Source organism: Stenotrophomonas sp. FR012 (genome assembly GCF_047520565.2).
GTDB classification, from domain to species: domain Bacteria; phylum Pseudomonadota; class Gammaproteobacteria; order Xanthomonadales; family Xanthomonadaceae; genus Stenotrophomonas; species Stenotrophomonas sepilia.
This window is the reverse complement of sequence record NZ_JAXBQL020000006.1, coordinates 143,597-187,467: the sequence shown is the minus strand read 5'-3', so window position 1 is coordinate 187,467 and position 43,871 is coordinate 143,597. Positions and strand designations below refer to the sequence as shown.

Annotated in this window: 39 protein-coding genes, 1 tRNA gene and 4 pseudogenes; 29 read left to right on the top strand and 15 right to left on the bottom strand. The window is 66.4% G+C overall.

The genetic code is table 11. The annotated features are described in order from the left end of the window. From fmt to ACM0O9_RS12275, 4 genes are all read left to right on the top strand, one after another. Positions 1–881, top strand: an 881-nt coding sequence (fmt, locus tag ACM0O9_RS12290; protein WP_495495889.1) for a methionyl-tRNA formyltransferase, incomplete at its 5' end; no start/stop codon positions are given. 3 nt (positions 882–884) lie between these two features. Continuing rightward, positions 885–2,216: a 16S rRNA (cytosine(967)-C(5))-methyltransferase RsmB gene (gene rsmB / locus ACM0O9_RS12285; RefSeq protein WP_414604138.1), complete on the top strand. Its 1,332-nt coding sequence runs from the start codon at positions 885–887 to the stop codon at positions 2,214–2,216. A gap of 22 nt (positions 2,217–2,238) precedes the next feature. Beyond that, positions 2,239–3,948, top strand: a complete 1,710-nt coding sequence (locus ACM0O9_RS12280) for an ArnT family glycosyltransferase (RefSeq protein WP_414604139.1) — start codon at positions 2,239–2,241, stop codon at positions 3,946–3,948. Between the two features lie 152 nt (positions 3,949–4,100). Beyond that, on the top strand, positions 4,101–5,357 hold the full coding sequence (locus ACM0O9_RS12275; RefSeq protein WP_414604140.1) for an O-antigen ligase family protein: 1,257 nt from the start codon (positions 4,101–4,103) through the stop codon (positions 5,355–5,357). A 30-nt stretch (positions 5,358–5,387) separates the two neighbouring features. Here ACM0O9_RS12275 and ACM0O9_RS12270 read toward each other — a convergent pair whose 3' ends face one another. Further along, positions 5,388–6,194, bottom strand: coding sequence for a glycosyltransferase family 2 protein (locus ACM0O9_RS12270; RefSeq protein ID WP_065178794.1), 807 nt, complete (start codon positions 6,192–6,194; stop codon positions 5,388–5,390). On the opposite strand from ACM0O9_RS12270, the gene ACM0O9_RS12265 reads away from it, so the two are divergent. After that, complete coding sequence (locus tag ACM0O9_RS12265; RefSeq protein ID WP_065178793.1) at positions 6,193–7,251, top strand: CDP-glycerol glycerophosphotransferase family protein; 1,059 nt, start codon at positions 6,193–6,195, stop codon at positions 7,249–7,251. The two genes, ACM0O9_RS12270 and ACM0O9_RS12265, sit on opposite strands and share 2 nt — an antisense overlap. Positions 7,252–7,343: 92 nt before the next feature. Here the strand turns inward: ACM0O9_RS12265 and ACM0O9_RS12260 are convergent, their stop codons facing one another. The 4 genes from ACM0O9_RS12260 to ACM0O9_RS12245 form a co-directional block, all read right to left on the bottom strand. Continuing rightward, the gene (locus tag ACM0O9_RS12260) at positions 7,344–8,882 is read right to left on the bottom strand and encodes a PH domain-containing protein (RefSeq protein ID WP_164229850.1); all 1,539 of its coding nucleotides are present in this window, start codon (positions 8,880–8,882) and stop codon (positions 7,344–7,346) included. Beyond that, positions 8,879–9,379, bottom strand: a complete 501-nt coding sequence (locus ACM0O9_RS12255) for a PH domain-containing protein (RefSeq protein WP_005419594.1) — start codon at positions 9,377–9,379, stop codon at positions 8,879–8,881. The genes ACM0O9_RS12260 and ACM0O9_RS12255 overlap by 4 nt, the downstream gene beginning before the upstream one ends. Positions 9,380–9,451: 72 nt before the next feature. After that, positions 9,452–10,588 carry a GTP cyclohydrolase II RibA gene (ribA, locus tag ACM0O9_RS12250; protein WP_053496995.1) on the bottom strand — a complete coding sequence of 379 codons (1,137 nt, stop codon included), beginning with the start codon at positions 10,586–10,588 and terminating at the stop codon, positions 9,452–9,454. A gap of 87 nt (positions 10,589–10,675) precedes the next feature. Beyond that, complete coding sequence (locus ACM0O9_RS12245) at positions 10,676–11,596, bottom strand: lauroyl acyltransferase (protein ID WP_053496997.1); 921 nt, start codon at positions 11,594–11,596, stop codon at positions 10,676–10,678. 61 nt (positions 11,597–11,657) lie between these two features. Between ACM0O9_RS12245 and dtd the strand changes: the two genes are divergently transcribed. From dtd to ACM0O9_RS19780, 7 genes and pseudogenes are all read left to right on the top strand, one after another. Further along, positions 11,658–12,098 carry a D-aminoacyl-tRNA deacylase gene (gene dtd, locus ACM0O9_RS12240; RefSeq protein ID WP_065178791.1) on the top strand — a complete coding sequence of 147 codons (441 nt, stop codon included), beginning with the start codon at positions 11,658–11,660 and terminating at the stop codon, positions 12,096–12,098. A 90-nt stretch (positions 12,099–12,188) separates the two neighbouring features. Then, the gene (rpoD, locus tag ACM0O9_RS12235; RefSeq protein WP_005419586.1) at positions 12,189–14,042 is read left to right on the top strand and encodes an RNA polymerase sigma factor RpoD; all 1,854 of its coding nucleotides are present in this window, start codon (positions 12,189–12,191) and stop codon (positions 14,040–14,042) included. A gap of 265 nt (positions 14,043–14,307) precedes the next feature. After that, entirely contained in the window at positions 14,308–14,619 is a 312-nt protein-coding gene (locus ACM0O9_RS12230; RefSeq protein ID WP_235649066.1) for a hypothetical protein, read from the top strand. Positions 14,620–14,659: 40 nt separating this feature from the next. After that, positions 14,660–14,735: transfer RNA gene (locus ACM0O9_RS12225), tRNA-Ile, on the top strand. Positions 14,736–14,910: 175 nt separating this feature from the next. Then, positions 14,911–15,108 (top strand): annotated as a pseudogene (locus ACM0O9_RS19790) (Arm DNA-binding domain-containing protein); the annotation flags it as partial. Between the two features lie 247 nt (positions 15,109–15,355). Beyond that, positions 15,356–15,439: pseudogene (locus tag ACM0O9_RS19785) on the top strand (hypothetical protein); the annotation flags it as partial. 54 nt (positions 15,440–15,493) lie between these two features. Beyond that, positions 15,494–16,135: a tyrosine-type recombinase/integrase gene (locus ACM0O9_RS19780; protein WP_235649067.1), complete on the top strand. Its 642-nt coding sequence runs from the start codon at positions 15,494–15,496 to the stop codon at positions 16,133–16,135. Positions 16,136–16,493: 358 nt separating this feature from the next. On the opposite strand, the gene ACM0O9_RS12215 is transcribed toward ACM0O9_RS19780, so the two are convergent. Then, positions 16,494–16,865 carry a hypothetical protein gene (locus ACM0O9_RS12215; RefSeq protein WP_049450323.1) on the bottom strand — a complete coding sequence of 124 codons (372 nt, stop codon included), beginning with the start codon at positions 16,863–16,865 and terminating at the stop codon, positions 16,494–16,496. Between the two features lie 263 nt (positions 16,866–17,128). Between ACM0O9_RS12215 and ACM0O9_RS12210 the strand changes: the two are divergent. Next, a pseudogene (locus tag ACM0O9_RS12210) lies at positions 17,129–17,248 on the top strand (gfo/Idh/MocA family oxidoreductase); the annotation flags it as partial. Positions 17,249–17,305: 57 nt separating this feature from the next. Here ACM0O9_RS12210 and ACM0O9_RS12205 read toward each other — a convergent pair. Further along, a pseudogene (locus ACM0O9_RS12205) lies at positions 17,306–17,413 on the bottom strand (DUF1353 domain-containing protein); the annotation flags it as partial. Positions 17,414–18,173: 760 nt separating this feature from the next. On the opposite strand from ACM0O9_RS12205, the gene ACM0O9_RS12200 reads away from it, so the two are divergent. Continuing rightward, on the top strand, positions 18,174–19,019 hold the full coding sequence (locus ACM0O9_RS12200; protein ID WP_164092863.1) for a hypothetical protein: 846 nt from the start codon (positions 18,174–18,176) through the stop codon (positions 19,017–19,019). 93 nt (positions 19,020–19,112) lie between these two features. Here ACM0O9_RS12200 and ACM0O9_RS12195 read toward each other — a convergent pair whose 3' ends face one another. After that, the gene (locus tag ACM0O9_RS12195) at positions 19,113–20,249 is read right to left on the bottom strand and encodes a hypothetical protein (protein WP_164092862.1); all 1,137 of its coding nucleotides are present in this window, start codon (positions 20,247–20,249) and stop codon (positions 19,113–19,115) included. Positions 20,250–20,526: 277 nt separating this feature from the next. Then, complete coding sequence (locus ACM0O9_RS12190) at positions 20,527–20,925, bottom strand: DoxX family protein (protein ID WP_061478119.1); 399 nt, start codon at positions 20,923–20,925, stop codon at positions 20,527–20,529. Between the two features lie 118 nt (positions 20,926–21,043). On the opposite strand from ACM0O9_RS12190, the gene ACM0O9_RS12185 reads away from it, so the two are divergent. Together ACM0O9_RS12185 and ACM0O9_RS12180 are read left to right on the top strand one after the other, a co-directional pair. Beyond that, the gene (locus tag ACM0O9_RS12185) at positions 21,044–21,463 is read left to right on the top strand and encodes an H-NS histone family protein (protein WP_321573321.1); all 420 of its coding nucleotides are present in this window, start codon (positions 21,044–21,046) and stop codon (positions 21,461–21,463) included. Between the two features lie 49 nt (positions 21,464–21,512). Beyond that, positions 21,513–21,920, top strand: a complete 408-nt coding sequence (locus tag ACM0O9_RS12180) for a hypothetical protein (protein WP_065186330.1) — start codon at positions 21,513–21,515, stop codon at positions 21,918–21,920. Positions 21,921–21,943: 23 nt separating this feature from the next. On the opposite strand, the gene ACM0O9_RS12175 is transcribed toward ACM0O9_RS12180, so the two are convergent. Next, positions 21,944–22,585: a glutathione S-transferase family protein gene (locus ACM0O9_RS12175; protein ID WP_164229859.1), complete on the bottom strand. Its 642-nt coding sequence runs from the start codon at positions 22,583–22,585 to the stop codon at positions 21,944–21,946. 464 nt (positions 22,586–23,049) lie between these two features. Here ACM0O9_RS12175 and ACM0O9_RS12170 point away from each other — a divergent pair, with 464 nt between their 5' ends. Together ACM0O9_RS12170 and cml are read left to right on the top strand one after the other, a co-directional pair. Then, a complete protein-coding gene (locus tag ACM0O9_RS12170) occupies positions 23,050–23,502 on the top strand; it encodes a PA2169 family four-helix-bundle protein (RefSeq protein WP_005419568.1) in 453 nt (150 codons plus the stop codon). Between the two features lie 253 nt (positions 23,503–23,755). Continuing rightward, positions 23,756–24,943 (top strand): CmlA/FloR family chloramphenicol efflux MFS transporter, encoded by a 1,188-nt coding sequence (gene cml, locus ACM0O9_RS12165; RefSeq protein WP_235649070.1) that lies wholly within the window; start codon positions 23,756–23,758, stop codon positions 24,941–24,943. Between the two features lie 70 nt (positions 24,944–25,013). Here the strand turns inward: cml and ACM0O9_RS12160 are convergent, their stop codons facing one another. Beyond that, a complete protein-coding gene (locus tag ACM0O9_RS12160; protein WP_414604141.1) occupies positions 25,014–28,364 on the bottom strand; it encodes an autotransporter domain-containing protein in 3,351 nt (1,116 codons plus the stop codon). A gap of 174 nt (positions 28,365–28,538) precedes the next feature. Here ACM0O9_RS12160 and ACM0O9_RS12155 point away from each other — a divergent pair, with 174 nt between their 5' ends. The 3 genes from ACM0O9_RS12155 (at position 28,539) to ACM0O9_RS12145 (ending at position 29,804) form a co-directional block, all read left to right on the top strand. Next, positions 28,539–29,057 (top strand): SLOG cluster 4 domain-containing protein, encoded by a 519-nt coding sequence (locus ACM0O9_RS12155; protein WP_032954557.1) that lies wholly within the window; start codon positions 28,539–28,541, stop codon positions 29,055–29,057. Positions 29,058–29,148: 91 nt separating this feature from the next. Further along, positions 29,149–29,349, top strand: a complete 201-nt coding sequence (locus ACM0O9_RS12150; RefSeq protein WP_065186238.1) for a hypothetical protein — start codon at positions 29,149–29,151, stop codon at positions 29,347–29,349. A gap of 104 nt (positions 29,350–29,453) precedes the next feature. After that, positions 29,454–29,804: a VOC family protein gene (locus ACM0O9_RS12145; protein WP_005419560.1), complete on the top strand. Its 351-nt coding sequence runs from the start codon at positions 29,454–29,456 to the stop codon at positions 29,802–29,804. 125 nt (positions 29,805–29,929) lie between these two features. Here the strand turns inward: ACM0O9_RS12145 and ACM0O9_RS12140 are convergent, their stop codons facing one another. After that, entirely contained in the window at positions 29,930–30,232 is a 303-nt protein-coding gene (locus ACM0O9_RS12140; RefSeq protein WP_005419559.1) for a KGG domain-containing protein, read from the bottom strand. 274 nt (positions 30,233–30,506) lie between these two features. Beyond that, on the bottom strand, positions 30,507–30,971 hold the full coding sequence (locus ACM0O9_RS12135) for a MarR family winged helix-turn-helix transcriptional regulator (RefSeq protein WP_065177996.1): 465 nt from the start codon (positions 30,969–30,971) through the stop codon (positions 30,507–30,509). 50 nt (positions 30,972–31,021) lie between these two features. On the opposite strand from ACM0O9_RS12135, the gene ACM0O9_RS12130 reads away from it, so the two are divergent. The 3 genes from ACM0O9_RS12130 (at position 31,022) to ACM0O9_RS12120 (ending at position 35,667) form a co-directional block, all read left to right on the top strand. Beyond that, a complete protein-coding gene (locus tag ACM0O9_RS12130) occupies positions 31,022–31,933 on the top strand; it encodes a S41 family peptidase (protein ID WP_065186205.1) in 912 nt (303 codons plus the stop codon). A gap of 98 nt (positions 31,934–32,031) precedes the next feature. Next, entirely contained in the window at positions 32,032–32,925 is an 894-nt protein-coding gene (locus ACM0O9_RS12125; protein ID WP_065177998.1) for an NAD-dependent epimerase/dehydratase family protein, read from the top strand. A gap of 210 nt (positions 32,926–33,135) precedes the next feature. Further along, complete coding sequence (locus ACM0O9_RS12120; RefSeq protein ID WP_414604142.1) at positions 33,136–35,667, top strand: methyl-accepting chemotaxis protein; 2,532 nt, start codon at positions 33,136–33,138, stop codon at positions 35,665–35,667. A gap of 77 nt (positions 35,668–35,744) precedes the next feature. Here the strand turns inward: ACM0O9_RS12120 and ACM0O9_RS12115 are convergent, their stop codons facing one another. Continuing rightward, a complete protein-coding gene (locus ACM0O9_RS12115) occupies positions 35,745–36,131 on the bottom strand; it encodes a DUF2628 domain-containing protein (protein ID WP_414604143.1) in 387 nt (128 codons plus the stop codon). 214 nt (positions 36,132–36,345) lie between these two features. On the opposite strand from ACM0O9_RS12115, the gene ACM0O9_RS12110 reads away from it, so the two are divergent. After that, positions 36,346–36,516: a hypothetical protein gene (locus tag ACM0O9_RS12110; RefSeq protein ID WP_005419553.1), complete on the top strand. Its 171-nt coding sequence runs from the start codon at positions 36,346–36,348 to the stop codon at positions 36,514–36,516. 60 nt (positions 36,517–36,576) lie between these two features. Here ACM0O9_RS12110 and ACM0O9_RS12105 read toward each other — a convergent pair whose 3' ends face one another. Then, positions 36,577–38,643 (bottom strand): TonB-dependent receptor domain-containing protein, encoded by a 2,067-nt coding sequence (locus tag ACM0O9_RS12105; RefSeq protein WP_065178000.1) that lies wholly within the window; start codon positions 38,641–38,643, stop codon positions 36,577–36,579. A 497-nt stretch (positions 38,644–39,140) separates the two neighbouring features. Between ACM0O9_RS12105 and mdoH the strand changes: the two genes are divergently transcribed. From mdoH to ACM0O9_RS12085, 4 genes are read left to right on the top strand one after another with little or no spacing between them, the layout of a single operon-like run. After that, positions 39,141–41,066 carry a glucans biosynthesis glucosyltransferase MdoH gene (gene mdoH, locus ACM0O9_RS12100; protein WP_005419550.1) on the top strand — a complete coding sequence of 642 codons (1,926 nt, stop codon included), beginning with the start codon at positions 39,141–39,143 and terminating at the stop codon, positions 41,064–41,066. 50 nt (positions 41,067–41,116) lie between these two features. Beyond that, a complete protein-coding gene (locus ACM0O9_RS12095) occupies positions 41,117–41,776 on the top strand; it encodes an alpha/beta hydrolase (protein ID WP_005419549.1) in 660 nt (219 codons plus the stop codon). A gap of 3 nt (positions 41,777–41,779) precedes the next feature. Further along, positions 41,780–42,823 carry a sensor histidine kinase gene (locus tag ACM0O9_RS12090; RefSeq protein ID WP_005419547.1) on the top strand — a complete coding sequence of 348 codons (1,044 nt, stop codon included), beginning with the start codon at positions 41,780–41,782 and terminating at the stop codon, positions 42,821–42,823. A gap of 10 nt (positions 42,824–42,833) precedes the next feature. Further along, positions 42,834–43,565, top strand: a complete 732-nt coding sequence (locus tag ACM0O9_RS12085) for a LytR/AlgR family response regulator transcription factor (protein WP_065178002.1) — start codon at positions 42,834–42,836, stop codon at positions 43,563–43,565. The last annotated feature ends 306 nt before the right edge of the window (positions 43,566–43,871 follow it).

The window sequence follows — 43,871 nt, the reverse complement described above, 5'->3', positions numbered from 1 at the left end:
CGCTGCGCGCCGCGGCGCGCCACCACGAGGTCGTGGCCGTCTATACCCAGCCTGACCGGCCGGCCGGCCGTGGCCGTGGCCTGGCACCGTCGCCGGTCAAGCTCGAGGCCGTGGCCCGTGGCATTCCGGTCTACCAGCCCGAATCACTGAAGGACGAGGCTGCACAGCAGCAGCTGCGCGACCTGCAGCCGGACCTGATGGTGGTGGTGGCCTACGGCCTGATCCTGCCCAAGGCGGTACTGGCGATCCCGACCCACGGCTGCTGGAACGTGCATGCCTCGCTGTTGCCACGCTGGCGCGGGGCGGCGCCGATCCAGCGCGCGATCCAGGCCGGTGACGCAAAGACCGGTGTGTGCCTGATGCAGATGGAAGCGGGCCTGGATACCGGCCCGGTGCTGTTGCACCAGGAACTGCCGATCGCTGCCACCGATACCGGTGGCCAGCTGCATGACAAGCTGGCCGAGCTGGGTGCACAGGTCCTGTCCGACGGCCTGGGCCTGCTGCGGGCCGGCATCAAGCCGATCGCGCGGCCGCAGCCGGAGCAGGGCGTGACCTATGCGCACAAGCTGGACAAGGCCGAAGCCCGTCTGGACTGGGCGCAGGGCGCCGATGTGCTGGCGCGTACCGTGCGTGCCTTCAATCCGTGGCCGATCGCCGAAGCGACGCTGGCTGGCGAACGCGTGCGCATCCATGGCGCGGTGGCGCTGGAGGAGGCCCACGGCCAAGCGCCGGGCACGGTGCTGGCGGCCAGCCGCGAGGGCATCGACATCGCCTGTGGCCAGGGCGCACTGCGCTTGCGTACGCTGCAGCGCGAAGGCGGCAAGGCGATCACCGCCGCCGACTACCTCAACGCCCGCCGTGATCTGCGCGTGGGAGCATAAGCGGTGTCGAAGCAGAACGATTTCTCCGTGGCCAAGGCGGCGCCGGGCGCGGCCACCCGCATGCTGGCCGCACGTGTGCTGGCACAGGTGTTCACCCGTGGCCGTTCATTGAAGGCCGAACTGGCCTGGGCGCTGCCGAAGCTGGCCGACAGCCGCGATCGTGCCTTGCTGGAAGCGCTGTGCTTTGCGGTGCTGCGTCGCCGCAGTACCTATGACGCTGCCTTGCAGTCGTGGATGCAGAAGCCGCTGTCGGCGCGCGACGCCGATCTGCGCACCCTGTTGATGGTGGGCTTCGCCCAGCTGGACGTTCTGGAACTGCCGGCGCATGCGGCGCTGTCGGCCACGGTCGATGCCGCGCGTGCGCTGGGCCGTGAGCGCCAGGCCGGCCTGGTCAATGCGATCCTGCGCCGCGCGCAGCGCGAAGGTTTCCCGGAGCAGCCGGCGCGCGATGCCTTCCCGGAATGGCTGGCCGATGCGGTGGAACGCGATTGGCCGGTACAGGCCGACGCGATCTTCAGCGCCAGCCTGCAACCGGCACCGTTGTGGCTGCGTGCCAACCGCCAGCACGGCGGCCGTGACAAGGCACTGGCGGCACTGGCCGAGGCGGGCATTGCCGCCGAACCCAGCGCGCTCTGCGCCGATGCACTGCGCCTGGCGGCCCCCGTTGCGGTGAACCAGCTGCCGGGTTTTGCCGACGGTGCACTGTCGGTACAGGACCTGTCGGCGCAATGCGCAGCCGACGCGCTGGCGCCCGCGACCGGCGCCCGCGTGCTGGACGCCTGTGCGGCACCCGGTGGCAAGTCGGCGCACCTGCTGGAACGTGACCCCAGTCTGCGCCTGCTGGCGCTCGATATCGATGCGCGTCGACTCGCGCGCGCCCGCGATACCTACAACCGCACCGGTGTGGGTGAGGGCGCGCAGACCCGGGTGGCCGATGCCAGCGATCCCGGGGCCTGGTGGGATGGCACGCCGTTCGACGCCATCCTGCTGGATGCCCCGTGCTCGGCCACCGGCGTGATCCGCCGCCAGCCGGACGTGATGTTCCACCGCCGCGCCGAGGACATCGATGCGCTGGTCGGCGTGCAGGCCCGCCTGCTGGAGGCCTGCTGGTCGATGCTGCGCCCGGGAGGCGTGCTGCTGTACGCCACCTGTTCGATCCTGCGCGCCGAGAACGTCGATCAGGTGCGAGCCTTCCTGAAGTGGCATCCGGACGCAGCGGCACAGCCTCTGGATGACACATTCGGCCTCGATTGCGAGGGGATTGCGCGCCAGCGCCTGCCGGGTGACAACGATGCTGACGGTTTCTTTTACGCGCGTCTGCTAAAAACAGCCTGACCCCGCTGACGTTCCGAGTCCCATGCTGAAATCCCGCGCGTCGCGCGAGACGTGGTTGTTCGTGGTGATGGCCCTGCTGGTGCTGGGGGCCGGGCTGGGCCTTCGTGATCCGTGGCCGTCGGACGAACCGCGCTTCGCGCTGGTGGCCAAGCAGATGTTCGACAGCGGGCAGTGGCTGTTCCCGCATCGCGGCACCGAGCTGTACTCGGACAAGCCGCCGATGCTGATGTGGTGGCAGGCCACGCTGTACAGCCTGGTCGGGCAGTGGCGCGTGGCCTTCCTGCTGCCGTCGCTGCTGGCGGCGCTGGGCACGCTGTGGTGCGTGGTCGACCTGGGGCGGCGCCTGTGGACGCGGCGGGTGGGGCTGTACGCCGGCTGGGCGCTGCTGTTCGCGCTGCAGTTCACCTTCCAGGCGAAGAAGGCGCAGATCGACCCACTGCTGCTGCTGTTCATCACCCTGGCCAACTACGGCCTGCTGCGCCACCTTTTGCTGGGACCAAGCTGGCGATGGTGGTGGCTGGGCTGGTTCTTTGCTGGCATCGGCGTGATCACCAAGGGCGTGGGGATGCTGGCGCTGCTGATGCTCGTGCCTGCGGCCATCGCCGCGGCGTTGCAGTGGCCACGGGTGGGACTGCATGCGCGCGACGCGCGTTTCTGGCTGGCGCCGCTGGCCTTCCTGCTGGCGGTGTCGTTGTGGCTGGCGCCGATGCTGCTGGCCGGCTTTGCCACCGGCTCGGACGAGTACCTGGCCTACATGGACGACATCCTGTTCCAGCAGACGGCGCGGCGCTACGCCCATTCCTGGGACCATCACCAGCCCGCCTGGTACTTCCTGGCGACGATGCCGCTGATGTGGATCCCGGCGTTCCTGGCCCTGCCCTGGGCGATTCCGGCGTGGCGCCGCCGGTTGCGCCGCCGCGACCCGCGCTACCTGCTGCCGCTGGCCTGGTGGCTGATGGTGGTGCTGTTCTTCTCGATTCCCGCCGGCAAGCGCGATGTGTACATCCTGCCGGCACTGCCGATGTTCTGCCTGGTGCTGGCGCCGCTGTTGCCTGGATTGCTGAGGCGGCGCGATGTGCAGGCCGTGGTGGGGGTGTTCACCGGCCTGCTGTCACTGGGCCTGGCCCTGGCCGGTGCGATGGCGGTGCTGGGCGAGCCGGCCTTCGAGCTGCGCCTGACCCACAGCCGCGGGCTGGCGCCCGGCGCCGTCGACGCACTGGCCTGGACGATCCTGGCGATGGGCGTGTGGGGCGGATTGAGCCTGCTGGCCTGCGGCCGTCGCCGGCATCTGGCGCTGGTGTCGACCCTGGCGATGGTCTGGGTGCTGTACAGCCTGGTCGGCTATCCGCTGCTGAACGATTCCAGTTCCGCCCGCGGCCTGATGCGCACGGTTGGTGACCGTCTGGGACCGGATGCCGAATTGGGGCTGGTGGCCTGGAAGGAGCAGCATCTGCTGTTGGCCGACCGCCCCGCAGCGACCTTCGGTTTCGAGACGGACTGGGACGAGCAGCTGATTGCGGCCACGCGCTGGCAGCGGCTGGCGCCCGGACGCCGCTGGTTGCTGGTGCACGAATACGCGATGCTGTCGTGCGTCGACCGCAACCGTTCTGAACTGGCCGGCGTGGCCAACCGGCGGCGCTGGTGGCTGGTGCCGGCAGCAGCGGTGAAGGTGCCCTGCGTGGTCACTGCAGAGGAGCGCGAACGTGAACGGCGTTTGCAGGAACATGACTAGCCACCACGATTCCGGCTTGTCCAGTCTGCCCAAGCGGGCCCAAAGGCAGTAAAACAGCAGGCTGGGACGGCCTCCGTTGGTCCTTCCCGTTCTTCCCGCAGATTGCAGCGATACTTCCCGACGTGCCAGCTTCACCGGACAACCTGAACCCCATGGCCGGCGACCCGCTGGGCGTTCCCGCCGGTGGGCGCCATGGGGCCGCGCATGCGCTGGCCCAGCTGGGCCTGTTCTGCCTGCCGGCACTGGTGCTGACCGTGCCGATCAACCTGCTGCCGTATGGCCTGCTGCTGCTGCTCAGCACCCTGCTGGCGCCGGAGCTGCTGTGGCGCGCGCGCGGCATGGCCGGTCAGCCGGTGAAAGTGCTGGCCTGGCTGATGCTGGCGGTGCTGGCGCTCGGCGTACTGTCGGTGGTGTTGTTCGAGCAGGGCCTGCGTGACGTCGACAACCGCTCGCGATTCGTGGTGATCCCGTGGATCGCGCTCTGGGTCTGCGCGCTGCGTCCCAACCTGCGGTGGCTCTGGTACGGATCATTGACCGGCCTGCTCGCCACCTTCGGGATGTCGCTGTGGCAGGTGCTGGGTGGCGCCCCGCGCGCAGAGTTGTTCACCAACGCCATCGTGCTGGCCGACATCGTGATGGTGTTGATGGTGCTGCTGGTGTTCTGTCGCCCGTCGCGGCGCTGGTCGCTGGTGATCCTCGGCACGGCCGCCGGCTGCGGCACCATCGTGCTGACCGGCAGCCGCGGCGTGTTCGCCGCCCTGCTGGCGCTGCTGGTGGTGCTGGCACTGAGCCTGCGCTGGCGCACCGGTGCGGCGCGCCTGTCGGTGCTGGCCGGCATGCTGGCGATCGGCGCGACCCTGTTGCTGTCGGTGCCGGAGCTGCGTCACCAGGTGCGCCTGAGCGAGCTGCACAGTGACGTGCAGCGGATGGAACTGGGCGACAGTGATTCTTCCGCCGGTGCCCGCGTGGAACGCCTGCAGGTGGCTTGGGAGACCTTCCTCGATCACCCGCTGGTGGGTGTTGGCATCGGTCATTTCGACAGTGCGATGCTGCGCGTGCCGGTCTGCCGGGAGAACCCGGAAGAGTTGCGTTGCCACCTGGGGCATGCACACAACGATGTTGCCGAATGGGCAGCGACCCAGGGCGTACCGGGCCTGCTGCTGTTGCTGGCGGTGTATGGCATCCCGCTGTGGTTGTTCGTGCGCCTGCATCGCCGTAGTGGCCGGTCAACCTTCCGTGGGCCGGCCGCAGCCGGCATCATGCTGGTGATCACCTACGCGTTGTGCGGACTGACCCAGTCGATGTTCGCGCACCAGATGACCGCCAGCTTCTACGTGACCCTGGTCGGCCTGCTGACCGGCCTGTCGATCGTCGAAGGCGCGCGCTACCGGGCAGCCACCGGGGCGTGACGCATCGGCGCGCCGGGCAGGGCCCGGCGATCAGGGGTTCGGCGGGTCGGCCACGGCCTGGCCGTTGCCCAGCATCCACAGCATGATGGTCTTCTGGCGCACGTAGTTGGCGCGCACATAGGCGTAGACCAGGCCATGCCAGCCGTCGCGGAAGCCGCCACGGAACACGAAGCCGCGCCAGAACCGCCAGGCCGGTGCCAGCACCAGCTTGCCCAGCGTGGCCCGTTTACCGCGCGCGAACTCGTGCTCGGCCATCATCCGCGCGTACTTCTCGGTCTTGGCCAGCTGCTGCTGCAAGGATCGGTAGGGATAGTGGACCAGGTCGCCGCGCAGGGTACCCACACTGCCATCGACGCTGGCGGCCTCGTGAATCTCGCGCTTGCCGCGCCAGCCGCCACGGCGGCGGTCGAACAGGCGCATCACCCGGTCCGGGTAGGCATTGCCATGGCGCAGGAACTTGCCGAAGTACTCCGACAGGCGTGCGAAGCGATAGCCGGCATGGCCAGCGAAGCCACCGTCGCGGGCCTGTTCGATGGCCGCACGCAGTTCCGGGCTGATCCGCTCATCGGCGTCCAGGCACAGCACCCAGTCGTGGCGGGCCTGCTCGACGCAGTACGCCTTCTGGCTGCGGAAGCCGTCGAACGGGCGCTGCAGCACGCGGGCGCCTGCGGCCTCGGCGATGGCCACGGTGGCATCGGTGGAGTAGGAGTCCACGACGACGATCTCATCGCAGAAGGCCAGTGAGGCCAGGCAGTCGCCGATGCGGCCGGCCTCGTTGAACGCGATAATGCAGGCCGAGATGCGAGGCCGTTCGATGGGAGCGGTCGTGGAGGACATGATGGCCGGGTACCTGTTGTTTGCGACGGAGCGCTATGCGCTGCCTATTCTCGCCCCGTTGGCGCAGGCCTTGCACGCCTCCGGGCAGGAGGTGGCAGCCTGGTTCGAGGGCGGCGCGGCCGGCAGCCAGCTGCCGGGAGTGCCCAACATCGGCCTCAAGCAGGCGCTGGCAATGCGGCCGCGGGCGGTGTTCAGCGCCGCCAACTGGGTGCCGACCTTCCTTTCGGGAGCCAAGGTGCAGCTGTTCCATGGCTTCAACGTGGAGAAGCGGGACAGTGCGCGCGGCCACTTCCGGGTGCGCGGCATGTTCGACCTGTACTGCACGCAGGGGCCGGCCACCACCGGGCCGTTCCGCGAGATCGCGGCCCTGCAGGGCCACTTCGCGGTGGCCGAGACCGGCTGGCCGAAGCTGGATCCGCTGTTCCGCGACGATGGTGGCGAGAGCGCCGCGCTGCGCGCCGCCGCTGGAGGACGCCCGGTGATCCTGTTCGGTTCGACCTTCACCGAACGCCTGAGCGCAGCCCCGCACCTGCATGCGCAGATTGCTGCCGACATCGCCGAGGGCAAGCGCTACTGGCTGCTGACCCTGCACCCGAAGTGCCCACCGGAATTGTTCGAACGCTACCGCGCGCTGGCCGGTGCCAATGCGCGCTTCGTCGAGCCGGAGCAGGTGATGGCTGCACAGCGCGCCGCCGATGTGCTGGTGTCCGATACGTCCTCGATCGTTTCGGAGTTCATCGTCCAGCACAAGCCGGTGGTGACCTTCCGCAACCGGGTGCCCAAGCCGCACATGATCGACTTCGACGACCCGGTGCAGCTGCCGGCGATGCTGCAGCGCGCGCTGCATCCCGACGCCGCGCTGCAGGCGGAGATCGTGCGCTACGCCGATGCCATCCATCCGTACCGCGATGGCCTGTCCAGCGAGCGCGTGATTGCGGCTACCGAGGATTTCCTGTCCGGCGAGATGGGCGTGCTGCGGCGCAAGCCGTTCGGGAGCTGGGTGCGCGACCTGCAGATCCGCAAGGACCTGGGGTATTGGGGGCCGTCGCAGCGGTAAGCCGAGCGTGGGCTCGGCTCTACAGTAGATCCACGCCATGCGTGGATGCGCGACCCCAGGCCGCGGTAGTGCCGGCCAGCGGCCGGCACTGCCTACCAGCGCAGCTTGCGCCGCGCCAGCGCGGCCGCCAGTTGATCCATCACCTGTTGCGCCTGCGCCTGCGGCAGGTAGTGCAGGATCAATGCCACATCGCCATGCGCGCCGGCGGTATCCAGCTGCAGGCTGCTGGTGCCCAGCAGCTTGTCCAGTGGCGAGCGCAGCAGGCGCAGGCCCTGCACCTTGTCCAGCTCGGCCCAGCGCCACCAGCGCTTCCACCAGCCGCCGCGCACGGCGACGTAGTGGTCATCCAGATACCAGCCCATGCGCGCCATCTGCCGATGTGCCACCAGCAGCGCCAGCGGCAACCAGGCCAGCACGATCAGGCCCCATGATCCCCAGCGCCAGTACGCGGCTGCGGCCAGCACGGGGACCAGCAGCAGCGCACCCAGGCACAGCCGCCACCAGCCACGCTGGGGAATGGACTGCCACTGCGCCGGTGGCCACTGCAGTTGTGGCAGCAGGTGCTGCACCAACTGCTCGCAGCGCATTGCCGGGGCCAGCGGTGCCAGCTCGCGCAGGGCGCGGTCCTGGTCCCGCGAAGGGCCGCCGGCGGCGCTGTCGATGCGCAGCTGGCGCAGGCCGAACCAGCGATGCAGGGTGGTTTCGTGCAGCGTCCAGGCCTGGATGCGGCGACGCGCGACACTGCTGCGGGTTCGGCTGACCAGGCCAGCCGAGACGGTCAGCCGGCGATCCTGCTCGCTGAGAGTGAAGCCGTGATAGCGCAGCAGGGTCAGCACCACCGACAACGCCCGCAGCGCCAGCCAGCCCAGCAGCAGGGCTGCGGCCAGCAGCAGGAAGGCGCCGGCCACGCCGGGATGCAGGTGGCTTGCGTAGCCGAAGGCCTCCCTGCCACCACGCTGGATGGCCGCGTCCATCACCGGCCGCGGCACGGTCTGGAACAGCACGCCGAAGGCGGCGATCGCCAGTGCCCATCCGCGGTTGGAGAGCAGGCCCATGCGCACCACGTCCCAGCTCGACAGGCGCAGCAGCACCTGTTCGGTGTCGGTCCCGGTGATCGAGGGCGTGGCGACGACGTCGGCGGGCTGCGGTGCCTGCCCACGCTGGCGCACCAGCCGTTCCAGCGCCAGCGCCTGGTCCAGCCTCAGTACCCGCATCTCGGCTTCCGGCCGCACGCCGCCGGCTGATTCCAGGCGCAGCTCGGCCACACCGAACAGCCGGTGCAGCGGGTTCTGCCGCACTTCCACGTTGTGGATGCGGGCGAACGGGATCTCGCGGCGGTTGCGCGCCAGCAGCCCGCTGCGCACGGTGATGGCATCGCTGCCGATGCGGTAGCGGTAGCTGAGGTACTGCAGCACCGAGACCAGCACCAGTGCCGCGATCGCCGACAGTGGAATCAACTGCGCCCACATCGGGTCGCGCTCGCCACGCTGGCCGAACACCAGCAGCGCGACCAGCGGCAGGAAGTAGTGGCGCAGCTGCATCAGCAGTACGAACAGCCACGACCACGGGTGCAGGCGATGGTCCTCGCCACCGGCAGGCAGCGATGCGGGCAGGGGCGGCGGCAGGCTCACAGGGCGTCGGCGTCCTGGTCGAGCTGGTGCGAGAGGGTGTCGCGCAGGCGCTCGGCGTCGGCTTCATCCAGGCCGTTGACGGTGACCGCGCTCATGCGGGTACCGGCAGTGTGCACGATCAGCGTGGCCAGGCCGGCGCGGCGCTCCAACGGGCCCCGGCGCAGGTCCAGGTGTTGTACGCGCGATATGGGAATGCGGGTTTCCAGCTGCCACATCAGGTCGCGGCGCAGGCCCAGGCCCTGGTCATCCAGGCGCCAGCGGGTGCGGGTCAGTCGTCGGCGGCCGAGCCAGGCGCCGAAGAGGATGCCGATCAGCAGCCCCAGGGCGGCAGTCCACAGGCCGCCGGGCAGATCGAAGAACCAGGCAGCTGCGGCCAGTGGCAGACCCGGCACGAACAGTCCGCCGAAGGCGCCTTCCAGTGCGGCCAGGCGGGCGGCACGTTGCGGTAGCGATTGCCAGGCTTCGGTGGTCGGGGCGATGGGGGCGACGTCGGTCACGCGGGCTCCGTCAGGTGGCAGGGCGAGCGGCGGCGGTGGCCGCACCGCGCAGACGGTAGCAGGTCGGCTGTGTTACTGGGCAGCCTGGATCAGCGCATCGACATCCAGCAGGTGGCCAGCACGATCGGCCTTGGTGCGCAGGTAGTGTTCGTTTTCGGCGGTGATCTCGCCGGTGACCGGAATGCAGTCCAGCACCTCGATGCCGGCATTGCGCAGGCGCTGTGCCTTGGTCGGGTTGTTGCTGAGCAGAGCCACGCGCGAAATGCCCAGGCCATGCAGCATCGCCACCGCACTGCCGTAGCGGCGTTCGTCGGCACCGAAGCCCAGCTGTGCATCGGCGTCGATGGTGTCCAGGCCGTCGTGCTGGTAGCCGTAGGCGCGCATCTTGGCGGCGATGCCGGTGCCGCGGCCTTCCTGGTCCAGGTACAGCAGCACGCCGCCGCCCAGTTCCTTCAGCTTGCGCAGCCCGCGCCGCAGCTGGTCGCCGCAGTCGCACTTGAGCGAGCCGAACAGGTCGCCGGTCAGGCACGAGGAGTGCACGCGTACCGGTACCACCGACGACAGGTCCGGTTCGCCGACGATGATCGCGACCTGGTCGCGCTGGGCCACGCCGCCGCGGAACACCGCGAAGGTGGTCATGCCGACGTCGCGCAGCGGTACCGGCGAACGCGCCACCAGTTCGTAGTCGTGGGCCGCATGTGCTGCGCCTTCGGCCAGGTCGCACAGGGCCACCTCGGCGGCACCGTCGAAAGTGTGGTCATCCACGTCCAGGCGCACCGCGACCATCGCCGGCAGCAGCAGGCCCAGGCGGGCCAGCTCGACCGCGCCGGCATCGAAGGCGTCGCCGGCTGCCCAGCCGTCGGGCATCGGGCCGGGCTCGCGCAGGTAACCCAGCGAGGGCAGGGTATCGAAGGCAATGCCAGCCAGCGGCAGGCGCGCGCCTTCCGGTGCTTCCACGCCGAGCACGCGGGCGCGGGTCGCGGTCAGGAACAGGTAGTGGCGCTCGCGCGCGGCACCGGCGAACGTGGCAAAGCTGCTGGCAGTGGCGCTGTCCAGTGCAATCACCGCCAGGCGCTGGCCCTGGCCATCGTGGAGCAGTACCGGGCGACCGGCACGCAGTTCGGCCACCGCGCGTTCGCAGCGGATCGCGGCGGGATCGCCGAACAGGGAAGAGGCAGCAGGCATGGCAGGACCGGGGGAGGCGGACATCGCAGTCTCTATGGGGGCGACGGCGTCGTATTCAACGTGGTGCGGCCGCCGGTCGCAGGGGCCGGACGGGCCCGCGTGGTGCGACCGTCAGTGCGGATGCTCTTCGGTCGCGTACGGGTCTTCCTCGCCGCTGCCCGGTGGCCGCAGCGTATAGCGCTTGTAGGTCCATTGGTACTGCGTCGGGTCGCGGCGGGCGATGCGCTCGATGCCGGCGTTGAGCGCGGTGGCCGCCACCTGCGGGTCCGGGTCGGCCACGGCCGGGTCGGTCGGCTCGATGTGCAGGGCGAATTCCATGTCCGGCCCAACGCGCTCGCACCAGCCATACAGCACGGTGGCGCCGGTGCGCTCGGCCAGCCGGTTGACCAGGGTCATGGTCAGTGCCTGCACGCCGAAGAACGGCACGAACACGCCGTCGCCGGCCTTGGGTTGCTGGTCCGGCAGGATGCCGGTGGCACCGCCGTCCTTGAGCACCTTGAACAGCTGGCGCACGGCGGGGCCCTCGGCGCGCACCTGCTGCACGTTCTGGCCGCCCCGCACCAGCTGCAGGAAGGCGTCGCTGGCCTCGTCCTCCGGTGGCTTGTAGACGATGGCGATGTGCCCGCGCGAGGCCAGCCACTGGTTCAGCAGCTCCCAGTTGCCGAAGTGGGGTGCGGCCACGATCACGCCCTTGCCGCTGGCCAGCGCCGCGTCGTACAGGGATTCGCCGTGGCGCTGCTTCAGGTGCAGGCGCAGGTTGTCGGCCGGCCTCTGGCTCCACAGCCGCAGCGTCTCGATGGCCTGCAGGGCGGTGGAGCGCAGCAGCTCGCGGTGCAGGCGGTCGCGCGCCGGACCGTCCAGTTCCGGGTAGGCCAGTTCCAGGTTGCGCCGGGTGACGCGGCTCTCGCGAGCGTTGAGACGGACCCACGTCCACGCCAGGGCATGCGCGAACGCCCGCAACAGTGGCCAGGGCAGGCGGGCGAACAGGGTGGTGGCGCGGTAGACCAGCCGGGCTTTGCGTTGCGGATTCATCGGCGCCAGTTTAGCCAAGGGCGCTGCTATCGTGGCCGGCCCTGTTCATTGGAAGCCCACGATGCTCGTCCTGATCCAGCGCGTCAGCCAGGCCGCCGTCCATGTCGACCAGGAAGTGGTGGGGCGGATCGGCCCCGGCCTGCTGGCCCTGGTCGGCATGGAACCGGGCGATACCGAGGCCCAGCTGCGACGGATGGCCGAGCGCCTGCTGGGCTACCGGGTGTTCGCCGACGAGGCCGGGAAGATGAACCGGTCGCTGCGCGACACCGGCGGCGGCCTGCTGCTGGTCAGCCAGTTCACCCTGGCCGCCGATACCCGTTCGGGCATGCGCCCCAGTTTCACGACCGCCGCACCGCCGGACGAGGCTGAACGCGGGTTCAATCGATTTGTCGAGATCTGTCGTGAAAATCACGCGCCCGGGGTGGAAACGGGCCGATTTGGTGCCCATATGGTCGTCAGCCTGGTCAATGACGGTCCCGTGACCTTCCTTCTCAGGCCCTGAGCCTGCGGGACCACCGCCCGGCAGGCGGGGCCCCGGGCTGGTATAATGCTACGTTCCCTATTTCTCCCTAGCCGGTGGCGCGAGCACTACATGGCCAACGAACGTCCTGCCCAATCCGAAATCAAGCAACTGATCAGCAAGGGCCTGGAACAGGGCTACCTGACCTACGCCGAAGTCAATGACCATCTGCCGGACGACATGGTCGACCCGGAACAGATCGAAGACATCATCGGCATGATCAACGGCATGGGCATCGATGTCCATGAAGTTGCGCCGGATGTGGAAACCCTGCTTCTCAACGATGGCAACACCGGCAACCGCGAAGTCGATGACACCGCGGCTGAAGAAGCTGCCGCCGCGCTGAGCGCGCTCGACACCGAAGGTGGCCGTACCACCGACCCGGTGCGCATGTACATGCGCGAAATGGGCACCGTCGAGCTGCTGACCCGCGAAGGCGAAATCGCCATCGCCAAGCGCATCGAGGAAGGCCTTTCGCAGGTCCAGGCGGCCCTGGGCCAGTTCCCGGTTTCGGTCGAGTCGCTGCTGAACGACTACGAAGCCCACAAGGAAGGCAAGAAGCGCCTGGCCGAAGTGATCGTCGGCTTCAACGACCTGGTCGACGAAGAGCCGGCACCGCCGGCGGTCGTTGCCGATGACAGCGCCGATGCGGACGCCGAAGGCGACGAGGACGAGGACGACGATGTCGACGGTGGCGATGAAGAAGCCGCACCGACCGGTCCGGATCCGGAGGAAGTCGCCGCGCGCATGCAGGCACTGAGCGATGCCTTCAACGCTTTCAAGAAGGCCGCGACCAAGGGCGACAAGAAGAACCTGCCGCGCCTGCGCGAAGAGATGTCGGCGGTGTTCGTCACCCTGAAGCTGCCGCTGCCGCTGACCGACGTGCTGACCAAGCAGCTGCGCGACACCATGGCCGACATCAAGTCGCATGAGCGCCGTGTGCTGAACCTGGCCACCGTCACCGCGCGCATGCCGCGCAAGGACTTCATCCGTTCCTGGGAAGGCAACCAGACCAACCTGGAGTGGGTGGAAGACGCACTGAAGCGCAAGCAGAAGTGGTCGTCGGCCCTGCGCGAAGTGAAGGACCAGATCATCGCCGAACAGCAGGCGACGATCGACATCGAGAAGCTGACCCAGCTGGACCTGGAAGAGCTGAAGGAAATCAGCCGTGCCATGGCCTACGGCGAAGCCAAGGCGCGCAAGGCCAAGAAGGAAATGGTCGAGGCCAACCTGCGCCTGGTGATCTCGATTGCCAAGAAGTACACCAACCGTGGCCTGCAGTTCCTCGACCTGATCCAGGAAGGCAACATCGGCCTGATGAAGGCCGTGGACAAGTTCGAGTACCGCCGCGGCTACAAGTTCTCGACCTACGCCACCTGGTGGATCCGCCAGGCGATCACCCGCTCGATCGCCGACCAGGCGCGCACCATCCGAATTCCGGTGCACATGATCGAGACGATCAACAAGTTGAACCGCATTTCCCGCCAGATGCTCCAGCAGTACGGCCGCGAGGCTACGCCGGAGGAGCTGGCCAAGGAAATGGACATGCCGGAAGACAAGATCCGCAAGGTGATGAAGATCGCCAAGGAGCCGATCTCGATGGAAACCCCGATCGGCGACGACGAGGATTCCCATCTGGGCGACTTCATCGAGGACACCAACGTGGAGTCCCCGATCGAGAACACCACCAACATCAACTTGTCTGAAACCGTGCGCGACGTGCTGGCCGGCCTCACCCCGAGGGAGGCCAAGGTGCTGCGCATGCGCTTCGGCATCGACATGAATACCGACCACACGCTGGAAGAGGTCGGCAAGCAGTTCGACGTGACCCGCGAGCGCATCCGCCAGATCGAAGCGAAGGCCCTGCGCAAGCTGCGTCACCCGAGCCGTTCGGAGCAGCTGCGCAGCTTCCTGGATATCGATTGATAGCCAGCGGCTGTTGAAGCGTTGAGAGAAACCCCGCCTGGTGCGGGGTTTTTCTTTGGTAGCTCCCGGCCATGCCGGTCGGATCCTGACGATGTCGCATCTACCATTTGATTACGTCCCGCGGCGGTCGCACGCTGACCGTGCAGATGCTCAACACATCGCGTAGGCAGGCCGGTCTCCATCGGCGCTGATGCAAGCGCGCAGCAGGTCACGTACATCACATACGGCCCGCTGCACTGATTCGTCATGCATTTGGAGTGAGGCCATGAATGATGTGGAGCACGATATGCCTGAGCCCGTGCAAATCGATTTCCCGCCGCTGCTGAACTGGGATGAGGTGATGCGGGATGAGTGTGAGGATCCGTTGGGGTTTGCACGTCGGACGACGTATGCGCTGCTGACGCTGTCTGAAGCTGGGTTGCTTGCCGGCTTCAGGGGCGGCAACCAGAAGGGACTGGAAGAGGCCAGGAGGACGGTGGCGCTGTTCCAGGCACATCTGCGGCGGCAGATGTGGTTTGCGGAAGCGGCGGAGAAGCGGTTGGGGCGCGTTGCTGAGGCTCTTGCTGCTGCCGGGTAGCCGATCGTGGGCGGCCTCCACTACACTGTGGCGCTGCGCAGGGCCTATAGCTCAACGGTTAGAGCAGGGGACTCATAATCCCTTGGTTTCAGGTTCGAATCCTGATGGGCCCACCAATTGGACGTCTAAGGACGTCCAGATCAGTCCAAAAAATCCCCGAAATCGCTGAAATGTAAGGCTCTCGATGCCTCCTGGGTCTCCCCCGGTCCGTTTGCATCCACGTTGAAAGTGAGTCAGTGTGTGAGTCAATTGGCGACCAAGCTTCGCCTGACTCACAACCATCTGACTCACATGCTCACTGATACCAAGATTCGTGCACTAAAGCCAAAGGCCGCCGCGTATCGGGTAGCCGATACGAACGGCTCGGTGATCGAGATTCGTCCCGCCGGAAGCAAGGCTTGGCGCTATCGCTATCGCTTCCTTGGAAAGGCAAGCATCGTCACCTTGGATGAGTACCCAACCATGGGGCTTCAGGCGGCACGTGCCGAGCGCGATAAGTTGAGAGCGATGCTGTGCGGCGGCGCCAACCCTGCCCAAGTGGCCAGGACAGAGAAGGCAACGCAAGGCGAGAAGGCGACCGCTACGTTCGCCGCAGTTGGCCTCGAGCTGTTGGCGAAGCGAACCAAAGAAGGGCTTGTACCAGGTTCTGTCGTGCGTGAGCGTCGGCTGATTGAGAAGGACCTGGCCATGCTGGCCGACATTTCAGTGTCGGATGTAACCGCCCCGATACTGCTGGCTGCGCTGCGAAAGCTGGAGCAAAGGGGGGGGGGTCGAGACGGCACACAGAGCCCGGTCTCACGCAGGGCGGATCTTCCGATATGCAATCGCCACTGGACGCGCCGAGCGCAACCCCGCCCAGGACTTGGCTGGGGCCTTGGAGCAGCCGCGGACAAAGCGCTTTGCCAGCATTACGGATCCCTCAGCGATCGCCGATTTGCTGCGCGCGCTGTGGGGCTATCAGGGCTCCCGTGTTACTCAGGCTGCCCTGAAGCTCGCGCCGATGACCTTCGTGCGACCCGGGGAGCTGCGCAAGGCGAAATGGGCGGACATAGATCTTGACGCCGCAGAGTGGGGGTATGTCACGAGCAAGACGAAGAGGCCGCACGTCGTCCCCTTGTCCAAGCAGGCAATGGCCGTCCTTATGGACCTGCATCCCCATGCGTCGCATAGCGAGTTCGTATTCCCTGGCATCCGAAGTGCACTGAAGCCGATGAGCGAGAACACGCTCAACGCGGCCCTCAGATACCTCGGATTCGATTCAGACACCATGGTGGGTCACGGCTTCCGCGCCATGGCGCGGACCGTGCTTGACGAAGTGCTTGGCTTTAGACCGGACTACATCGAGCATCAACTTGCACACGCAGTCAAAGATCCGTTGGGGCGTGCCTACAATCGCGCCACCCACCTGCCTGAGCGCACGAAGATGATGCAGGCGTGGGCTGACTACTTGGATGGTCTGCGGATGAATGAGTCCAAGACCGCGACGAAGAGCGCTCGGCAGCGAAAAGCCGCCTGATTCGTGCAGCCACTCGCCAGCGGTCACTCATCTGCCCGGTAGACCGCGCGCCTCTGCGCGCAAGAGCACTTCAATGACATATGCCGCGGGGAAATCCCAGTGGTCCAGAAGCTCGCGCATCAGCAGCTCGCCACCGACCTTTGGAGCCAGTGATCGAAACGCAGTGCCAAGACAGCCCAGACCCTCCTCCTGGCTGGGGCGACGGCGAATCTTCAATTTGTGTACTTCAGTCACATCCATATCCGGTTCAATGGGCGCGTTTGAGTATTGATGTCTCTGTTCGATCTCTCGCGATCAATGTTCCACTTGCAGGCTTCCCTCAGCGTCATGGGCATCGGAGCTGTCAGGCCGGTCCTTTTCAGGCGAAATGCCATAGCAAGGCCACGATTGCCCAAAGAACACCCAGGACGAAGCCGATTCCCACCAGCGCCCAGAACACCTGGAAGAGAAATTGGCCCACTCTGCCTATGAGGTAGGTGGAGACGCAAATGGACAACACCACAGCCCCAAAGCGAACAGCCTTGGGCCACCCCTCACCCAATCCGAGTCCGTACACCGTCAACGCGATGATGAACACCGAGGCAAAAAAGCCAATGACGGCCCAGAGGGCGGAGAACTCAAATAGGCCGGGCTCAGGGGGCAGAGCGGGTTGGTCGGCCCACATCTCTTCTTCTGAGTCGTAGTAGGCGACCGAACCGTCGGGCCGTCGCTTGGAGTACCTGGTTGCCATTGCTTCGCTCCCTGAGTGTCATTGGCGCCATCGGGAAAGTTAACCGGCTGCGGAAGAATTTCCCAGCCTCCCCGGCGCGCAACGCGATCGCCGAGCCAGGTCAGTGACCTGCAGGTCGGTCATGCATTGACGGTCCACACGCGAGCGAGGTTGGCCGCCGCAATCGCCAAGGGTTGGGGGCTTGGAGATCTGAGTCGTTGACCTGTCAGGCCCGCGAGCAGCGGATACCATTGCCTCATCGCCTTGGTCCGTGGTGGCTCTCAATGATTGATTCGACAGTCCGGTGGGGCTTTGTTGAGTGCGGAAGCGTCACCGAGAGGAAGAGTGGCCCTGCATTCAATAGCGTTCCCGGCTCGCGCATCGTGGCGGTGATGCGCCGCGATGACCGTGCTCTCCTTCATCGCGATCAGCATCAGATTGTCAGCCTGCTCCCGGGTGCATAGCTGGGACCAGTACAGGTAGTCGTGAATGATGGCGGCTCGGCCATACCAACCTGTTGTGGGGATGGCGATATGAAGGATTCTCGGGATGGACGCTACGTCAGGCACGAAGCCGGACGGTACCGTGATCACCTCCTGGGTGTCACCGATCCGCTAGTTCAGATCCTTGTCCTGCAGCCAGAACCGTCCATCTGCGAACTCGGTGGTTGTGGCAGCCGGCGGCGCCATGGTGGGCATCCCAATCCGGTGTGAGCAGGCGCTCAATCCAAGGACTGTGGGCAGCAAGGCAAGTCGGCACATCAACGTGATCGTGCTGTTCATGAGTCCCCCTGTGGGGCCGGTCCTCGCCGGCCTGAGCGGATCCTACCTTCAAGCGTGGCCGGATGGCTTGATGGTCAGAAGCGACAGAGGAGGGGGGCTCGATGTGGAAGCGGGGGTGTGGCCGCTCCAATCCCTGCCACGAACGGTGAGATCATGCCCGCGCGATCCTCCCCGGTCGCAAGCCGCGCGAGCAGCTGCGACTAAGGCGGGGTCCCGCTGTCAGCGTGGCCTTGGATGCTGGAACTAAAGTCCGCTACAGAGACTCCGGCGACAACGCGACGGAGTCTTGCGCTGGAGCCCTTGTTGACGCCAACGTAGGGCTCCAAGGGCCAAGAGCTAAAGGACGTCAATGGCGCCAAGGTCTTCGTGCTCTTCGAGCGCTGTACGCGCAGGACAGTCGGCAGGCGAACTGCCTCGTATTTGGGGAGCCGACCATCCAGGTTGCTGCCCCATCGGTCTTCCCCTGCTTGTTTTGGTTACGCCGTAGAGCGGTTCCCGTGAGGATAGGCACACTACCCATCCCAAGCCCTGCAAGGAGAGAGAGCAAATGCATACCTATCTGGATCGCAAGACCCTCGAAAGAAGCGACTTTGCTGATTGCTGTCTCTTCACCGGTGTTGTTCCCGCAAAGGAAACGCAGGAACACGTGATACCAAAGTGGATGATCGTCGCGCACGATCTTCATCACAGGAGGCTTGAGATGGGCTCCCCGAGCGCGATTGCGAAGATGCGGGAGTTCAGGGTCAAGGCAGACGCCGACAGCAACGAGCTCTTTGGTACCGTGGAGAACAGGATCAGCCTGGGCAAGGCCAGTCTTGATGAGATCCACCTGTGGCATAAGAAGATATCGGCAGGCATGACCCTCAGGCACTGGACTCTGTCCCGAAATACGAGGAATCCAATGGCGCCTCCTCCGCTTGACGAAGCTGCCGCGCCGATGGTGCTGATGGACTTTCAGTCGGATTTTGATAGCTTTCGGCAGGGTTCTTACGTCAGGACTGGATCCACGATCAGCATGGATTCGCCGATTGCCGATGGCTGGCTTGCCCATGTAATTGGATCCGTCCGGAGAGAGACAGAGCACAACTTCCAGCACCGTCCTTTTGCCTTGGTGGGTACGAGCGTTTGCAAGACACTTCATGTGTCAATGCTGCACGACCTTGGCCGTGATTTTGAGAGGGCGGCCATTGCCGGGTGTTGGCAAGAAAAGCTCTCTGAGTGCGATAGTGTGCTGAAGCTTCAGGTGGCTTTGGCAGGGGCGCTCACCACCGTCGTCGACGAATGGGCGAAGCAGTTGAACGGGGGCACTCTGCTTCAGTCCATGTACCACGACTTGGCCTACCAACTCGGCGTGGAGATCAGAGAGGACGGAGCGTGGCGGGCTCGCCAGTGAGCTTCAGGCCGGGCTGGAACGTCCAGCCCGCTGAGCTCTTCATCAACATGTGTCTTGGATACCGCGCAACTCTGTAGCGATCAATAGGCCTGATCACTTCAAAACATGAGCTAGCTTCGCTTTGAGCGCGCTGATTCGTCTGGAGACAGAGGCGTGGCCGCGAAGGCCAGACTCTCGCGCAATTGTCGACGCGTTCTTACCCATGCGAAGCGCCAGGACGAGCCGTCGCTCCTTCTGATCGAGCATGGCGATCACGTCTCGGAACAGAACCTGCTCATACGGTTCGTTCTCCGCAAGATCGTAGGCCGGCGCATCATCGATTGTTTCTACGAGATCGACCTTGAGTTTCGCGCGCTTGGAGTAGAAGCTTCGCTCGAAATCCTCCTTGATCCAAGAATTTGCATCTGAAAAGTCCTCGTGGACGCGGTGCGAGTGAAGGAGCTCGATCAGCGGGTCAAGTGATTCCATGACGCCATCACCATCTATTGCGCACCGAAGAACGTCCTCTCGTTCACCACTGTCGAAGACATCCCAAATGTCTCCGCCCTGCAGCGGGCGATCCACCTTGAACTTGGACCGTTCTTCTTCGGGGAGCGGGGCAAGGATTCGTTCGCGCAGCATATCTATCGGCCTCCATGATTCTTCTTCATGATCTGTCGGCTCAAAGAAGGCATCGCGTCGATCCAGCGCAAGACGATAGATGCGGTGCGCCCAGTACCTGGTGTCCCCAGCAAGCAGACGGAGGGGCGAGTTCGGCGCGAAGGCGTTCGCTCCAAGTCGGGCACGTGGCGATAGAACCGACCACACATGCTGAGAGAAGGCGGCTCGTGCACGTGACCCATATCCTGCATCCAGTGAGCGGTGACCGAAGATCAAGTTCATGACCGTCCGGCGACGCTCCAGATTGTGTTGCTGAAGCAGCGCATCCGGAAGCAACCCGGCGAGCATTACATCCAGTTCGGAGGTCCCGCCGCACGTCGGTACCAGGATCATGTTGGGGTTGCGGCGATCCTCGAGGCATGGAATCGATGCCTTGAGACCATCCATCGCCCTGCCGGAACGGAGGAATCCGGCCCGCTGTGTCGAATTCCACTCGTGGATATGCGCAGTCTGCTCAAGGCCTCCCTCGGTGGGCTCGTCCACGAAGACCAGCTCAAGTGGTCCGTGATCCCAACGATCAACCTGAGTGACTTCGGCTTGGTAGAAGTGAGCATTGGAGATGTGTCGCATAGCTACCTCGGATGGGGGTTACCTATATCCGGCACCAGAAAGCCGAGTTGTGACTTGGCCTTCATTCCCCCATGCCCAAAGAGGGCCGGCCTCGGGGTTTGCGAGACGCAATTTCGCAATCGCGTGTCCTGCACTGTGTGCTTCACGTTGAGACGATTCCCTGACGAGGTTGGCCAGCCAGCCGTCAGCAATGACGGAAGTCGCGGTCAGCCGTTGATCGTCCTGGTCCAGTGCCTCCCGCATCCGGCGAGGGTACTCTCGCTGCCCTGGTCTGGCGTTACAGCTGCGTGCGCCGCCCACGCCCATCGATGCTGTAACGTCCCGCCCCGGTGCACGCCAGCAGCAGGAAGCCGCCGGCGAGGCCCAGGTTCTTCAGGAACATGATCTGCTGGGTCTGGTCGGCGAAGTTGTGGTGGAAGATGAAAGCGGTGACCAGGCTGAAGCCTGCGAGCACGACCGCCACCAGCCGGGTCTGGAAGCCGAGCAGGATGCACAGGCCGCTGCCGATTTCGAACGCGATGGTCGGCCAGAGCAGGATGCCGGGTACTCCCATTGCCTCCATGTAGCCCTGGGTACCGCTGAGATCGCCGAGCTTGCCCAGCCCGGAGACCAGGAACAGGGCCATCAGCAGGATGCGTGCAAGCAGGTAGGCGAGCGAATGCGATGAAGTGCTCACGTCGAGGTCCTCGGAGATGGCCGACGCAGGCGATCGGAGCCCACCGGCGGTGAAGCCCGTGTCTACGCGCCGGGCAGGGCGCCTTGACAGCTGCCGCGCTGCAGTAGACCTTTCCCGCATGATGATCGATATTGAATCGCTCAGCCTTCGCGAGCTGGGTGCCCTGGTGGTTGCCGCTGAACGGCGGAAACAGCTGATTTCCAGCCGCCGTCCGGCCAGTGCGGTGCGGCGGATGCTGAAGGCCGCCGCCGCCGAAGCCGGCTACACCCTTGAAGAACTCTTTGGCGGCCAAGCCTCGGAAACACCTGCGCCCGCCCGAAAAGCCGTCCGCCGTAAATCCGGCAAAGTCGCGCCCAAGTATCGCGACCCGGAATACAAGCGCCTGACCTGGACCGGTCGCGGGCGCATGCCGCGCTGGTTGGCGTCCAAGGTGTCGATGGGCCACAAGGTCACCGATTTCCTGATTCCTGGCTTGGCCAGGCCGACCGCTGGCAGGACCAGCACCATCGGCAAGCGGACCGTCATCAAGAAGGGATGACGCTGCAGCACTGCTACCCTGCCCGGGTCTTTCAACCAAGGAGCACGGGATGGCACACGAGAGTGGCATGACGATCACGCCGAAAGCCCTGCACGCCGCCGCAGTGGCGGGCATGTTGGTCAGCCTGCTGGCCTGGGCGGTGGAATGGAGCGGAATGGCCTATGTCTGCCCGTACTGCCGCGTGCAGCGCACGGTCATCGGCGTGCTCGGCCTGCTGACGCTGTTCGCGCGCCCGGGGAGCCTCATCGTGCCCTGGTTGTCGTACACAGCGGGTGGCTTCGCGTTCGTGGTCGCAGCGATGCAGCACTTCAACGGTTGGAAACGCATTTCCGCAGGCGACTTCAGTTTCAATGAGCAGTGGTACATCGACCCTTGGCTGTTGTCGGGCTGCGCAATGCTGATCCTGGTGGCGCAGCTGATGCTGGTGCAGGCCGCCTGCCGGCGCAGCTTGCGCTGAGTGTTTCCACGCATGGCGTGGAACTACCCGTTCTGGAACACCGCCAGCTGCGCGGCGAAGGCGCGCTGGTAGGGGGGCCGCTGCGTCGCGCGGGCCACATAGGCGGCCACCGTCGGATACTCGTCGAGCAGCCCGCTGCTCTTCAGGCGCAGCAGCACCGAGACCATCATCAGGTCGCCCACGCTGAAATCGCCGTCCAGCCACGGCGCCTTGGCCAGCCATGTCGACAGTTGCGCCAGTCGCGCCCGAACCCGCTCATCCAGCAGCGGCAGCCGCTGTGCGTACCACGGCTGCTCGCGCTCCAGCACCCAGGCCATGGAGCGCTCAACGATGGGGGGCTCCACCGTGTTCAGCGCAGCGAACATCCACATGATCGCGCGCATGCGGGCGTCCGCGTCGCGCGGTAGCAGGCCGGGGTGCTGTTCGGCCAGATGCAGGACGATGGCGCCGGATTCGAACAGGGTCCGGTCGCCCTCCTGCCAGGTGGGAATCTGCCCGAACGGATTGCGTGCCAGGTGTACGGGCTGCTTCATCTCGGTGAAGGTGAGCAGTTGTACGTCATAGGCTACCGACAGTTCCTCCAGTGCCCAGCGCACGCGCATGTCACGGGCCAGGCCCTGGCCACGGTCGGGGGAGGTGGCGAAGGCGGTGAGGATGGGAGGCATGGGGTCCGCAATCAAGGAGGGCTTTGATGATCTGACGAGCGAGTGTGCCGGAAATCGACATGGGTGTCGGTGCTCTGCACGTCGCCTGCACATGTCCTGCACGCACGCACCGTCGCCGATCCATCAGTCTGCCGGGGTCATCCGCAGAGACAGGTAGCAGGCATGAATACTCCCGGAAAACCGAAACCCAGTTGGCGCCAGAGAAACGTGCTGATGGGAGCGATCGCCGCGGTCCTGGTGATCGTACTGATCATCCTTTTCGTACCTTGGTGAGCCTGCCCGGGCTCGCTCGATGTGATCCACGCGCCACTGTGGCGTGAAGCAGTCAGTGCGGGTTGAGTGACGTGATGTGCGTATCAATCGCTGCTCACCCGGGAACCACACAAGCATGTCCACAGTGGATACGCAGGCAGCGCAGTCGAAGCTGCTTTTCTCCCCTGAAACGAAGATACAGGAGCAACGCCATGAGCACCCAGTCCACCATCGAACATCGCCTCAACGACCTGATCGAGATCGCTCGTGACGGCAAGTCGTTCTATGAAGAAGCGGCGACCAAGGTGAAGGATGCCGAGCTGTCGGCCTTGTTCACCCGCATCGCCGGCGTCAAGGGCCGCATCGTCGCGGCGCTGAGTGGTTCGGTGGCTGCCAGCGGCGGCAAGCCTGCCGAGCATGGCACCGTGGTGGGTTCGATGCAGCAGTTCTACGGCAAGGTGCGTGCAGCCTTCGGTGACACCAACTATGGCTATGTGGCCGAGCTGGAAGAGTCGGAGGACCGCCTGCTGGGCGCGTTCAAGGACGTGCTGAAGGACAACGAGCTGCCGCCGGCGGTACGCCAGGAAGTCACCCAGCTGTTGCCGGAAGTGCAGGAATGCCACAACGTGATGCGCGCGCGCAAGCATGCGATGAAGGCGGCCTGACGATCAGCGGCGTCCCACTCCCCAGGGACGCCGCGGCCGGGGCGGCACCGCTGCCCCGGCCACCCTGAATCGGTCGCTGCTACACTCTTGCCGGTTCCGCACTGCCAACAATGAGCACCATGAACAACGGGAACGGTCCGCAGACAGTTCGCTGAGCCGCAACAACGACGCAGACGTTGTTGCGGTGAACATCCCTGCGATGCATGCGAAGTGGATGGATCACCGCCGGACTCACTCTGGGCGGAGACTCCCCATGTTCAATCGACAGGCCCCGCGTTGGGCCCATACCCTGCCATCGGCCATTGCGCTGATGGCGCCGTTCGACCTCCTGGCCTCGCTGGCCATGGATATCTATCTACCTGTAGTGCCCTTGATGCCCGGCGCGTTGGGAACATCGCCTGCGCGGGTGCAATTGACGCTGAGCATCTACCTGCTGGTGCTCGGCGTCGGCCAACTGCTGTTCGGCCCGTTGTCCGACCGGATCGGGCGCCGCCCCGTGCTGTTGCTGGGGGCGCTGCTGTTCACCGTTGCCTCGTTTGCGCTGGCGCTGTCCAGCAATAGCGGGTTCTTCCTGGCCTGGCGCACAGTGCAGGCGATTGGCGCGTCGGCAGCGCTGGTAGCGACGTTTGCCACCGTCCGCGACGTATACGCGGATACACCGCAGGGGGCGTCCTTGTATGGACTGTTCGCTTCGATGCTGGCCTTCGTGCCGGCACTGGGGCCGATGCTGGGTGCACTGGTGGCTGCGGCAGCAGGCTGGCGTGCGATCTTCGTGCTGCTGGGTGTGCTTGGCCTGGTCGCCGTCCTGCGTGCGCAACGCCTGTGGCAGGAAACCCGACCCGCAGGGCGCAGGGACGCTGGACCGGCACTGCAGAAAATTCTTCGCAGTGGTGCCTTCTGGGTCTACACGCTGGGATTCAGTGCCGCGATGGGCACGTTCTTCGTGTTCTTCTCGATCGCACCGCGCGTGCTGGTCGAGCGCATGCAGTACTCCCAGATCACCTTCAGCCTGGCGTTCGCGACGGTGGCACTGGTGATGATCCTCATGTCGCGCATGGCGAAGACGTTCATCGCGCGCTGGGCGGTGCCTGGCACATTCGTGCGTGGCCTGTGCGTGATGGTGGCGGGCGTGTTGTTGATGGCGCTCGCTGCGGAGTTGCCACTGTCATTCGCCAGCGTCGTGCTGCCCATGTGGGGCATCGCGGTGGGGCTGGTGATGGTGGTTTCGGTGGCTGCCAACGGCGCGTTGAGTGAGTTTGCCGATGCGTCGGGTATGGCGGTGGCGCTCTACTACGCGATGCAGAGCCTGATCGTGGCCTGCTTCGGAACACTGGCTACGGTGCTGCTGCCGGGCGATACGGTATGGCCGCTGGTGGCCTATGGGCTGTTGCTGCCAGTGGCCAGCCTGGTCGCCGCGGCGATGTTGCGCGGCTGCCGCTAGCCTCGGCCGGTGATAAAAAAAGGGCGGCCATCAGGCCGCCCCAATCCTTCATGAGAACACGTGACGGGAACTAGAAGCGCACCGACCAGCGCACATTCGCACTGTGGTCGCGGCTTTCACTGCCGTACTGGCCGCTGTAGCCCAGTTCCAGCTGCTGGCGCTCGGTCAGCCAGGCCGACAGGCCCAGTTCGGCCACCACCGCGTTGTCGGCGATCGGCGCGCCGTTGACCGCAAACGTCGTGCTTCCGTTGGCGAAGGCCAGGTTGGCGACCTGGCTGCGATCACCGGAAGCGCGGCGATAGCCGACGCCACCGCGCAGGTGCAGCCAGCTCTCCTGCTGGAACGAAGCCTTCAGTCCCTTGTCGAAGCGCAGGCCGGCAGTGGCAATCGTGGTTCCGGTATCGTCCACCTTGCCCTGCAGTGCCGCTGCTCCACCGCGTTCGTTGACGCGCTTGAGGTCCACTTCGACACGTGCGACCTGCAGGTAGGGCTCCAGCCCGGCTTCCGGGCCACCGAAGCGGTAGCCGGCTTCGATGAAGGCCTGGCGGGTGCGGGCGTCGTAGCGCGCGCTCAGGCTGTCGCTGAAGCCTGCGAAGGCGACATCACGCGTACTCTTCACCTCGTGCTTGCTCCACGCCACACCACCGCGCAGGCCGAAACCGCCCCAGTTGTGGCTGGCGTAGGCACCGAAGTGGGTGTTGTCGATCTTCGACTTGGCGCGACGCTCCTGCTGCTTCACGTCGGTGCGGCCGGTGCCGGCCAACACGCCGACCTGCCAGCCGGAGAACTCGCGGTCGATGCCGACCAGCAGGCCGTTGCTGTTGGCTTCGGTGCGGGCAGTGTTGACGTCACCGTCCAGCTTGCTGTTGCCACCGATGGCCTGCACCCATGCACCCGTCGCGTCACCCACGTCGCTACCGGGTGCGGCGGCGCCGGCACGGCGTGACAACGCGGCATCGCGCACGTAGCGGCTGCCCTCGACCAGGGCGATGGCCGTGGCCGGATGCAGCTCGCCGCTGAGGCCGTCGAGCACGCCTCCGACCTGCTGCGGGAACAGCTGCGTCAGCGGTTTGGGCAGACCCTGGGCGATCGGCAGCAGGTCGGCGGCCGCTGCCACTGCACGCTGGTTGGGCGTGTTGGCAGCCGTGGTCAGTGAAGCGCCACGGGCGACGTCGATGCGCGTGCCGTTGGTACCGTAGGCCAGGCTGAACTGCAGGAACGGGGAAAACGCGCTGAAGTCGGTCTTGGCGAACTGGCCGTTGACGCCTCCGTCGGCACGCAGGAAGTTGAACTGCTCGCCGAGGTAGTACACGCCCGGCTCCGGCAGCGCGACCAGCGTGCCGCCAAGGGTGGCGGTGCCGGTCACGTGCAACTGGTCACTGCGGCCACCCGGGGCCAGCTCGGCGGCATAGACGCCAGTGGCGCCCTGCACGTAGTTGCCGTTGATGGTCAGCGTGCCGATCGAGTTACCCGGCGCGATGATGCCGTCCACGCGGGTATTGCCGAGCGTGCCGACGCCCTTCAGCAGGCCATTGGCGCCGACCGTGGTGGTGCCGCCGGTCTGCGTGCCGTTGAAGGACACCACGCCGCCGTTGATCACCAGGTTGCTGTTGTTCAGCACGCCGCTGGCGCTGACCGTGCTCACGCCACCGGTAGTGGTCAGTGCGGTGGAGACCAGGCTGCCGTTGAGCAGCAACTGGCCACCCTGTACTTCGACTGCCGAGGTGAGGGTGTTGGTGCCGTTCAATTCCAGCGTACCGTCCTGCAGTACCGCGCCGTTGAAGCTGTTGTTGCCGCTCAGGCGCAGCCAGCCGATACCGGATTTGGTCAGCTTGCCAGGGCCACCGATGTCGTTGGTCCAGTTGTCCCAGGCATCGCCTTCCCAGACTTTCAGGCCGCCGGCTTTCTGGTTCATCACCACGTTGGTGTCCACGCGCAGCGAGCCATAGCCTTCGATGGCCTTCTTCAGATCCACCATGCCCCAGCCGTAGATCGGATCGATGCCCGCTGCACCCAGGTCGCGTGCGGTGGTCAGCAGCACGTCGCGGACCTGGGCGTTGTCCAGATAGGGGAAGCGCTCCATCAGCAGGCCGAGCGCGCCGGTGATGTGCGGCGCCGCCATCGATGTGCCCGTCTTGGTGCCATAGACATACTGGTTGTTCTCGCTGTCGATGATCAGCCGCACGTAGGCGGAGGTGTTTTCGATGCGGCCCTGGATATCCCCGGAAACGATGGTGCTGACGATGTCGGTGCCGGGTGCCGAGATGCACCAGTTGGCGGCAACGCCACAGATGCTGGAACTGCCATCGATCACGTAGTCCGTTTCGCCCGCAGCGGCGTTGGGCCGGCGGACGTTGGCCACGGCCAGCCAGTACGGTTCCAGTTCGGGCTTCCAGCGCGGCATGGCGGCCGTGATGCCGGCGACGGCGCCGCTGCCGTTGCCAGCCGACCAGACCTGGATGAGGGTGGAGCCCGGGGTATCGCCATTGCTGGCGTAGATGCTGCCGTACACGCCGTAGTCGGCACCGATGTTGGCGTACTGCTGGTCCAGCGCGGCGGCGGTCATGTTGCGCGTGGAGATGCCCCAGCTGTGGTTGATGGCACGCACGCCCTGCGCCTGGATCTGTGCATACATGTCCAGCGTGGCGGCGTCATCCGGATCGGTGCGGTAGACCGCGCGCGGGCGATAGTAGTTGTCCGGATCCAGGCGCCACTCATAGTAGGTGTCGCCGAACACGCGGGCGGCGGTGAGATCCGCACCAAAGGCCACGCCATGCATGCCGGTGCCATTGCGGTTTGCGCCGATGGTGCCAAGCACATGCGTTCCGTGGTCGGCGTAGCTGAAGCCATAGGGCTGGCCGGCCGCGATCAGGCGTGCCGCGAGTGCGGCCGGAACGCCGGCACCGAGGCCATAGTAGTTGTAGCCGGGCTGTTCGCCGCGGGTCTGCCCGCAGGCACCGGTCCCCGCGACCACACCCGGCGTCGGGCAGTCGGCACCGATGGTGATGCTGGAGGTATTGCGTCCTGCAAACTCCGGATGCGCCAGTGCGGACCCCGAGTCGAACAGCGCCAGGCGCACACCCTTGCCGGTCAGGCCGCGTGCATAGGCGTAGTCCGCGCCCATCGCACCCAGGCCCCAATCGGCGTTGAACTCATCGCTGCGCCAGCTGGCCGGATCGCCCGGGTTGCCAAGAACGGCGGTGCTGCTGGCGGCAGGTGCAGCGGCCGTCGCTGCGGGTGCAGCGTTGGCAGCAGGCTGCGCCCATGCAGCCTGCATCTGGCGCTGCTGCTGCCAGGCCTCGAGTGATTCGCTGGCCATGGCCGGCAGTGCAGCGGCCAGCAGCAGCGAGCTGGCGACGGCAAGCGCCAGCGGGCGGTGCGACAGGGAGCGGGACGAACGGCCGTACAGCGGGTGATTCATCGGACAACTTCCTTGGTTGACGGACATCAAGGCCGTTAACGCAACGGCATGGCGATATCCCCCAGTAATGTGAAGGGATTTTTATGAACGTGTTAATGTTTTGTGATCGGTGCACGACGTGGCTCCGCCGGGCCGGGCACCGCGACCTTTCTTGCCGAGGCCTTGGAGCCGTCCATGCGTAACGCATTGCGTAAACCACAGTTGGCGATATTGGGTAGTGCCGATCCTGGCAGCGACGCGTTCGAGCGCGCAGCTGAAGCAGGGCGTTTCCTGGCCGTGCAGGGCATCACGCTGGTCAGCGGCTGTGGCAGTGCCGCTACGCGGGTAGCTGCCGAGCAGGCAGTAGCCGCCGGTGGCCAGGTGCTCAGCGTGATCCCGGAAAGCGGCATGCCGGCAGCCGATTGGCCCGCCACGGTGGTGGTGCCCTGTGGCATGGGCGATGCGCGCAACCTGATCATGGCCCTGGCCGGTGATGCCTGCATCGTGATCGGCGGGCGCGCCGGTACGATCTCGGAGGTTTGCCTGGCCTGGCTGCACAAGCGGCCGCTGCTGCCGCTGGTGGGGGCCGGTGGCTGGTCCGATGCGCTGCCGGACAACCCGCCGGACGAGCGCGGCAATTCGCCGATCCTGCCGTGGCGCAACATTGATGAGCTGGCCGGACAGCTGCGTGTGCTGGGGTTGCTGCACCGCTGAGTCGAGCGGCATCGGCCTTCACCCAGCGTCCCGTGTGCAGCGCTAAGGTGGCCCGGCCTGGGCTCACCAGGCTTATCAAGGAGCGATGTCGATGCGTACTTTCAGGAAAGTGATCGCCGGTGTTGTGTTCGCGTTGGCCTGCAGCGGCTCGGTGGCCGTGGCCGGACCGGTCCAGCCCTGCGATCTGCCCTGCTGGAAGGCTTACCAGGCATGTGTGTCCGGTGGTGGTGATGCCATGGAATGCCAGTACGAATACGATCAATGTGTCATGGAGCGCTGCGGCGCGGTGTAAGCCCAGCCATGCTGGGCTGAAGACGGGCCTCGTCCGTGGCGGGGCTCTTCTGTTCGTGCGCAAGGTCGGGCAGTCTCGACACGTTCTTCCTGGTGGAGTGGAACATGGCCGTCAAGCGTGTCGTCGCCAACATCGCCACGTCCGATCCCTCACGTGCCGCTGCGTTCTATGGCGAGCTGCTCGGCATGCCGGTGGTGATGGACCATGGCTGGATCGTCACCCATGGCGGGCAGAGCAGTGCGCTGGCGCAGGTCAGCTTCGCCAGTGAAGGAGGCTCGGGCACGCCGGTGCCGGACCTGTCGATCGAAGTGGACAATCTGCAGGACGTGCTGCAGCGCATGCGCGCGGCCGGCATCGCGCTGGAGTATGGCCCGGCCGACGAACCCTGGGGCGTGCGGCGCTTCTTCGTCCGCGATCCGTTCGGTCGGCTGTTGAACATCCTTGCCCACGCCTGAGCGGTGGATGGTGCCTCGCCACGCCTGACGGTGCGCGCGGGACGATGACCGTCTACCGGCGTGCTGGCCCTGCTCGCGGCATCCGGGCTGCTCCGGCAGCCCAGGCGCGCCTGGACGCGCCGCGGTCAGCCCTGCTGGCGTTGTGGACCGTCCCTCGTTGGCGTCGCTTCGGCCGCTTGCCGCTGCTGCCGTGCATTGGCGTGGCGAGCGTGCCCGCCTTCGCGGCCGATCGCTGCCATGTGCTGGCGGTTGCGGCTGATCGCCTCGCCGCCCTTGCGGCCGGCCACGCGTGCCTCGGCCGGGCTGAACTCGTGTGCATTGCCGGACGCATGCGCGGCGCGTCCTCCCTTTGCGGCGATCGCGCGCTGCTTGTCCTGGTCCATCGAGGCGAAGCCACGATGGGAAGTGCCGTGGTGCTGGCCGGCCATGGGAAGGCTCCCGTTGCATGGAAGGGAAGCTCATCCTTGCCGGTGCCCGGCTAACGGAGTGTCCGCACCGGTGCGGCTGCCTTCACGCCGCACCGTACTGCTTTTCACGGCGCAGGTACGCTGCCGCGCGCGCCGCCCTGCGTGGCCAGGACGAACTGCACCCTTCACCTAGGCCGGACAGCCGGCCGCGCAGTGCGCACGTTGGAGCTGCGCCTGGGCAACGGCGGCTGGACCTTCCTCAGCGAAATCGAAATGGCCGCAGAGCAGTAAGGCTTCAGGGCTGGCGGGCGTCCTGCAGGCGCTGCGCGAAGGGCCGCTGTGCGAGCGCTGCAAGGGCGTCGCGTAGTACCTGCTCCAGCGGCTGCCCCAGATCGGCATCGAGGCTGCGCGCCGCACGCGCGGTGGCCTGCCATTGCGCCTGCAGCGCAGGCATCGCGCGCTGTGCGCGGGGGCTCAACTGCAGGATGCGTTCACGCCCATCGTCGCCGCTGGACGCGTGCAGCCAACCATCGCGCACCATCGCCGCCACGGTCTGGCTGAGCGCCGAATGGCTGAGCCCGCAGGCCGATGCCAGGTCCTTGATCCGGCAGGGGCCCTGCGCCATCAGCGTGCGCAGCACCGGTGTGTAGCGGGGCCGGTAGTCCAGTTGCAGGTCCCGGTAGGCGTGCTCGACCGCCGGGTCCAGCTGGTCGAGCAGGGCGCGCAGCAATGTGCCGAGCGTGGCGTGTTGGAGATCCATGACCAGGATGATATATAAGCGCTTATATATCTTCAACGCGGAGGTGGTTGATGGCCGTGTCCTGGATGCTCGTTGCGTTGCTGGCAGGGGCCTGCCCGGCGCAGGACGGAGTGCTGCGCGCGGCGGCCACCGCCGTGCAGGCGCAGTACCTTGACGAGGCGGAGGGCGCCCGTATCGCCGATGCCCTGCGCACCTGGTCGGTGCAGCAGCGCTATGCGGACAGCTGTTCGGATCCGGTTGCGTTCAGCGCACGCCTGAACCAGGACCTGGACATGTTCGATGGCCACTTCCATGTTGAACGCGTGGACGCAGCGGCCGGCCAGGACGACTGGTTGATGGCCTGGCGCGCCGATGCCCGCAGCAATGGTGCCGGCGTGCGCGAGGTTCGGGTGATGGAGGGCAACATTGGTTACCTGCGCCTGAGTACCTTCTATCCGCTGGATCTGGCGCGCCCGAAGTTCGCTGCGGCCCTTTCCCTGCTGGCCGACACCGATGGCCTGGTGCTGGATCTGCGCCAGAACGGGGGCGGCGACGATGCAAGTGCCGACCTGCTGGTACGCACGCTGCTGGACGCGAAGATCGCCGCGGTGCAGCAGCTGGACCAGCGCGGCCGGCGCACGCCGGTACCGCTGCCGCCTGCCAGCCTGCCTGCGTACCTGAAACCGCTGGTGGTGCTGATCGACCGTCGCACCGGTTCGGCGGCCGAGTTCGTCGCCTATTCGCTTCAGGCACTGGGCCGCGCGCGGATTGTCGGCACGCGCAGTGGCGGTGCCGCGCATATGTTTGGTGATCCTGTGCTGCTGCCCGATGGCTATCAGATCAGTATTCCCGACCGGCAACCCATCAATCTGCGCACCGGTGGAAACTGGGAACGTACTGGCGTGAGGCCTGATGTGGCCGGCGGCGACGATCCGCTGTTCATCGCGCGGCAACTGCTGGCGTCTGCGAAGTCGTCAAGATGAACGCACGATTGCATGGCTGTCCTATCGCGGATGCGCGATTGCATGCCTAGAATCGAAGCATCCCGGTAGTTCCCGGGCGCTTCGAGTGAATGGACTCAATGAAGATTCTGTTGACCGGCAGTTCCGGCCGCATCGGGCGCGCGATCTTCGGTGCGTTGGCGGCCGCCCACGAAGTGGTGGGGCTGGACCGCAGTCCGTTTGCCACCACGCGCATCATTGCCGATGTCAGCGATCGGCAGGCCGTCGCGCGCGCGGTGCAGGGCGTGGATGCGGTCATCCATACCGCGGCCCTGCATGCCCCGCATGTCGGCCTGGTGCCGGATGCGGTGTTCCAGCAGATCAACGTGGAGGCCACCGCACACCTGCTGCAGGCGGCACGCGAAGCCGGTGCACGGCGCTTCGTGCTGACCAGCACCACTGCGTTGTATGGCCATGCCGTGGTGGCCGGTGGCTGCCGTTGGATCGACGAAGACACCGAGCCGCTGCCGCGCACGATCTACCACCGTACCAAGCTGCAGGCAGAGACCCTGGCCGAAGCCGCCGCCACGCCGGGCTTCAGCGTTCGCGTGCTGCGCATGGGCCGGTGTTTCCCGGAACCGCCCGAACGGATGGCGATGTTCCGCCTGCATCGCGGCATCGACGCCCGCGATGTGGCCAGCGCACATGCTGCACTGCTGCTCGACGAAGGCGCCCGGTTCGCGCGCTATCTCGCCTGCGCACCGACGCCGTTCCGGCGCGAGGACTGCCTGGAACTGGCCACCCACCCGCGCAGCGTGCTGGCCCGTCGCGCGCCGCAGCTGCTGGCCGAGTTCGAACGCCGTGGTTGGCCGCTGCCATTGAGCATCGACCGTGTCTATGACAGTGCCCGCCTGCGCAGCGAGCTGGGCTGGCAACCGTGCTTCGGGCCGGACGACGTACTGCAGCAGTATGCCGTCGGCAGCATCGAGGTACTGCCGCGGGCACAGTGGATCAAGGACCGCGTGGCCGAGTGAGGGCATCGCGAGGGGGGAACGCTGAGCCGACCCTGAGCGGATTCAGGAATGTGCAGGCCGACCGCCTCAACCTCGTTGGCGGGCGGCCGCTAACCCAGTGCGCTTCCAGCGCCGGGCGCGCCCCGGCTGCCGGTGGCCTGCGCGACGGATCGCGCGCCTGCGCGGTGCCCTCGTGGTGCCGGTCGTCCTGAACTGCTTGCGGACCCTCCCATGTCTTCTTCCCGCTCTGCCACTGCCCAACGCCCGGGCAGCATCGCCCACAAGTTGATGCTGGGCACCGCCGTGATCGCGCTGCTGTGCTTCGGCCTGACCGCCTTCCTGATCTACCGGCAGGCCAGCGCCAGTCTGATCAGCGCCTCGCGCCAGACCATGACCAGCGAGGCCAACGCTGAGGCGCGCCAGGTGGCGGCTGATCTGGGCACCGCTTTCGCCAGCAATGACGCCATGGTCGAGGCCGTGCTGGCCCAGCGTGCCCGTGGTGACATACCCGACCGCGCCAGCCTGGCGGCGGTGCTCGGCGAACAGCTGCGTGCTCATCCTCAATGGCTGGGCAAGAGCACCATGTGGGAGGCCGATGCCTTCGACGGCAAGGATGCGGAGTTCGTCAATACCGAAGCACACGATGCCACCGGCCGCTACATGAGCTACTGGGCCTGGCAAGACGGCAAACCGCAGCAGTCGGTGATGACCGACTACACCGAGACTGCCAGCGGTTCCGGTGACTGGTACATGGTGCCCAGCCGCGACAAGCTGCCCAAGGTCAGCGAACCTTACGCCTATGACATCGCCGGCCAGAAGGTGCTGATGAGCACCCTGAGCACGCCGATCATCGAGAACGGCAGATTCCTGGGCGTGTTCACCGTCGACTTCTCGCTGGCAGCGCTGCAGAAGCACCTGGCAACGCTGAAGCCGATGGGGGCTGGCCGCGTCGAACTGCTGTCGCCCAAGGGCGTGGTGCTGGCCTCGGCCAATGCCGCCGAGATCGGCAAGCCGCGCAACGATGCCCTGACCCGCAGCATGCTGGCCGACATCGCCGCCGACCGTCCGTTCGAGGCCTTCAGCCCCGACGCGGCCGGCAACGTACGCGTGTATGTGCCGCTGCGCGTGGGCGACGCCCCGCAACGCTTCGCGCTGGGCGTGGTGATGCCGCATGCGGTGATCGTGTCTGAGGCACGCCAGCTGCTGTGGCTGACCCTGCTGGTCGGCGTGATCGCCGCGCTGACCCTCAGCGCCGGCGTCTACGTGCTGCTGCGCCGCCTGGCGATCCGCCCGTTGGCCGAAGCGGTACGCGTGGCCGGTGATGTCGCCGCCGGCAAGCTGGACAGCACGCTGCCGGCGCGCAGCAACGACGAAGTGGGGCGCCTGCTGGACGCAATGCAGGGCATGCGTGGGCAGTTGCAGTCGGTGATGGCTGCGCAGGCCGAAATGGCGCGCCGCCACGATGCCGGTGAACTCAGCTATCGCATGGATGCTGCGGCCTTCCCGGGCGAGTACGGCCGCATGGTGGCCGACAGCAACCAGCTGGTGGCCTCCAGCAATGCGGTCACCCAGCGCCTGGTTGAAGTGATGCAGCGCTATGCCGTGGGCGACCTCAGCGTGGACATGGAAGCGCTGCCGGGCGAGAAGGCGGTGTTCACTGCCGCAATGGTGACCACCAAGCGCAACCTGGCTGCGATCAACGAGCAGATCCAGCAGCTGGCCGCCGCCGCCGCCGCCGGTGACTTCGCCGTGCGCGGTGATGCACTGCGCTTCGACCATGATTTCCGCCGCATGGTGGAGACGCTGAACACAATGATGCAGGTCAGCGACCACAACCTGGCGGCACTGTCGACGCTGCTGCGCGCGATCGCCGCCGGTGACCTCAGTGCCCGCATGCAGGGCGACTTCCACGGCGTGTTTGCGGTGATGCGCGACGATGCCAACAGCACCGTGCAGCAGCTGACCCAGATCGTCGGCCAGATCCAGCAGTCGGCGGCCAGCATCCGCCTGGCCGCCGGTGAGATCGCCGCCGGCAACAGCGACCTGTCGCGCCGCACCGAACAGCAGGCCGCCAACCTGGAAGAAACCGCCGCGTCGATGGAAGAACTGACCTCCACCGTGCGCCAGAATGCCGACCATGCGCTGCAGGCCAACACGCTGGCCGGTTCCGCAGCGGGTGTGGCCAGCGAAGGCGGCCAGGTGGTCAGCCAGGTGGTGCACACCATGGAGCAGATCGAGGCGTCTTCGCAGCGTATCGCCGAGATCATCTCGGTGATCGATGGCATCGCGTTCCAGACCAACATCCTGGCGCTGAACGCGGCAGTGGAAGCGGCGCGCGCCGGTGAACAGGGCCGTGGCTTCGCAGTGGTGGCCAGTGAAGTGCGGGCGCTGGCGCAGCGCTCGGCGGGTGCTGCAAAGGAGATCAAGGAGCTGATCGACGCCTCGGTGGCCCAGGTCGGTGCCGGTGCGCAGCTGGTGCACGGTGCGGGGCGCACCATGCAGGACATCGTCGGTCAGGTCGGCCGGGTCAACGAAATCATGGCCGAGATCTCGGCCGCGTCGCGCGAACAGTCGGCCGGCATCGAGCAGGTCAACCAGACCGTGGTGCAGATGGACGAAACCACTCAGCAGAACGCCGCGCTGGTGGAGGAAGCCAGTGCCGCCGCCCGTGCGATGGAGGAGCAGGCCGAGCAGCTGGCGGTGGCGGTGTCGCGCTTCCGCCTGCAGGCCGAGCCGGAGGGCATGGCCCGCCGCGCGGCCTGATGCCGGAAACGAAGACGCCCGGCGGGTGCCGGGCGTCGGTTGCATCCTTGCCGCGCATCCTGCGCAGGTCTGATGGCTCAGAACAATCCTTCAAACGGGTTCCAGCTGGCGCGTCCTTCCACCTTCTCCAGGTAGTAGCTGTAGTTGGTGCTGGAGGCGACCAGCAGGTTCATGGCGATGAACAGCATGCGCCCGACGACATCCGGCAGGAACATGGTGACGATGGCCAGCGCGATGTTGATGCCGATCACCACCAGTGCCTTGCGCCACATGCCGAGAATCAGCAGGTAGATGGCACCGAAGAACAACGCGAAGAAGTTCAGGTTGATCTTCAGGCGGTCACCAAAGGACAGTGCCTTCCAGGCCTGCTTGAAGCCGGGGTTCTTGGGGGCGCCGTGCTGGCGGAAGAAGTTGAAGCGGAACTGCCACTTCGGGCTGAACTGGGACAGGTCAGTGGTATTCATTGGGAAACATCCCTGTGAGAAAACGTTTTCATGATAGGACAAGTCCTATTCAGGATCCAAGCGCTAGCGTCAAGAATGTGACGCCTGCCTTGTTCGCGCGCCTGCGGCCAAGCGCCGCGGCGTCACCCGCCCGCCTTGTTTTTAGGATAGGGTGCGCAGTTCCGCTGCCGCACCGGCTGAACCCGTGCGGCGGCGGGATGTCCATGGAGGTTGCATGACCACACCTGCTACACCGGAAAACGCACCGGGACCGGTGCTCCTGCCGACACCTGAAGTGGTGCAGGCACAACAACTGCTCGCACGCCAGCAACTGGCGGTGGCGATGGACCGTGCGCGCACGGCCGCCACGCGGGATGCGGCACCGGCCGCGCTGGAAAGCGAGTAACCCGCAACACCGTCGATCGCGCTGGCATGTCGCCGGCGCGATCACGGCGCGTGCCGCCGGTCAGAACCGCGCGGTCATGCTCAGGAAGTAGCTGCGCCCGGCGACGAAGTAGTCGGTGGAGCCTTCCGCATACAGCTTCTTGTCGGCCAGGTTGCTGACGCCACCGCGCAGGGTCAGCACTTCGTTGACGTTCCATGCCGCGGTCAGGTCATACAGCGTATAGGCCTTGAGGAAGGTCGTGGCGGTGCCGGTCTGCCTGCCGGTGTACTGCGCCGACAGGCTGCCGGAAAACACCGTGCTGGGCGCCCAGTCCAGCGACGAATAGCCGGAGAACTCCGGCGTATCGATCAGGTTGCGGCCGGTGGTCAGGTTCCTGGCTTCCTTCATCCAGGTCGCCGAGGTGCGCCAGCGCCACTGCTCGCCGAAGCGGACGTTGAGGTTGCCTTCCATGCCGCGGGTGCGCGCGCGCTGTACGTTGTTCATGCGCGTCCACCAGATGCCGTTGAACCGGCCCAGCGGTGCGTACTCGATCTTGTTCCGGAAGTCGGTGTGGAAATAGGTCACGCCGACATCGATCAGGTCATTGTCGAAGCTGATGCCGATCTCGCGGTTGGTGCTGGTCTCCGGATCCAGGTCCGGGTTGCCGGCCATGTAGCACCCGCCACGGGTGTAGCCCAGCGGAATCAGCGAGGTGCAGCCGCGGCCCCCGGACTGGGTAGCGGCACTGGCCGAGTTCTCGGTCAGGCTGGGCGCACGGAAGCCCTTGGAGACGCCACCGCGGATCGTCCACTGTTCGGCAGGGTGCCAGACCAGGTACGCACGCGGGCTGACGTGGCCGCCGAACTGCTCGTGATGGTCCAGGCGCGCGCCCACGGTCAGGGCCAGGGTGCGGTGCAGTTTCAGCTCGTCCTCGGCAAACAGCGCCCAGGTGTCCACGTCCAGAGTGGAGCCGCTGACCGCGTTGCCGGCATAGTCGATCGGCGCGCGGCCGATGGTGTCGGTGTTGGTCAGCTCCTGCCGCTTCCATTGGCCGCCTACGGCGAACTGGTGTTCAACGCCGAGGGTGAACGGCGTGGTCAGGCTGCCCTCGATGATCGTATCGGTGGCTTCGGAACGGCCGGCAGCACCGATGCCGTTCCTGTACTCGGTCCAGTACGCACTGATCTTCGAATTGCCGAAGCGCCACTTGCCATCGTGGTTGAGCGCCAGCGAGCTGCGCTTGAGCTCACTGGCACCCCAGGCACCTTCGTCCTGCTTTTCCAGCGACGCATCGATGAAGGCCTGCTGCACGCCGTGCCCGGCTTCCAGCGACAGTTCCTGTGCGTCGCTCAGCTTCCACTGCAGCAACGCATCGACATTGCGGTCCTTTTCGCCCGCGTAGGCATTGCCGGAGACACCGCCGTTGGAGCGGTCCGAATCGCGGCGCATGCTGTTGGCACCGATGCGCAGGCCGAAGCGTTCGCCCAGCGGCCCGGAGAACGTGGCGCCGATCTGCTGGGTATCGCCGCGCTTGCCGTCAGCCGGGCGGGTGTAGCTGTGGGTGGCGCTGCCGTTCCATTCGTCGCCGATGCGCCGGGTGATGATGTTGATCACCCCGCCCATCGCATCGGAGCCATACAGCGACGACATCGGCCCGCGCACCACTTCGATGCGCTCGATCTGGTCCGGCGAGATCCAGTTCAGGTCCTGGCGGCCGAGGTCGGGGCGATAGTTGGTCGAGGCCGAGCTGCCCATGCGCTTGCCGTCCACCAGCACCAGCGTGTAGTTGGACGGCATGCCACGCAGCTTGATCTTGGACTGCTCGCCGACGGCGCTGAGGCCGCCGGTCACGCCCGGTACGCGGCTGAGCAGGGCGGCCAGGTCCGGTACCGGCTGGCGCTCGATGTCCTCACGACTGATCACGCTGATGCTGGCCGGGGCATCCTTGATCCACTGCTGGCTGCCTGAAGCCGTGACCACCACGGTATCCAGGTCCTTGGTGGAGGCATCGGCGTCGGCCTCTGCGGCGGCCAGGCCGGGCAGGGCCAGCAGGCAGGCGGCGGCCAGGCCGGGCAGCGCCAGCAGGCAGGCGGTGGCCAGGCGGGTGCGCGGCAGGCGCGCGGAACGGGAACGGGACGACAGGGACATGACGGCTTCCATGAGAGGTGGGGTGACCCGGTGGAAGCAGCAGGCGCAGGCAGACAGCAGGCAGCCCCCCCCTTCCGTGGGTCGTCGGGTGCGCGGTCAGGACCGGCGCAGCTGGGTGGGTCGCGGCCGCGCGGAAGACGGTGACCTGCCTGGTTGATTAAATGATAACCGTTCGCGTTTGTTACGATCCAGTACCGGGGGCGATGCAGTGACATCTGGCCATGCCCTGGCGTGATCGCCTGCTATTTGCTGAATGGGGACAAATCCCGGTGTAGACCTTCGCACCCGGCTTACATTCTGGGCCCTAGACTGGGCCGCATTTTCGATTCCGCCCCGTTGGAGATCGTGTGGGTTCCGGTAGTGACAGACATCGACTGTGCGGCGTGAGGCCGACACAGCCAGGACAAGTGCGGGCGCCGGGAAAGCGCGCCGGGAACCTTGGTGCATGCAGCCCGGCCGGGATGGCCGGCCGTGCCGACGGCGCGGAGTAAGCGACGATGGGGGTGCAGACCATCCATGCGGAAGCAGGAACGCCCCGGCTTGATGCCGGCTGGGCGCTGCTGCCCGCTGAATCGCCGTTGCCGATGCCCGAACAGACCCTGCGCGAAGGCGCACTGAAGGTCCGGCGGCATCGCACCTCGCCGCGCCTGATCGGCCTGCGCCGGCTGTACCTGTTTGGTGGCACGCTCGGCATGACCGCCGTGGCTACGCGGATGATGTGGCGGGTGCTGTCGGCCAATGGCATCAGCGTGCTCGAAGCCTGCCTGCTGGTGCTGTTCGTCGGCCTGTTTGCCTGGATCGCGCTCTCCTTTGCCAGCGCCCTGGCCGGCTTCCTGACTGCTGTGTTCGACCGGGGCTATCGGCTCGGCATCGACCCGGACAAGCCGTTGCCGGCCGTGCACAGCCGTACTGCGCTGTTGATGCCGACCTACAACGAAGACCCGCGCCGCCTGCTGGCGGGCCTGCAGGCGATCTACGAGTCGGTGGCGGCCACCGGCCAGCTCGACCGCTTCGACTTCTTCGTGCTCAGCGACACCCGCCGCGAGGACATCGCCGCTGCCGAGGAACAGGTGTTCGCCGAGCTGCGCGAGCGTGTGCCGGAGGGGCAGACGCGCCTGTTCTATCGTCGCCGTGGTGACAACAGCGGGCGCAAGGCCGGCAACATCGCTGACTGGGTCCGCCGCTTCGGCGGTGCCTATCCGCAGATGCTGATCCTTGATGCCGACAGCCTGATGACCGGCGACAGCATCGTGCGCCTGGTGGCCGGCATGGAACACAACGCCGACGTCGGACTGATCCAGACCCTGCCGTCGGTGATCGGCGGCCGCACGCTGTTCGCGCGCATGCAGCAGTTCGGTGGCCGCGTGTACGGGCCGGTGATCGCCCGCGGCGTGGCCTGGTGGCACGGCGCCGAGAGCAACTACTGGGGCCACAACGCCATCATCCGTACCCGTGCCTTCGCCGACCACGCCGGCCTGCCGGCGCTGCCGGGGCGCAAGCCGTTCGGCGGCCACGTGCTCAGCCACGATTTCGTCGAAGCGGCGCTGATGCGTCGTGGCGGCTGGGCCGCGCACATGGTGCCCTACCTCGGTGGCAGTTACGAGGAAGGCCCGCCGACGCTGACCGACCTGCTGGTGCGCGACCGCCGCTGGTGCCAGGGCAACCTGCAGCACGGCAAGGTGGTCGGCAGCCGCGGGCTGCACTGGATCAGCCGCACGCACATGCTGATCGGCATCGGCCACTATTTCACCGCACCGATGTGGGCGATGCTGATGCTGATCGGCATCGCCATCCCGCTGTTCCAGGAAGGCATCGATTTCAACGCCCTGCTGCACCTGTCGCCCAGCGTGTACTGGCGCGCACAGGATGAAGAGCAGGTGGTGCGCCTGTTCGCCGCCACCATGGCGGTGCTGCTGCTGCCCAAGGTGCTCGGCTACCTGGCAATGCTGCTGGACCCGGTCGACCGCCGCGGTTGTGGCGGTCCGATCCGTGCCTTCGTATCGATGCTGGTGGAAACCGTGCTCGCCGCGCTGATGGCGCCGGTGGTGATGTACGTGCAGTCACGCGGCGTGGCCGAAGTGTTGTCCGGGCGCGATTCCGGCTGGGACGCGCAGCAGCGTGACGACGGCGGCATCTCGTGGATGGCGTTGATCCGTGGCTACGGTGGCCTGGGTGTGTTCGGCGCCTTCATGGGCGTGCTGGCCTGGGCGGTATCGCCGTCGCTGGCGGCCTGGATGGCGCCGGTGGTGATCGGCATGGTTCTGGCCGTTCCGGTGGTGGCGCTGACCTCCTCGCGCGGCCCCGGTGCTTTCCTGCATCGCCTCGGCCTGCTCGATATCCCCGAAGAGAACATCCCGCCACCGGTGCTGGTACGCGCCGCGCAGCTGCGGCGGGAAGCGGCCGAGCAACCGCCGCTGTACTGATTGCCCCGCGCCAGCGGCATAATGCGGCTCGAACTTGAAGGAGCCGCATCATGCTGCAAACGGTGGAACAGGAAACCGGCGCCTCGCCGCAGTGGTCGGTGATCTGGTTGCACGGCCTCGGCGCCGACGGCCATGATTTCGCGCCGATCGTGCCGGAACTGGTGCGGCCGCACTGGCCGGCGCTGCGCTTCGTGTTCCCGCACGCACCCGTGCGGCCGATCACGATCAACAACGGCGTGCCGATGCGCGGCTGGTACGACATCGTGGGCATGGACTTCCGTTCGCGCGCCGACATGGCCGGCGTGCAGGAATCGGTGGTGCAGCTGGACGCACTGATCGCGCGCGAGATCGAGCGCGGCATCGCGCCGGAGAAGATCTTCCTGGCAGGCTTCTCGCAGGGTGGGGCGATCATCCTGACAGCCGCGCTCTCGCGTACCGCGCCGCTGGCCGGCCTGATCGCGCTGTCCACCTATCTGCCCGAAGCCGACAGCGCCACGCGTGTTGACGGCGCGGTGCAGGTGCCGGTGTTCATGGCCCATGGCAGTGGCGACCCGGTGATCCCGCAGGCCGTCGCAGCGCACAGCGCGCAGGCGCTGCGTACGCTGGGCCTGGATGTGGCGTGGCACAGTTACCCGATGGCCCACCAGGTCTGTGCCGAGGAGATCCAGGCACTGGGTGACTGGCTGCAGGAACGCCTGGGCGCCGCCTGAGCCATGTCGCCGGCCAGCACACCGCCGTGGATGCCGGAACTGTGCCGCCTGCCACGGCTGGCGGCGATGCTCGGCCTGGCCGAGCTGGTGGTGGTGGTACTGGCGCTGGCGCCGGACGGCAGCCGTCACTGGACCTTCGGCGAACTGCTGTCGGCCAGCGGATTCGCGCTGTGGCTGGCGCTGGCGGTGACCGCCAGCCTGTGCCTGCTGCGGCAGACCCTGTCGCGGCTGCCGCCGGTGCTGGGCGCCATTGCGGCGACCGTGCTGGCAACCCTGATCGCGGTGGTCTGCGCTGGCATCGTGCACGCGCTGTACGCGGTGCTGGGCGACAGCTTCGCCAGCGGCATCAGCTTCTGGCGTTTCACCCTCGGCAGCGCGGCAACCACGGCGCTGATCGCCGCGCTGGCGCTGCGCTACTTCTACGTAAGCGATCGCTGGGCCGCGCAGGTGCAGGCCAACGCGCGCGCGCAGGCCGACGCGCTGCAGGCGCGTATCCGCCCGCATTTCCTGTTCAACAGCATGAACCTGATCGCCAGCCTGCTGCATCGTGACCCGGCAGTCGCCGAGCGCGCGGTGCTGGACCTGTCCGATCTGTTCCGTGCCGCGCTGGGGGCGGGCGAGGGCGATTCCACCCTTCGCGACGAATGCGAGCTGGCCGAGCGCTACCTGTCGATCGAATCGCTGCGCCTGGGTGAACGCCTGCAGGTGCGTTGGCAGCGCGACGAGCCGCTGCCATGGGACCTGCCCTTGCCAAGGCTGGTACTGCAGCCGCTGGTGGAAAATGCCGTGCTGCATGGCATCTCGCGCCTGCCCGACGGCGGCACCATCGAACTGCAGCTGGCGCGCGAGGGCAATGAACTGCAGATCCGCGTACGCAACCCGGCACCCGATCCGCAGGCGCCGGGGCTGGCGCTGGCACGCGGCGCCGGCCATGCCCAGCACAGCATCGGCCATCGGCTGGCCTGGCGCTTCGGCAGCACCGCGCGGATGACGGCTGGCTGGAGCGAGGGCTACTATGCCTGCCAGGTGACAGTGCCGATCCAGTGAGGGAACGATCGTGAGGGTAGTCATCGCCGACGACGAACCGCTGGCGCGCGAGCGCCTGCGCAGCCTGTTGGCGGCACAGGACGGCGTGGACGTGGTGGCCGAGGCCGGCAACGGTGAGCAGGCCCTGCACGCGTGCGCGGAGCTGCAGCCGGACCTGGTCCTGCTGGATATCGCGATGCCCGGGCTGGATGGCCTGGAAGCGGCCCGCCACCTGGCCAGCTTCGAACCTCGGCCAGCGGTGGTGTTCTGCACCGCCTACGATGCGCATGCGCTGTCGGCGTTCGAGGCCGCAGCGATCGACTACCTGATGAAGCCAGTGCGTGCCGAACGGTTGGCGGCGGCGATCGCACGTGCGCGCACGTTCCTGGCCGGCCGCGATGGCCGGCCGCAGGAGCACAGCGGGCAGCAGGCACGCAGCGTGCTGTGCGCACGCCTGCGCGGCAGCCTGCGCCTGATTCCGCTGGACGATATCCACTACCTGCAGGCCGAGGAGAAGTACGTGGTGGTGCACCACGCACGCGGCGAGGACCTGATCGAGGAATCGCTGAAGTCGCTGGAAGAAGAGTTCGCCAGCCGTTTCATCCGCATCCATCGCAACTGCCTGGTGGCGCGCCACGAGCTGGTGGAGCTGCGTCGGGGCTCGAGCGGGCAGGTGCAGGCGGTGTTGCGGCATGGCAAGCAGCCGCTGGAAGTCAGCCGCCGGTGCGTGGCGACGCTGAAGCAGGAACTGCGGCATCTGTGAGTGGTCCCGCGCGGCCTGCGGCCGCGACTGCTTACGAGCAACGTCTGGAGCAACGGCAACTGCAACTGCAACGGCGGTTGGTCGGCGCGTTGGTGCTACGTACTGGGTCGGGCCGGGGTGGGGTGGCGGGACACGCTGCAAGTACATCCCTGTAAGCTCGATGGCGCCATCCATGGCGCCAACGGTCCCGCCACCCCACCCCGGCCCAACCCTCTCGTTTTTCCCGCGTCGGACGGCAAAGGCATTGTTGTTATCGGGTGGGGAAAGAGGGGTCAGATCCCTTTTCCTGCGGAAAAGGGATCTGAC

Coding starts and splice junctions, on each gene's coding strand:
- ACM0O9_RS12135 (WP_065177996.1), bottom strand. CDS start 30,971: ATGGATCTCCAACACGCCACGCTCGGCACATTGCTGCGCGCCCTGCTC.
- ACM0O9_RS12125 (WP_065177998.1), top strand. CDS start 32,032: ATGAAGATTCTGTTGACCGGCAGTTCCGGCCGCATCGGGCGCGCGATC.
- ACM0O9_RS12155 (WP_032954557.1), top strand. CDS start 28,539: ATGCGTAACGCATTGCGTAAACCACAGTTGGCGATATTGGGTAGTGCC.
- ACM0O9_RS12150 (WP_065186238.1), top strand. CDS start 29,149: ATGCGTACTTTCAGGAAAGTGATCGCCGGTGTTGTGTTCGCGTTGGCC.
- ACM0O9_RS12130 (WP_065186205.1), top strand. CDS start 31,022: ATGGCCGTGTCCTGGATGCTCGTTGCGTTGCTGGCAGGGGCCTGCCCG.
- ACM0O9_RS12175 (WP_164229859.1), bottom strand. CDS start 22,585: ATGCCTCCCATCCTCACCGCCTTCGCCACCTCCCCCGACCGTGGCCAG.
- cml (WP_235649070.1), top strand. CDS start 23,756: ATGTTCAATCGACAGGCCCCGCGTTGGGCCCATACCCTGCCATCGGCC.
- ACM0O9_RS12275 (WP_414604140.1), top strand. CDS start 4,101: ATGGCCGGCGACCCGCTGGGCGTTCCCGCCGGTGGGCGCCATGGGGCC.
- ACM0O9_RS12115 (WP_414604143.1), bottom strand. CDS start 36,131: ATGAATACCACTGACCTGTCCCAGTTCAGCCCGAAGTGGCAGTTCCGC.
- ACM0O9_RS12145 (WP_005419560.1), top strand. CDS start 29,454: ATGGCCGTCAAGCGTGTCGTCGCCAACATCGCCACGTCCGATCCCTCA.
- ACM0O9_RS12185 (WP_321573321.1), top strand. CDS start 21,044: ATGATGATCGATATTGAATCGCTCAGCCTTCGCGAGCTGGGTGCCCTG.
- ACM0O9_RS12180 (WP_065186330.1), top strand. CDS start 21,513: ATGGCACACGAGAGTGGCATGACGATCACGCCGAAAGCCCTGCACGCC.
- ribA (WP_053496995.1), bottom strand. CDS start 10,588: ATGTCCGCCTCCCCCGGTCCTGCCATGCCTGCTGCCTCTTCCCTGTTC.
- mdoH (WP_005419550.1), top strand. CDS start 39,141: ATGGGGGTGCAGACCATCCATGCGGAAGCAGGAACGCCCCGGCTTGAT.
- ACM0O9_RS12110 (WP_005419553.1), top strand. CDS start 36,346: ATGACCACACCTGCTACACCGGAAAACGCACCGGGACCGGTGCTCCTG.
- ACM0O9_RS12200 (WP_164092863.1), top strand. CDS start 18,174: ATGCATACCTATCTGGATCGCAAGACCCTCGAAAGAAGCGACTTTGCT.
- ACM0O9_RS12280 (WP_414604139.1), top strand. CDS start 2,239: ATGCTGAAATCCCGCGCGTCGCGCGAGACGTGGTTGTTCGTGGTGATG.
- rpoD (WP_005419586.1), top strand. CDS start 12,189: ATGGCCAACGAACGTCCTGCCCAATCCGAAATCAAGCAACTGATCAGC.
- ACM0O9_RS12245 (WP_053496997.1), bottom strand. CDS start 11,596: ATGAATCCGCAACGCAAAGCCCGGCTGGTCTACCGCGCCACCACCCTG.
- ACM0O9_RS12105 (WP_065178000.1), bottom strand. CDS start 38,643: ATGTCCCTGTCGTCCCGTTCCCGTTCCGCGCGCCTGCCGCGCACCCGC.
- ACM0O9_RS12090 (WP_005419547.1), top strand. CDS start 41,780: ATGTCGCCGGCCAGCACACCGCCGTGGATGCCGGAACTGTGCCGCCTG.
- ACM0O9_RS12195 (WP_164092862.1), bottom strand. CDS start 20,249: ATGCGACACATCTCCAATGCTCACTTCTACCAAGCCGAAGTCACTCAG.
- dtd (WP_065178791.1), top strand. CDS start 11,658: ATGCTCGTCCTGATCCAGCGCGTCAGCCAGGCCGCCGTCCATGTCGAC.
- ACM0O9_RS12120 (WP_414604142.1), top strand. CDS start 33,136: ATGTCTTCTTCCCGCTCTGCCACTGCCCAACGCCCGGGCAGCATCGCC.
- ACM0O9_RS12230 (WP_235649066.1), top strand. CDS start 14,308: ATGAATGATGTGGAGCACGATATGCCTGAGCCCGTGCAAATCGATTTC.
- ACM0O9_RS12265 (WP_065178793.1), top strand. CDS start 6,193: ATGATGGCCGGGTACCTGTTGTTTGCGACGGAGCGCTATGCGCTGCCT.
- ACM0O9_RS12170 (WP_005419568.1), top strand. CDS start 23,050: ATGAGCACCCAGTCCACCATCGAACATCGCCTCAACGACCTGATCGAG.
- ACM0O9_RS12095 (WP_005419549.1), top strand. CDS start 41,117: ATGCTGCAAACGGTGGAACAGGAAACCGGCGCCTCGCCGCAGTGGTCG.
- ACM0O9_RS12160 (WP_414604141.1), bottom strand. CDS start 28,364: ATGAATCACCCGCTGTACGGCCGTTCGTCCCGCTCCCTGTCGCACCGC.
- ACM0O9_RS12215 (WP_049450323.1), bottom strand. CDS start 16,865: ATGGCAACCAGGTACTCCAAGCGACGGCCCGACGGTTCGGTCGCCTAC.
- ACM0O9_RS12140 (WP_005419559.1), bottom strand. CDS start 30,232: ATGGCCGGCCAGCACCACGGCACTTCCCATCGTGGCTTCGCCTCGATG.
- ACM0O9_RS12270 (WP_065178794.1), bottom strand. CDS start 6,194: ATGTCCTCCACGACCGCTCCCATCGAACGGCCTCGCATCTCGGCCTGC.